Below are 55,865 nucleotides of genomic sequence, written 5' to 3' on the forward strand. Positions count from 1 at the left end.
CAAGGCCTGGCAGGACCAGGGCCTGGCCCTGGTGCCCATGGCCGTGAACTTCTCGGCCCTCGAATTCCGTCAGCGCGACGTGGCCGCCGAAATCGCAGCCGTTCTGCTCGAAACAGGCCTTGCCCCTAAATACCTGGAGATCGAGCTGACGGAGTCCGTGCTCATGCACCAGACCGGCCAGGTGCTGGGCACCCTCAACGCCCTCAAGGCTTTGGGTGTAGGCATCTCCATCGACGATTTCGGCACGGGGTATTCATCACTGGCCTACCTCAAGCGCTACCCCATCGACAAGCTCAAGATCGACCGCTCCTTCGTGGCCGACACACCCGGCAACTCCGACGACGTGGCCATCGTCACCGCTATCATCCAGATGGGCCGCAGCCTGCAGCTCAAAACCGTGGCCGAAGGGGTGGAAACACAGGCACAGATTGACTTGCTGGCAGGGCTGGGTTGTGACTTGATCCAGGGGTTTGTGGTGTCGCCCCCCCTGGACGCCGAGGCCACGGAGCGCTGGCTGCGCCGGTAAGCGCGCTTTTCGTCCGATTTTGTCGTCTGGCTTGTGGACAATAGGGGAATGCCCCTCATCCCCGACTTCATCGCCCCGACCCGCCACACCGACCCGGCCGATGCGCTGGCCCAGGTGCAGCGCATCTACCAGCAACAAATTGGCCACCTGCGCGACGCCATGCAGCGTTTTGTGGCGGGCGAGACGCCCGAGGGCCCGGTGCGCGCCTTCTACCCGTTCGTGCGGGTGCACACCACCACGGTAGCGCGGGCCGACACCAAGCTGGCCTACGGTTTTGTGGAGGGCCCCGGGCGCTATGAGACGACGCTGACCCGGCCCGACCTGTTTGCCAATTACTACGCCGAGCAGTTCCGCCTGCTGCGCGCCAGCCACAACGTGGAGCTGGAAGTAGGCACCAGCACCCACCCGATCCCCATCCACTTCTCGTTTGCCGAACACGACCACATCGAAGGCACGCTGACCCAGGCCCGCCGCATGCTCATGCGCGACGTGTTCGACCTGCCCGACCTGGCCGCCATGGACGACGGCATCGCCAACGGCACCTGGCAGGCCGCGCCCGGCGAGGCGCAGCCGCTGTCGCTGTTCACCGCGCCGCGCGTGGACTACTCGCTGCACCGCCTGCGCCACTACACGGGCACGGCGCCCGAGTGGTTCCAGAACTTTGTGCTGTTCACCAACTACCAGTTCTACATCGACGAATTCGTGCGCCTGGGCCACGCCGAGATGGCCAAGCCCGACAGCGAATACATCGCCTTCATCGAACCCGGCAACGTGGTCACGCGCCGCGTGGGCCTGAGCGCCGAGGCCGGCGACGAGCTGGGCGCCGCCCCACCCCGCCTGCCGCAGATGCCCGCCTACCACCTGGTGCGCAAGGACGCGAGCGGCATCACCATGGTCAACATCGGCGTGGGCCCCGCCAACGCCAAGACCATCACCGACCACATCGCCGTGCTGCGCCCGCACGCCTGGATGATGCTGGGCCACTGCGCGGGCCTGCGCAACAGCCAGCAGCTGGGCGACTACGTGCTGGCCCACGCCTATGTGCGCGAAGACCATGTGCTGGACGAAGACCTGCCACTGTGGGTGCCCATCCCGGCGCTGGCCGAGATCCAGTTGGCGCTGCAGCAGGCCGTGGCCGATATCACGCAGATCAGCGGCGCAGACCTGAAGCGCGTGATGCGCACCGGCACCGTGGCCAGCACCGACAACCGTAACTGGGAGCTGCTGCCCGACAACACGCCCCAGCGCCGCTTCAGCCAGAGCCGCGCCGTGGCGCTGGACATGGAAAGCGCCACCATTGCGGCCAACGGCTTCCGCTTTCGTGTGCCCTATGGCACCCTGCTGTGTGTGAGCGACAAGCCCCTGCATGGCGAGATCAAGCTGCCCGGCATGGCCAACCACTTCTACCGCGAGCGTGTGGACCAGCACTTGCGCATCGGCATGCGTGCCATCGAAATCCTGCGCAACGGCGGCGTGGACCGCCTGCACAGCCGCAAGCTGCGCAGCTTTGCCGAGGTCGCTTTTCAGTAAACCGCCCCCGGGGCCGCCGCGAATGCCACTGGATTTCCTCACCCTGATGACGGTCATGGCGGCCAACCTGTTCATGATCTCGGCCGCGCTGCCGCTGATCATGGGCCGGGACGTGGGCCGCGCAGCGCGCAACATGCAGGCCAGCATGCTGCTGCAGGCGGTGGCCTGGGCGGCCATCATCGCCTCGTCCTCTCTGTGGGACCAGACCCTCTCCACCCTGTCGATCGCCTGCAATGCGGCCGCGCAGTGGATGCTGTACCGCGCGCTGGAGGAATGGCTGGGCCCCCGCCCCTTGCGCCGCGTGCTGCTGGCGCTGGTGATTGCCGCGCCGCTGGGCTACACGCTGGGCTTTGGTCACTACGCCTGGCGCGTGGGCTGGGCCAACTTTCTGATGGCTGCCATCTTGTGCATCGTGGCGCGCGCCACCCTGGCGCCTGTGGTCGCGTCCAACCTGCGCTGGCGCAGCCTGCTGCTGGGCTGCCTGCTCACTTCGGCCGCCTTCACACTGGCGCGCGGCATGTTGGGCGCCTTTACCGACCAGTACCCGAGCTTTCGCACGCCCCACCCCGTGAACCTTGCCGCAGCCATGGCCACCAACGTGAGCCTGGTGCTGGGCACTGTGGCACTGCTGGTCGCGTGGCGCGCCGAGGCCGAACAAAAACTGCGCACCCTGGCCATGACCGATGGCCTCACGGGCCTTCTCAACCAGCGCAGCTTTGCCCAGCAGGGCACCAGCCTGCTGGCCCACGCTGCCCGCCACCAGCTGCCCGTGACGGCATTGATGCTGGACGTGGACCACTTCAAGCAGATCAACGACACCCGGGGGCACGAAGCGGGCGACCGTGCGCTGCAGCTGTTTGCACGGCTGCTTGGCGACACCTGCCGCAGCGGCGACCTGATCGGACGGCTGGGTGGCGAGGAGTTTGGCGTGCTGCTGCTGCACAACAGCGCCCCGGCCGGCATGGCGTTTGATCGGCGACTGCGCCGGCGGCTGCATGCCGCGAGCGTGGCCGAACTGGGCTTTGCGCTGGACTACAGCGCCGGGCTGGCAACACCCGAGCTTGGCGAAACCGATCTGGCGGCGCTGATGGCACGGGCAGACCGTGCGCTGTACGAAGCCAAGGCGGCAGGCCGGGGGCGGCTGGTGGCAGCCAGCTGACAACACTCGCCAGCATCCTGCCCCCCTGAGAACCTGTTCTGAGGGCCTACGGAACGATCATCGCCCCCACATCACGCGCCGCACCGGCAGGCTCCAGAAGAAGGTGTTTGACCAGACTGTGTCTATCTTCAGGTGTGCGCTGCTGTGACAGAAATCGCTTGCCACTCAGGTGCTCGATATCGATCTCAAACCCCACCAGTCGGCGGGCTGCGTCTTCCACAAACGAAGGGGACGCATCCTGCAAAGACCAGGGCAACGTGCGGCGCTCTTCTTGTGAACGGGTGAGTGCCTGTAGATGGGCATGCATCCACTGGCTGTCGTCTGTGAAGCGAATCGCACCACGCGCTTGCACCGCCGCATAGTTCCAGCTCGGGGCAAGGCGCCCGCTCCGCTGGCCGCTGACGTACCAGCGCGGTGAAATATAGGCGTTGGGGCTCTGAAAAACCACAAGCACCTGCCCGCCGTCACGCAGTGACCGGTGCAACGTGTGCTCACGAGCGACATGCCCTTTCAATTGACCGCAGACGCCGTGCGCCACCCACTCCAGTGGCAGCAAGTTGGCCTCCAGCCCCTGCTCTGTTGTGGCCACCACAGTGGCAAGCGGGTAGGCACGCATGAGGCGGTGGCACTCGCCAGAGTCTTCTGGCTGAAAAAGGGGTTGGGTATACATAGACGGACCGAAGATGCCTGTTGCACATGCAGGCGCAGTCTGGCCCATCTGCCGAGAGGTGTCTTGAACAGTTCGGACACGCTCAAGCGGGCTACGGTGCCAGGCGGACCAGGGGCGCTGGCGTTGGCACCGCAGGTGTGAAACCGCCAAATCGCCGGAATTCCCGGGTCATATGGGATTGGTCTGCATACCCTGCAGCGATGGCGACCTCGCCAATCGATGCGGTGCCGGTGACCAGCAGAGCCATAGCGCGCTGAAAACGCAATATGCCTGCCAGAGTGCGCAAGGGCAGGCCCACGACCGCCATCATGTCGCGGCGTAGCGTGCGGGCAGAGGGTAGCCCCCAGGAAGTGACCACTCCCTCGCCTTCGGTATCACGTTGCATGCAGTCAAGGACGTGAAGCACCCGACCATGGGCTGGCGCTGCGCGCGCACGCGACGCCAGCGCCCCAGCCACGGAGCGCAAGGCACTCTCCACACCGAGCAACGTGTTTTGCACGAGGATCTCCCGCGCCAGGAGGCCCAGACACCGCTCCACCTCGCTGCCGACCACCGTGCGATTACGCACCGCGCTCGGCGCAATGCCCAGGCACGCACCGCCCCAACCGATATGAAACCGCACTCCGAGAATGACCGTCTGCGGGCGAAGCGCAACCACTGTAGGCGTCTGTGTCGGCCCCGCAATCACCAGCAAGACGGGTTTTGCAATGCCTTGCGGCGTCACCGCGCAGTGCACCACCAGATCCATTCGCCCGTCTGGCAACACCAGTTGCCGCCCTTCGACCAGTGGGGTGTAGCACCACACAGCCTCTATTTTTTCGGCGTCCAGCGTGTCCAGGGGCAATTCGGCATAGCCAGCAATCGACCGGATGGATGGGTTTGTGTCCATAGCCGCTCAAGGCTAGCACCTGGCGGCGCCAGCGCATATAACGAGCAGCTATCCAAAAATACTGGCGGTCATGGATTCGCACACAATCAACCCATGACCGCACTTTTTGAAGCCCTGCACCTGCGCAAGCGCTACGGCGAGACCACCGTGGTGGATGACGTGTCGTTTGCCATTGCCCCCGGCGAATGCCTGGGAGTCATCGGTCCCAACGGCGCTGGCAAGACCACCACCATCCGCATGTGCCTGGGCCTCACGGCGCCCGATGGGGGGGCCGTGCATTTCACGCCCACACCTGGCACGCCGCCCCTGCACATGCCACGCGACGCACTGGCCATCAAGGCGCAGCTGGGCGTGGTCACACAGTTCGACACGCTGGACCCGGACTTCACCTGCGCCGAGAACCTGCGTGTGTTTGGCCGCTACTTTGGCCTCAAGGGCGCGGTGATGGGCGAGCGCGTGCCGCAGTTGCTGGAGTTTGCGGCGCTGTCCCACAAGGCCGATGCCAAGCCCGGCGAGCTGTCTGGCGGCATGAAGCGGCGCCTGTCGCTGGCGCGGGCCCTGGTCAACAACCCGCGCCTGCTGCTGCTGGACGAACCCACCACCGGCCTGGACCCGCAGGCGCGCCACCTGATGTGGGAGCGGCTGCAACTGCTGCTGCAGCAAGGCAAGTCCATCCTGCTGACCACCCACTTCATGGACGAGGCCGAGCGCCTGTGCTCGCGCCTGCTGGTGCTGGACCATGGCAAAAAAATCGCCGAAGGCCGCCCGCGCGAGCTGATCGCACAGCACCTGGAGCCCGATGTGGTGGAAGTGTTTGGCGTGGGCGCCAAGGCCCTGGCGGGAGACGCCGCACTGCGCGCACTGGCGGCGCGTGTAGAGATCAGCGGCGAGACGGTGTTCTTCTACACCCAGAACGCCCAGCCGCTGCTGCAGGCCCTGGGCCAGCATGGGCACCTGCGCACCTTGCACCGGCCCGCAAATCTGGAAGACCTGTTCCTCAAACTCACAGGCCGCCAGATCCGCGAGGATGGCTGAGCGCTGGTGACTGCTGGCGTGCCGCCAACTGGCAGCGCCAGCCGAAAACGCTATTAAAACGATAGCTTAAATCGCTTGCCTATCAGGCGGAGAAGGCCATTTTTACTTGAGGTTTATGCCTGCCGGGGCGTGACCTTGCCCGCCGCGAGCTTGGCGTTGCGGCGCGCGGTGTCCACATCTTCGGCACGCGCCAGCGCCACGCCCATGCGGCGCTTGGCAAAACTCTCGGGCTTGCCGAACAGGCGCAGGTCGGTGCCCGGCACACGCAGCGCCTCATCCACGCCGTCGAACACAATGCCCTGGGCCTCCACACCGCCGTAGATGACGGCGCTGGCACCGGGGTTGCGCAGGCTGGTGTCCACCGGCAGGCCCAGAATGGCGCGGGCGTGCAGCTCAAACTCGCTCTGGTGCTGGGTGCACAAGGTGACCAGGCCGGTGTCGTGCGGGCGTGGGCTGACTTCGCTGAACCAGACGTTCTCGCCCTTCACAAACAGCTCCACGCCGAACAGGCCCTGGCCGCCCAGGTTGTCGGTCACGGCCTTGGCGATCTGGCGCGACTTCTCCAGCGCGGCGGGGTGCATGGGGTGGGGCTGCCAGCTTTCCACATAGTCGCCGCTGACCTGCACATGGCCGATGGGGTCGCAGAAGCTGGTGACGATCTGACCGTCCGCCCCCACTGAACGCACGGTGAGCTGCGTGATCTCGTAGTCAAAGTCGATGAAGCCCTCGACGATCACGCGGCCGTGGCTCACGCGGCCGCCGGCCATGGCGTAGTCCCAGGCCTTGGCCACATCGGCCGGGCCGTCGATCTTGCTTTGGCCTTTGCCGGAGCTGCTCATCACGGGCTTGACGATGCAGGGGTAGCCGATGCCTGCATCAATCGCGGCCTGCAACTCTTCGAGCGAATTGCAGAACTTGTACGGGCTGGTCGGCAGGCCCAGCGTTTCGGCCGCCAGCACGCGGATGCCTTCGCGGTCCATGGTCAAACGTGCGGCACGGGCTGTGGGGATCACACGCACGGATCCCGCAGCTTCCAGCTCTTCGAGCATGGGGGTGGCGATGGCTTCGATCTCGGGCACCACCAGGTGGGGCCGTTCGGCTTCGATCAGCGCCTTGAGTTGGGCCGGGTCGCTCATGGTGATGGTGCGCGCGTGGTGCGCCACCTGCTGGCCGGGGGCGTTGTCGTAGCGGTCTACCGCAATGGTTTCCACACCCAGGCGCTGCAGCGCGATCAGCACCTCCTTGCCCAGCTCGCCCGAGCCCAGCAGCATGACTTTGGTGGCATGGGGGGACAAAGGGGTTCCGAGGGTGGTCATGGGCTGCTTTCTGCAAAGGTTGTCAAAGAGAGAGGGAGACGACTGTAATCCAACCCGGCACGGAACCCGCCCCCGTAGCCATGCCCCATGGCGGCCTTCCTGGGCGTGCGGACCACGGCATCAAAGCTGGGAGTGGTTGCACGCCAAATATTTTTTGCATCCACTGCATCCAAACGGCGTTTTCGTGGGTAGTACCTCCAGCAGCGCCTCTTGTTGCTGCTTGCTGTCCTATCAACCCATCAACCAGAAAGAAACGCCATGACCTTCCACACGTCCAAATTCTCCCGCCTGCTCCCCGTGACGGGTGCGGTCGCTGCCTCCGTGCTGCTCAGCGCCTGCGGCTCCATGATGTCGTCGCCCAAGCCGATGTTCTCGCAAGACAGCCTGCCCGACAGCATCAAGGTGCCTGCTGGCAACAAGGTGGCGATGGAAACCGTGGGCGTGGGCGAGATCACCTACGAATGCCGCGACAAGGCCAACATGCCGGGCCAGACCGAATGGGTGTTTGTGGGCCCCAAGGCCGTGCTGAATGACCGCAGCGGCAAACAAGTGGGCACCTACTACGGCCCACCCGCTACCTGGGAGTCGAACGACGGTTCCAAGCTGACAGCCACCCAGCTGGCCGTGGCGCCATCGGGCACGGGCAACTTGCCCTACCAGCTCGTCAAGGCCAACCCCGCCATGGGCTCCGGCGCCATGACTGGCGTGACCTTCATCCAGCGCGTGGCCTTGAAGGGCGGCGTGGCACCTGCTGCCGCCTGCATCCCCGCCAACAAGGGCGAGCGCCAGATCGTGAAGTACCAGGCCGACTACATCTTCTGGAAGGCCGCGTAAACCACGCGCACGCAATCCCCTGCGCAGCGGGGGCTACCACCGGGGCGGTGACGGGTTTGCGGCTACGATGCGCCCACCTTTCAGCCACTGCCCCGCTGCCCGCACACCGTGCCCGACACCCCTGGCGATTTTGACTACGAAGCCGCTCTGGCCGCCTGCGCGGCCGGCGACCGGCAGGCCATGCACCGCCTGTACCAACAGGAGGGCGCGCGGCTGCTGGGCGTGGCGCTGCGCATCGTGCGCCAGCGCGCACTGGCCGAAGACATCGTGCACGATGCCTGCATCAATATCTGGACGCGTGCCGCCAGCTACGACGCGAGCCGAGGCAGCGCACGTGGGTGGATCTACAGCGTGGTGCGTAACCTGGCCCTGAACGCCGTGCGCGACGGCAGCCGCCACGTGGATGTGGACGACACCACCACCCAAGCCCTGGAGGCCGACATGTCTGTGCAGGCCCACCACGAGGTGGAGGAAACCTTTGAACTCAACGCTAGCCTGGGTCGCCTGCAGAATTGCCTGGAAGCCCTGGACCCGGCGCGCCGCAGCTGCGTGCTGCACGCCTATGTGGACGGCTGCTCGCACGGCGAAATTGCCGAGCGCCTGGGCGCACCGCTCGGCACCGTGAAAGCGTGGATACGGCGCAGCCTGGTATCGCTGCGGGAGTGCATGGCATGACCGACCTGCGCAACACACCGCCTACGCCCTCGCCGGACGACCTGCATGTTCTGGCCGGCGAGTACGTGCTGGGCACCCTGCCTGCTGCCGAGCGCCAGGCCGTGCAGCGACGTCTGGCCGGTGACAAGGCACTGCAACAGGCGGTGGCCGAGTGGGAAGCCCGCCTGCTGCCGCTGACCCAGCTGGTGGAGCCCATTGCACCGCCCGCCGCCTTGTGGGCGCGCATCGATCAATCGCTGCAAGCAGCCAGCCTGCAGCACGCTGCGACACCCGTTGCCGCGCCACTCCGTGCAAAAGCCGAGCGCAAGCCGTCTGTGCGCTGGTGGGACCACCTGGGCCTGTGGCGCGCCCTCGCCGGCTCGGGCTTTGCCATGGCGGCGGTGCTCGCGGCTGTGCTCGTCACGCGCACCGCGCCCGTGGCCGCGCCGCCGCAGTTCATGGTGGTGCTGGTCGCGCCGCAAGACAAGGCCCCGGGTTGGGTCGTGCAGGCCAGCTCCCCCCAGCAGATCAGCCTGATTCCGCTGGGCGTGGCCGAAGTGCCCGCCGACAAGGCCCTGGAGTTCTGGACCAAGGCCGATGGCTGGAGCGGCCCCGTGTCGCTGGGCCTGGTGCAGCCCGGTCAGCCCCTGCAGATCCCGCTGGACAAGCTGCCGCCGCTGCAGCCCAACCAGTTGTTCGAGCTGACGCTGGAGCCGCCGACAGGCTCGCCGATTGGCAAACCCACAGGCCCCATCCAGTTCATCGGCCGCGCCGTCAAGGTGCTGTGACGAACACGGCCTGGGCCCGACTTCAGTACTGTTTGTAGGGCAGGAACTTGCCCGACAGGACCACATTCACGCGGTCTCCATTGGGATTGGCCTCGCGCTGGATGTCCATGCTGAAGTCGATGGCGCTCATGATGCCGTCGCCAAACTCTTCGTGGATCAGTTCCTTGATGGTGGTGCCGTACACGCTCACCACCTCGTACCAGCGGTAGATCAGCGGGTCCGTGGGCACGGGCGTGGGCAGCGAGCCCTTGTAGGGAACCACTTGCAGCCACTTCTGCTCCTCGGCCGTGAGGCCAAAAATCTTGCCGACGATCTTGGCTTGCTCGGGCGTGGCGGTCATCTGGCCCAGGCACAGGGCGGTGGTCCATTCCTTGGACTGGCCGACCTTCTTGGCTATGGCCTCCCACTGCAGGCCCTTGGCGACCTTGGTGCTGATGATCTTTTCGGTAACGTCGTTGCGGTTCATGGTGATGGCTCCTTCGGTTGGATGGGTTTTGGAACGGGGAACAGGAACTTCAGGGTGCAGCCCTCCCTGTCGCCCACAAGGGGCAACACGAAAGGGCTTGGCTGCTCAGGAATTCAGTGGGCTTTGGCGCGTGTCACCAGGAAGTCCACGATGTGGTTGCGCAGCGCGTAGTAGCCGTCCAGGTGGTGCAGGCTGGTGCGCGTGCGCTCGCGCGGTAGCGGGTTGACCACCACCTCGGCGATGCCACCAGGGCGATAGCCCTCGGGCGTCTCGTTGCCGTTGCTCATGAGCAGGATGCGGTCAGCCAGCAAAATGGCCTCGTCCACATCGTGCGTGATCATGAACACCGTCTGCTGCGTCTGGCGCACGATGGTCATCAACTCGTCCTGGATGGTGCCGCGTGTGAGGGCGTCCAGTGCGCCAAAAGGCTCGTCCAGCAGCAGCATCTTGGGCTGGATGGAGAACGCGCGCGCAATGCCCACGCGCTGCTTCATGCCGCCCGATAGCTGAGAAGGCTGCTTGTCGATGGCAGGGCTCAGGCCTACCAGCGCCACAAACCTCTCCACATGCGCATCGACCTGGGCCTTCTTCCAGTCGGGCCAGCGCGACTTCACAGCGAAAGCGATGTTCTGGCGCACCGTGAGCCAGGGCATGAGCGCGTGGCTCTGGAACACCACGCCCCGGTCCAGGCTGGGGCCGGCGACCTCGCGCCCGTCCATGATGACGGTGCCCGAGGTGGCGGTGTCCAGCCCCGCCAGCACGTTAAGGATGGTGGTCTTGCCGCAGCCCGAGTGGCCGATGATGCAGACGAACTCGCCCTTGTCGAGCGTGAACGACACGTCGGCAAACACGGGTTTGGCGGGTACAAAGGCTTTGCTCAGCCGGTCGATCTGGAGGAAGCCTTGGGTCACGGCAAAGGCCTTTCGTTGCGGTGCGTCAGTGGCAAGAGGGGCTGGAACAGCCGGGCGCTGGGCAACATCACTCCACATAGGTCACCACCTTCTGCAGCTGGCCAAACGCCAGGTCGAGCAACATGCCCACCACGCCGATCACCAGGATGGCGAAGATCACGTTGGTGAGCGACAGGTTGTTCCACTCGTTCCACACGAAGTAGCCGATGCCTGTGCCGCCCACCAGCATCTCGGCTGCCACAATCACCAGCCACGCAATGCCCATGCTGATGCGCATGCCCGTGAGGATGGTGGGCGCTGCGGCAGGCAGGATCACCAGGAAGGCCTTGCGCAGCGGGTTCACCTCCAGCGTGGCTGACACGTTGAGCCAGTCGCGCTTGACCGAGGCCACGCCAAACGCCGTGTTCACCAGCATGGGCCACACCGAGCAGATGAAGATCACGAAGATGCCCGAGATGGATGAGTCCTTGATGGTGTAGAGCGCGAGCGGCATCCACGCCAGCGGGCTGATGGGCTTGAGCACCTGGATGAACGGATCGAACGCGCGGCGCAGCAGCGGCGACATGCCGATGATGAAACCGAGCGGGATGGCCACCAGGCAGGCCAGGCCAAAACCCAGCGCCACGCGGCCCAGCGAGTGCGCCAGCTGGATGGCGATGCCCTTGTCGTTGGGACCGTTGTCGTAGAACGGGTTGGACAGGTGGCCCCACACTGTGCTGCCCATGGCGCCCAGCGTGGGGAACCCGCCGCTCTTGGGTGCGCCCGGGTCCTTGCCCATCATCTTGGCGTACTCGATCTGCTCGACCGTCATGCCTGCGGTGCCGCTGCTGGCGCCCGAGGGCGCCGTGGCGATGTACCAGATGCCCAGCAGCGTGAGGAAGATGAGCACGGACAGCAGGCCCGCGCGCAGGTTGAGGTTCTTGGCGGCAGTCATGTCATGCCGCCTTACCGATGGGGAAGCTCTTGGCATATTCGGCCGCCTTGGTGGCATCGAACTCGCGCCCCATGATCTTGAACTTGGGGTACGCGCCGTCGGGCACCTTCTGGTCCAGCGCCTTCATGTGCTTCTTCGCGTCGGTGAGCAAGAACACCTGCTCGGCGATCTGCTGGTAGTTCACATCGCCCTTGACGTAGCCCCAGCGCTGCATCTGCGTGAGCATCCACACCGCCATGCTCTGCCAGGGCATGGGGTCGAAGTCGGCACGGTCGGGCACCGACTGGATCTTGCCCAGCCCATCGGCAAAGCGGCCCGTGAGCACCTGCGTGAGCACGGTCTCGGGCTGGTTGAGGTATTGCGCGGGCGCAATCACCTTGGCGATCAGCTCGCGGTTTTCGGGCTTGCGCGCCATGGCGGCCGACGTGAGCACGGCGCGGTACAACGCGGCAAACGTGTTGGGGTTCTGCTGGATGAATTCCGCACTGGTGCCGAACGCGCAGCAGGGGTGGCCATCCCACAGCTCCTTGGTCAGGATGTGCAAAAAGCCGATCTCCTCATACACTGCGCGCTGGTTGAACGGGTCGGGGCCCAGGTAGCCGTCGATGTTGCCCGCGCGCAAATTGGCCACCATCTCGGGCGGTGGCACCACGCGGATCTGGATGTCGGTATCGGGGTTCAGTCCGTGCTCTGCCACGTAGTAGCGCAGCAAAAAGTTGTGCATGCTGAACTCGAACGGCACAGCAAACTTGAAGCCCTTCCACTGCTTGGGATCGCGCTTGTCCTTGTGCTTGTTGGCCAGCGTGATCGCCTGCCCGTTGGTGTTCTGGATGGTCGCCACCTTCATCGGCACGGCGTTGGAACCCACCCCCATCGAGATCGCCAGCGGCATGGGGCTCAAGAAGTGCGTGGCGTCGTACTCCTTGTTCATCATCTTGTCGCGGATCAGCGCCCAGCCCGCCGTCTTGGTGACTTCGACATTCAGGCCCTGCTTGCTGTAGAAACCCAGCGGGTGGGCCATGATCAGCGGGGTGGCGCAGGTGATCGGGATGAAGCCGATCTTGAGGTTGGTCTTCTCCAGCGCGCCCTGTTTCTCTTGCGCCATGGCCTGCAGGCTGGCCACGGGCAACACGCTGGCAATGGCCGCCATGGCTGTGCCCTTGCCCACGACCTTGATGAAGCGGCGGCGCACCGCGTCTTGCGGAAACAGCGCCTTGACCAGCGTGGCTTCGATGAACTCGTTGCTGTACAGCTCGAACTCGCGGGTCTCGCTGCGCTGGCGCAAGTTGGCTGCAGCAGCATCAGCCGAGGCCTCGGCATGGTGGTCAGCCACCGTGTGGTCGCGGCCACAGCTGCATTTCAGCATCAAGGGGCGGTCGGCATCGTAGGGCGAGAAGAATTCAGACATGGCACACCTCGAAGAAGTTGGTGCCAGGCGTTACGCAAAGCGCGGGCCAGTTTTTGCCGGTGCCGGCCCGCTGTCATGAATTCGTGGGTGTGGTGTCTACAGCGTGTAGGGCCAGCACTACAAATCGGGCATGCAGCGCCCGCAAATCACTCGGCAGGTGCGCCGCGCGCCAGCAGCGCCAGCTCCACGTCGTTGCGCGCGCCGGTCTTTTCGAGGATGCGGGCGCGGTAGGTGCTCACCGTGTTGGGCGCGAGCTTGAGCTGCGCACCAATTTCGCTCACGCTCTGCCCGGCCGTGAGCAGACGGAACACTTGGTGCTCTCGGAATGAAAGCGCATCCACCCCCGCGGGCGCGCCCTGCTGGGCGGCGCGCACCACGCCGGTGCGCTCCACCGCGCCCGCCAGCGCTTGCGCCGTGGCCTCTGTCAGGTAGCGGCCGCCCGCCGCCACCTTGCGCACGGCCGCCACCATGTCGTCGGGGTCGGCGCTTTTGTGCAGATAGCCCGCTGCGCCCATCTGGATACAGCGCACCGCATATTGCCGCTCGGGGTAGGTGCTGAGCATCAGCACCGGCAGCACAGGCCAGGCCTTGCGCAACGCCTGCAGCACTTCGAGGCCATCCATGCCCGGCATGGCGATGTCCAGCAGCACCAGGTCTACGCCCAGCGCACCCGTGGGCCCCTGCAGCGCCGTGACTTGATCCAGCACCTCGCTGCCCTGGGTGGCTTCGGCCACCACGGCGATCTCGGGCGTGCCGTTGGCGGGGTCGCCCAGCACCTGCTTGAGCCCCTCCCGCACGATGCGGTGGTCATCCCCGATCAATACGCGAACCACGGAATTCATGACAGCTCCAGAGGAATCAGCAATTGCAGGCACGAGCCCTGCCCCGGCTCGCTGGTGATGCTCAGCTGGCCACCCAGCTGCCGTGCTCGCTCGCGCATGCCCATCACCCCATAGGCGGTGGGCGCCTCCAGCGCCTGGCGGGTGGCGCCCACGCCGTTGTCGCGCACACGCAGTTGCAGCACATCGTCCTGCACGTCGATGGCAATGTCGATGGCGCTGGCCTGCGCGTGGCGGCCCACATTGCTCAGCATCTCCTGGAAGATGCGGAACACGGCGATGGCGGCGGGCTCGGGCAAGTGCAGGGTGGCGGGTACGTCCATGTGCCACGCCAGCTCCAGCTCGGCAGACTGCACAAACTCCTGCGCCTGCCACTCCAGCGCCGCCCACAGGCCCTGGTGGTCCAGGATGCTGGGGCGCAGGTCGGTGATGATGCGGCCCACGTTGTCCACGGCGTTTTCGATCAGGCGGCTCATGTTCTGGCATTTGCACCGCATCTGGGTGCGCATGTCGCCCGCGGCCTCGGGCGTGCGCTCACCCTGCTCGCCCAGGCGCTTGTGCAGCCAGTTGACATCCATCTTCAGCGCCACCAGCAGGCTGCCCAGCTCATCGTGCACCTCGCGGGCGATGCGGGTGCGTTCGTCCTCCCGCACCTGCTCTGAGTAGGCGGACAGCTCCCGCAGCTGCGCCAGCGCCTGCGACAGCTCCTGGGTGCGCGCGGCCACGCGGCGCTCCAGCTCGTCATTGGCGCGGGCCAGGTCGTCGTGCGCGCGCTGCAGTTCGTCGGCGGCGCGCTTGCGGCTGGTGATGTCCACAAACGCGATCACAGCGCCGTGCACCTGCTCGCCCTCCAGGATGGGGTGGCTGGAATACTCCACGGCAAACGCCGAACCGTCTTGGCGCCAGAACACCTCGGTGTCCACCCGGCAGGGCAGGCCCTGGCGGAAGGCGTTGAAGATGGGGCAGTCGCTGTCGGCGTAAGGGCTGCCGTCAGGGTGGCTGTGGTGGGTGAGCGCGTGCATGTTGCGCCCCATCACCTCTTCGGCCGCAAAGCCCAGCATCTGTGCGCCCGCCCGGTTGATGAACACGCAGTTGCCGGCCAGGTCGATGCCGAACACGCCCTCCCCCGTGGACTCCAGCAGCAGCCCGAGGCGGTTTTGCCAGAGGGCGCTGGCACCGGCAGGCAGGTTCAGGACATGAGTGGGCATGGCGTTGCTCAAGCAATGGGCGTGCCCAGCTGGCGGGACGACCCACCCAGGCAGGCACGCCAGGGGCTGTGCGTCCGCCCGCCAACATCGCACAATAAGCGGATGCAAACCGTTACCCCGTCCTCCGTGGCCTCTGTGGCCCCGCCCCCGCCGTCGGTGTGGCGCCCGCCCAGCCTGTCCGTGCGCTGGTGGCCCGTGTTCATGCGCAACCTGCTGGTTTGGCGCAAGCTGGCCATCCCCAGCCTGGTGGGCAACATTGCCGAACCGCTGATGTGGCTGGTGGCCTTTGGGTACGGCATGGGGGCACTGGTGGGGCAGGTGAATGTGGGCGGCGCAGCGGGCGACACCAAGGTGCCCTACATCCTGTTCCTGGCCAGTGGCTCGATCTGCATGAGCGCGATGAACGCGGCCAGCTTTGAGGCGCTGTACTCGGCCTTCTCGCGCATGCATGTGCAAAAGACCTGGGACGGCATCATGAACGCGCCGGTGAGCCTGGACGACGTGGTGCTGGCCGAGATGCTGTGGGCGGCGTTCAAGGCGCTGTTCACCGTCACGGCCATCCTGGGCGTGATGCTGGCCCTGGGGATCAGCCACAGCCCCAAGCTGCTGGTGGCCTGGCCGGTGCTGCTGTTCGTGGGCATCATGTTCTCCAGCATTGCGCTCATCTTCAATGCGCTGGCCAAGGGGTATGACTTCTTCACTTACTACTTCACGCTGGTGCTCACGCCCATGATGTTTCTCTCGGGCGTGTTCTTCCCGCGCGAGCAGCTGCCGCCCATCGTGCGCGCCATCTCCGACTGGCTGCCGCTGACCAACGCGGTCGAGCTGGTGCGCCCGCTGTTCATGGACCAGTGGCCCGCCCACCCCCTGCGCCATGGCCTGGTGCTGGTGGTGACCACCGTGGTGGCCTTCTGGGTGGCCCTGGCCCTGACACGCAAGCGCTTCAAGGCATGACCACCGTGCTGCTCGGCCCTAGCCATATCGCCATGGTGGCCAAGGGCGTATCGGCCATCGTGGCGTCCCGCGATGCGGCCCTGCGCCCGAGCATCATGCGGGCGGTGGGCAGTCACATCAGCGGCGATGGGCAGGAGGTCACGGTGTACCTGCGACGCAGCCAGTCCGAGCAGTTGCTGCAGGACATTGCGCACACCGGCGAGATTGCCGTGGTCTTCAGCGTTCCGTCCACCCACCAGACGCTGCAGCTCAAGGCCCGCCGGGCCACGCAGCGCCCGGCCCATGACGGCGACTTGCCCGTGTTGCAGGCCTACCTGCAGTCCATGGTGCAGGAGGTGGGCCAGGTCGGCTACGGGCCGCAGTATGTGGGCGCCATGCTGGCAGCGCCGCTGCACGATGTGGTGGCCGTGAGCTTCACGCCCACCAGCGCGTTCGACCAGACACCGGGCCCGCGCGCTGGCGCGGAGTTGTGTTCGCCGCCGACGTCACCCTCACCACCTACGCCGCAGCCATGAGCACCGCAGCGCCGTCCCTGCACAGCATCCGCCCCTGCCTGGAGGGTGCGATTCCCGCCATCATGGCCACCTGCGACCCCGACGGCACGCCCAACGTGGCCTACATCTCGCAGGTGGTCTATGTGGATGCGGCGCATGTAGCGCTGTCGTTCCAGTTCTTCAACAAGACCCGCCAGAACATCCTGCGTAACCCGCGCGCGTCGGTGCTGGTGCTGAACCCGCTCACCGCCCATTTCTACCGCCTGCACCTGCTGTATGAACGCACCGAGGACAGCGGCCCGGTGTTCGAGAGCATGCGCGCACAACTGGCGGGCATTGCGTCGCATGCGGGCATGGCCGAGGTGTTTGAACTCAAGGGGGCCGACATCTACGCCGTGGAGCGCATCGAATCGGTAGCGGGCGAAGGCCTGCCAGCACCCGCGCCGCGCTCCGGGCTCTTGCACACGCTGCGCCTGTGCAGCGAAGGCATCGCGCGCTGCACGGGGCTGGACGAATTGCTGCAAGGCGCGCTGCAGGGCCTGCAGGACAAACTGGGCATCGAGCACGCCATGGTGCTGATGCTGGACGCCAGCGCCCAGCAGCTCTACACGGTGGCCAGCTGCGGCTACGCCACATCAGGGGTGGGCTCCGAGATCCGCCTGGGCCAGGGCGTGATCGGCATGGCCGCGCGCGAGCGCACGCCGGTGCGCATCAGCCACATGACGCACGCCGCCCTGTACAGCCACGCCATCCGCGAGAGCATGGACGCGCATGCCGCGCCCGATGCGCCCCCGCTGCGCGGCATGGACATCCCCTACCCCGGCTTGCCCGAACCGCACAGCCAGGTGGCAGTGCCGCTGATGTCGGCTGGGCGCCTGCTGGGCGTGCTGTTTGCCGAGAGCCCCGAGGACATGCGCTTTGGCTTCGAGGATGAGGACCTGCTGGTGGCCATTGCAGGCCAGCTGGCCGCCGCCATCGACCTGCTGCAGGCCGCGCCCGATGCGCCCGAGCCGCTGCCTACTCCTACAGCAGCACCGCCAGTAAGCGGCAGCGCGCTGCGGGTGCGCCACTTTGCGGCCAACGAGAGCGTGTTCATCAACGACGACTACCTGATCAAGGGCGTGGCGGGCGCCATTGTGTGGAAGCTGCTGCGCGACCACCAGCACACCGGGCGCGTGGACTTCACCAACCGCGAACTGCGGCTGGACCCCGCCCTGCGCCTGCCCGATGTGGCCGACAACCTGGAGGCCCGCCTGCTATTGCTGCAGCGCCGCCTGCAGGAGAACTGCCCACACATCCACATCGAAAAAACAGGGCGCGGGCGCTTTCGGCTGTGCGTGCTGCGCCCTGTAGTGCTGGAAGACGCCTGAGCCTCAGTGCACCAGACCCGGCACCACCGGCAGGCCCAGGCTGCGCATCAGCTTGGTCCACTCGGGCTGCGTGAGGTGCGGCTGCGCCTGCGCCAGCACTGCGGCCAGCACAGGGGCAGGCGCATGTTGCTGCATGTCCGACAGCATGGCCGTGCGCTCGGCGGGTGACATGTAGGGCACCATCCAGCGGGCCACCACCATCATTTCGTGCGGGGGGATCGAGGCCACCAGCGCATCGTGCACGCCCGCCAATTCGGCGTCGGTGTAGCACTGCCAGAGCACGCGGTTGTGGGCAGTCTCTTCCTCGTGCATGTGCTCGAAGTTGTGCGCCACAAACAGCGCCAGCTGGCGGTACAGGGCCAGGGTGGCGGCCGGGCGTGCGGGCTTGGCGCAGGCAATCAGGTGGTTCACCCCGTCAGCCAGGGCCGTGATGGCCTGTTCGTGCTCCACATGTTCACCAGCAATGCTCTGGCTGGAGCCGGGCCGGCGCGCCTCCATGGCGGCGTGCACAAACTGGTTCTCGTGGTGCAGGTGCGCGCGGCACAGGTCCAGCAGCTGCATCACGCGGTCGCAGGTCTGGGCAAACTCCAGGTCGTCGTCCACATCCATGCGGCCCAGGCCCAGCAGCGTGTCGGCCATGAAGGCGCGCAGCGCCTTGTGGATGCTGGCGTACATGTCCATGCGGGGGGCAGCGGGCTGGGCTTGGGTCAGTGCGGCAATTTCGCGGGAGTCAATCTTCATGTGCTTCTTTCATGGCCTCGTGGGGCCTCTCAACACCCTGCTTTTGGGGTGCCGGGCCGGGTGCACCATGCACCCGCTTCCATGAAAAGAAGTCTAGGAACGCGCGACCTTTTTGCCTGTTAAAAACTCCTTAAGCAGACCTTCCGCGAACCTTAAAAACCGCGTTCAGCGCCGCAAATGTGAATTCCTTCACACCCGCGCACGCAGCAGGTCCACCGCTTTTTCCGCAATCATCACCGTGGGCGCGTTGGTGTTGCCACTCACGATGCGCGGCATGATGGACGCGTCCACCACGCGCAGGCCCGAGAGGCCATGCACACGCAGTTCGGCATCCACCACGTCCATGGGCCCGGGGCCCATGCGGCAGGTGCCAACGGGGTGGTAGATGGTGTCGGCGTACTGGCGGATGAACTGCTCGATCTCGGCATCGCTGCGCGCACTGGCCGAGGCCGCCAGCTCCTTGGCGCCGAACTTCGCGAGCGCTGGTTGCGACAGGATGGCGCGGGTCTGCTTGAAGCCACGCACCATGCGCGCCATGTCGTCCGGGTCAGCCAGGAAGTTCGGATCCACCAATGGCAAGGCCATGGGGTCCCGGCTGGCCAGCGTGACCGCGCCCCGGCTCTTGGGCTGCAGCAGGCACACATGGGCCGAGTAGCCGTGGCCGAACACGGTCTTGCGGCCATGGTCCACCAGCTTGCCGATCACAAAGTGCAATTGCAGATCGGGCGCAGCCTCGTACGGATCGCTCTTGATGAAGCCGCCCGCCTCGGCGAAGTTGGTGGTCAACATGCCGGTGCGGTGCTTGCGCCATTCGATGATGCCGCGCACGGTCTGCGCCATGCCCGACAACGAGAGGCCGAACAGGTCCTTGAGCTCAGGGGCGTCCAGCACCTGCACCACATCGGGGTGGTCGTGAAGATGCTGGCCCACGCCGGGCAGGTCGTGCAGCACCGGGATGCCGTGTTGCTGCAAATGCGCGGCAGGCCCCACGCCCGACAGCATCAGCAGTTGCGGCGACAGCAGCGCGCCCGCACTCAGCAGCACCTCGCGCCCGGCGCGGACCTGCTTGATCGCGCCACCCTGGCGATATTCCACACCCACGGCGCGCGTGCCGTCGAACAGGATGCGCGTGGCATGCGCACCGGTAATGACCTGCAGGTTGGGCCGCGCCAGGTGGGGCGTGAGGTAGCCCTTGGCCGCGCTGTGGCGCTCGCCGTTCTTGTGCGTGACCTGGTACAAGCCCACGCCTTCCTGCGTGGCGCCATTGAAGTCGGTGTTGTGCGGGTGCCCGGCCTGCACACCTGCGTCGGTGAAATACTGGCTGAACCGGTTGGGCGCACGCAGATCCGCCACGTTGAAGGGGCCGCCCCGGCCGTGCCAGTCGTTGGCCCCGCGCTCGTTGTTCTCGGCGCGCAGAAAGTACGGCTTCACATCTTCCCAGCCCCAGCCCGGGTTGCCCTGCGCGGCCCAGTGGTCGTAGTCCGCATGCTGGCCCCGGATGTAGACCATGGCGTTGATGGAACTGGAGCCCCCCAGCACCTTGCCACGGGGTTGGTAGCCGCGCCGGTTGTTCAGCGCCGCCTGCGGAGTGGTATTGAAGCCCCAGCCGTTCAGCTCGAACTTGGCCATCACGGCCAGCCCGGCCGGGCAGTGGATGAGCACGCTGTTGTCGGCAGGCCCCGCCTCCAACAGGCACACGCGCACGGCGGGGTTCTCTGTCAGGCGGCCAGCCAGCACGGAGCCTGCCGAGCCGCCGCCGATCACGATGTAGTCGAACATGTTGTGGTGTCTCCTCCGCCATGCTGCGCAGCGGCTTGTTGGTTCAGGTTTGACGCACGATAACCGAACGGTCGTGCGATTCCCCTTACCATTCCGTCCATCCGTTTCACTTTGAAGAGGGCTCTCTATATGACGATTCAGACCGTAGGCATCATCGGCGCAGGCACCATGGGCAACGGCATTGCACAGGCCTGTGCGGTGTCGGGCATCAACGTGGTGATGGTTGATATCTCGGATGCTGCAGTGCAAAAAGGCCTGGCCACCGTGGCCGGCAGCCTGGACCGCCTGATCAAGAAGGAAAAGATCAGCGAAGCCGACAAGGCGGCCGCCCTGGCGCGCATCAAGACCTCCACCAGCTATGACGACCTGAAGACCGCGCAGCTCGTGATCGAGGCCGCCACCGAAAACTACGAACTCAAGCTCAAGATCCTCAAGCAGGTGGATGCCATCGTGGCGCCCGAGGTGCTGATCGCATCGAACACGTCTTCGATCTCCATCACCAAGCTGGCTGCCGCCACCAGCCGCGCCGACAAGTTCATCGGCATGCACTTCTTCAACCCCGTGCCCATGATGGCGCTGGTGGAGATCATTCGCGGCCTGCAGACCAGCGACGCCACCCACGACGCCGTGAAGGCCCTGGCCGAGGCGCTGGGCAAGAGCCCCATCACCGTGAAGAACGCGCCCGGCTTTGTGGTCAACCGCATCCTGGTGCCCATGATCAACGAGGCTTTCTTCGTGTTGGCCGAGGGCCTGGCCACGCCCGAGGACATCGACGCGGGCATGAAGCTGGGTTGCAACCAGCCCATCGGCCCGCTGGCGCTGGCCGACATGATCGGCCTGGATGTGTGCCTGGCGGTGATGGATGTGTACCTGACCGAGTTTGGCGACAGCAAGTACCGCCCCTGCCCACTGCTCAAGGAAATGGTGGCTGCAGGCCGCCTGGGCCGCAAGACGGGCCAGGGCGTGTATTCCTACTAACCCCCCTGAGGCGCTTCGCGCCTTCCCCCCGGAGGGGGACGCCCCCAGCGCATGGAGTGGAAACGACATTTGCATGTCGTGGCGGCCCTTGCGCGGGGGCACTGGTAAGTCGCCGCGCCGGTTTTGGAGGCCGCTTGCCTTAATCGGCTGCGCTGTCTCGATTGAGACGGCGCGCAGCGCTTGAAGCGTTTTCAATCATGGGCCAGGAGACCTGCGCCCATGACAAACATCACCCCCACCACGCCCCCACCCGAGGGCAACATCGACACCCAGGTCATCGGCCATGTGCTGCTGATCGGCATCAACCGCCCGGCCAAGCGCAATGGCTGGACGCCGCCCATGTTCCGCCAGCTGGCCGAGGCCTACACGCGGCTGGACGACGACCCCGCCCTGCGTGTGGGCGTGCTGCATGCGTTTGGCGACCACTTCACCGCCGGGCTTGACCTGCCCGCCGTGAGCGCCTACATGCAGCGCGGCGAGAAAGCCATCCCCGAAGGCCTGGTGGAGCCGCACGACTACGGCCTGCCTGGCTACCGGCGCCGCACCAAGCCCATGGTGGTGGCGGTCAAGGGCATCTGCTTCACCGTGGGCATCGAGCTGATGCTGGGCGCCGACATCGTGGTGGCGGCCGACAACTGCCGCTTCTCGCAGATGGAGGTGCAGCGCGGCATCATGGCCACGGGCGGCGCCACGCTGCGCATGGCTGAGCGGGCGGGCACGGGCAATGCGCTGCTGCACCTGCTCACGGCCGACGAGTTCGGCAGCGCCGAGGCGTACCGGCTGAACTTTGTGCAAAAGGTGGTGCCCGCAGGCCAGGAGCTGCAGGAAGCGCTGCAGATTGCCCAGCGCATCGAGGCCCAAGCCCCACTCGCTGTGGTGGCCACACGCCTCAACGTGCTCAAGGCCATCGAGCAGGGGCAGGCAGCGGCGGTGGCCGAGTTCATCCCCGTACAAAAGCAATTGGCCAACAGCGAAGACGCGGCCGAAGGCGTGCGCGCTTTTATCGAGCGGCGACCGGCGCAGTTCAGCGGGCGCTGAGCGGAGCGCGGCTGCGGGCCCTGCCGGGCGATCCGCCCCTCCAACCCGGCCCATCTTTTCGGGCTGGGTCGGCAGGGGTCTCGCGCGTGGGCGAAGCTAATTTCAAGCAAAAATGGCCGCTTCCGCCCGTCCATCATGCCTAATAAGCTATTAAAAATATAGCAACCATGGCGAAGCCTGGCCCTGCACAGGCGCGCGTCTATCACCGGCCGAGGCTCCGCGCCTCCCCATCCAGTCCATCCGCGCATGCAACAAGGTTTTACAAAATTCAATTGCACACAATTTAATAACCCGCCACAATTCACCCCATGCCCAGCCCCAGCACCCCTATCACTCCCAGCCCCGCCATCCTGCGGCTGGACAACCAGGTCTGCTTTGCGCTGTATTCCGCCTCGCTGGCGATGACCAAGCTGTACAAGCCCCTGCTCGACCGCATCGGCCTGACCTACCCGCAGTACCTCGTGATGCTGGTGCTGTGGGAGCAGGACGGCGTAACGGTGTCCGAGCTGGGCGAGCGCCTGTTTCTCGACTCCGGCACGCTCACGCCGCTGCTCAAGCGCCTGGAGGCCCAGGGCCAGATTGCCCGGCTGCGCGATGTGCAGGACGAGCGCCGCGTGCGCATCACCCTCACGGCCGAGGGTCGTGCGCTGCGCGACCAGGCCGAGGCCATTCCGCAGTGTGTGCTGCAAAGCAGCCAATGCTCGATTGCCGAGCTGACCGCCCTGACCACCGAACTCAAGCAGTTGCGAGATCGGCTCAGCGAGCAACGCTGACGGCCCGCAGACAAACAGCACAAGAACCGATTCCCTCCAACGCCCACCGTGGGCAACAACCGCAAGGAAGACACCATGACCACACTCGAAAAAGTCCTGTACACCGCCAAGTCGCACGTGACCGGTGGCCGCGATGGCGCCGCCAAGACCGATGACGGCCGCCTGGAAGTCAAGCTGTCCTCGCCCGGCACCTCTGGCACCGGCACCAACCCCGAGCAGCTGTTTGCCTCCGGCTACGCAGCCTGCTTCATCGGCGCGATGAAGGCTGTGGGCGGCAAGATCGGCATCCCCGTGCCGCAAGACGTGTCCATCGACGCCGAAGTGGACCTGGGCCCCATCCCGAACGCCTACGGCATCGCCGCCCGCCTGGCCATCAGCCTGCCCGGCCTGGACAAGGCCACGGCCCAGAAGCTGGTGGACGCAGCCCACCAGGTCTGCCCCTACTCCAACGCCACGCGCGGCAACATCGACGTGACCATCACGATCGTCTAAGACCATGGGCCGCCTGCTGATCCCCCGCATCGCGGTGGCCCTGGTGGCCATCGAGCATGTGTACATCCTCGTGCTCGAAATGTTCTTCTGGAACAAGCCGCTGGGCATGAAGACCTTCAACCTGACCCAGGAGTTGGCCGACGCCACCACCACGCTGGCGGCCAACCAGGGGCTGTACAACGGGTTTCTGGCGGCCGGGCTGTTCTGGGGGCTGTTCACCGGCAACCGGGTGTTCAAGATCTTCTTCCTGGCCTGCGTGATCGTGGCCGGGGTGTTTGGCGCCACCACCGCAGCGCCCAAGATCTTCTTCAGCCAGGCGCTGCCCGCAATCATCGCGCTGGGCCTGGTGCTGGCGCTGGACAAAGCTCCCGCCGCACAGCGCAGCCTCTGAGCTATCAAATCCATAGCTGCTACCGCCCTACAGACGGGCGGTAGCAGCTATTTTTGCTTTGAATCCACGCAGGCACTGCCACCTGCAAGCTGGCATTCAGCGACACGCGCGATGATGGGGTTGGAGACAACAACATGAAAATCGCCCTGCTGTCCGACATCCACGCCAACCGCCAGGCCCTGGACGCCTGCCTGACACACGCCCGCGCCCACGGCGCCGAACAATTTGCGCTGCTGGGCGACTTGGTCGGCTACGGCGGCGAGCCCGTGGCGGTGGTGGAGCAAGTGCGCGACCTGGCCGAGCAAGGCGCCTTGTGTGTGCTGGGCAACCACGACGCCATGGCCCTGGCGCCCCCCGCCAACCCGCGCAACCGCAGCGAGCTGGGCGCGCAGTGGACCCACGACCAGCTCGGCAACAGCCATATCGCCTTTTTGCAGTCGCTGCCGCTCACCGCACGGCTCTCCAGCAGCGCGCTGCTGGTGCACGCCAGCGCCGACATGCCCGCACAGTGGCGGTACGTGGAAGACTCCAACGCCGCCGAGCGCAGCATGACCGCCGCCCAGGCCCTGGACCCCGCTATCCGCTACGTGTTCTGCGGCCATGTGCACGAGCAGGTGCTGTATTTCCTCACGCCCACGGCCAAGCTCATGCGCTTTGCGCCCGAGCCCGGCGTGCCAGTGCCCGTGCCGACGCACCGCCAGTGGCTCGCCATCGTGGGCTCGGTGGGCCAGCCGCGCGACGGCGATGCACGCGCCATGTACGCGCTGTTTGACGACACCGCCAAGCAGATCACCTTCTACCGCGTGCCCTACGACCACCTGGCCGCCGCCGCCGCCATCCGCGCCGCGTGCCTCCCTGGCTTCTATGCCGACCGCTTGGAAAAGGGCCAGTGATATGAAGCTGCTGGAGCCCGGCACCGAGATCGACGGCTTCCGCGTGGTGGACTGCATCCACGCCGGCGGCATGGCCCACATCTACGCGGTGGAATACGCCCAGGCCGACCGCAGCCCCGGCTTTGCCATGGCGATGAAGATCCCGCGCATGACGGCGGGCGACGGGGCCGAGAACATCGTGAGCTTCGAGGTGGAGCTGCAGATCCTGCCCGTGCTCAGCGGCCCACATGTGCCGCGTTTTGTGGCGGCGGGCGACCTGGTGCGGCTGCCCTATCTGGTCATGGAGTACATCCCCGGCGAGACGCTGCAGCACTGGCTGGATGCGCCCGGCCGCTGCGACACCGCCACGATAGCCCGCCTGGGCGCTGCCACGGCCCATGCGGCGCACAGCCTGCACCAGCAGAACGTGTGCCACCTGGACCTCAAGCCCGCCAACGTGCTCATCAAAGACGATGGCACCGCCGTGCTGCTGGACTTTGGCCTCTCGTGCCACGCGCATTACCCCGACCTGCTGGCCGAGGAGATGCGCCAGGCCGTGGGCTCGCCCGCCTGGATTGCCCCCGAGCAGGTGGTGGGCGTGCGCGGCGACCCGCGCAGCGACATCTTCGCCATCGGCGTGATGCTGTACGAGCTGGCCACGGGCGAGCTACCCTTTGGCGCGCCCACCACCAGCGGCGGCATGCGCCAGCGCCTGTGGATGACGCCCGCGCCGCCGCGCAAACACCGCGCCGACATCCCGCCCTGGCTGCAGGAGGTCATCCTGCGCTGCCTGGAGCCCGAAGCCGCAAACCGCTACCCCTCGGCCGCGCACCTGGCGTTTGACCTGTCCAACCCCGAGCAGGTGCTCATCACCGAACGCGGCGAACGCACCGAGCGCACGCCGCTGCGCACGCACCTGCGTCGCTGGCTGCGCGCAGCGGGCATGCACTACACGCCCAGCCCCCTGCCCTCGCAGCAGATCGAGGACACCCCCATCCTCATGGTGGCCGTGCCCCATGCCGACGTGACGGACGCCACGCTCTATTCGCTGCGCCAAGCGGTGGCGCGCTCCCTGGGCATCCGCCCCGGCGCACGGCTGGCCTGCGTGACGGTGGTGTCACCCGGCGCCAGCAGCACCAGCGACAGCGAGCGCAGCGAAACCACGCTGCACCGCCAGCACATGGCCCGCCTGCGCCAGTGGGCCCAGGGGCTGGACCTGACCGGCCATGCCGTGAGCTACCACGTGCTCGAAGCCAGCGACGTGGCCCAGGCCCTGGTGCGCTATGCGGCCAGCAACCACGTGAGCATGATGATCCTGGGCGCGGCCACGCACGGATTGCAGACCCAGCGCTTTTTTGCCACCGTGCCCATGCGCGTGGCGCGCGACGCGCCCTGCACCGTCATCCTGGTCAAACAGGCGCTGCCTTTCGAGCAACTGGCCCAGCCCACGGAGGGCTGAGCCCGTTGGCACTCCGGCGCACCGCCACGCCGCGCATCTGTCACCCAGGCGGCGCGCGCCGCTTGAGCGTGCGCCCGCTTTGGTTTAGCGTGGCGGCATGAGCACCACCACCCTCCTCGTGCGCCAGGACCAGCTGGCCACCACCCGCCTGACCACCACCGACGACACCCCGCTGGCCGAAGGCCAGGTCCGCGTGCGGGTCGAGTCGTTTGCCCTCACGGCCAACAACATCACCTACGCCGCGCTGGGCGACATGCTGAACTACTGGCAGTTCTTCCCCACCGGCGAGGCCGGCTGGGGCATCGTGCCCGTGTGGGGCTTTGGCACCGTGGTGCAGTCGCTGCACCCGGCCGTGGCCGTGGGCGAACGGCTGTATGGCTACTGGCCCATGGCCAGCCAGGCTGTGCTGTCGCCAGAGCGCGTCAACCCCACGGGCTTCAGCGACGGCGCCGCCCACCGCGCCGGCCTGCATGCGGTCTACAACCACTACCTGCGCACTAGCACCGACGGGCTGTACCGCGCCGACAACGAGGATGTGCAGGCGCTGCTGCGGCCACTGTTCATCACCTCGTGGCTCATCGACGATTTTCTGGCCGACCAGCAGTTCTTTGGCGCCCGGCGCATGCTGCTGTCCAGCGCGTCGAGCAAAACGGCCTACGGCACGGCCTTCCAGCTCGCGCAGCGGGAGGGCATCGAGGTCATCGGCCTCACGTCGCCTGGCAATGTGGCGTTTTGCGAAAGCCTGGGCTGCTACCACCGCGTGGTCACCTACGACGCACTGGACACCCTCGACGGCGCCACGCCCAGCGTGTACATCGACTTTGCAGGCAGCGTGGGCCTGCGCCAGCGCATCCACGCCCACTTCACCGGCCTGGCCTACAGCTGCTCGGTGGGTGCCAGCCATGTGGGCGATCTGGGCGGCGCCGGTCAGCTGCCCGGCCCGCGCCCAGTGATGTTCTTTGCGCCCGCCCAGGTCAAGAAACGCCATGCCGACTGGGGCGCCCAGGGCCTGAACGACCGCCTGGTGGCGGCCTGGAACCAGTTCAGCACCGCCGTGTCCTCGGGGCCGCAGCCCTGGCTGGTGGTGCAGCACCATGCGGGGCCCCAGGCCACGCAGGCGCTGTTTGCCAGCGTGCTGGCAGGCAGCGGCGACCCACGCGCGGGGCACATTGCCACCCTGCTGCCGGGCTGACGCTGCACCGCGTGGGTGGCGGGGCGGCACCCGCAGGCAGGCGGCGACAATCGGGCATGACCGTATCGCACCCTGACCATCCGCCCGCCGACCAGCACCCCTACGCCCGCCTCACCCCCGACCAGGTGCTGGATGCGCTGGCCAGCGTGGGCCTGTATGGCGACGGCCGCCTCATGGCCCTGTCGTCGTACGAAAACCGGGTGTACCAGGCCACGCTGGAAGACGGCCAGCGCGTGGTGGCCAAGTTCTACCGCCCGGGCCGCTGGAGCGAAGCGCAGATCCTGGAAGAACACGCCTTTGCCGCCGAGTTGATGGCGGCCGAGGTGCCCGCCGTGGGCCCGATGGTGCTGAACGGCACCACCCTGCACCAGCACGAGGGCTTTGCCTTTTCCGTCAGCCCCTGGCGCGGTGGGCGCCAGCCCGAGCTGGACGACTTTGAGGTGCTGGAATGGATCGGCCGCTTTCTGGCCCGCATCCACACCGTGGGCGCCGCCCAGCCCTTTGCGCACCGGCCCACGCTGGACCTGCTGAGTTTTGGCACCGCTTCGCGCGACTGGCTGCTGGACAACAACGTCCTCCCGCTCGACGTGGCGGCCGCTTGGAAGGCGCAGTGCGATATCGCTCTTGAATTGATAGCAAACAACACCCAACAGAAGCGCGGAGAAGGCCATTTTTCTTTGAAAGACGCCACCTCCATCCGCCTGCACGGCGACTGCCACCCCGGCAACATCCTGTGGACCCCGCTGGATGAATGGGGCCGTGGCGGCCCGCACTTTGTGGACCTGGACGACGCGCGCATGGGCCCGGCCGTGCAGGATATGTGGATGCTGCTGTCGGGCGACCGGCGCCAGCGCACCCACCAGCTCGGCGCCTTGATTGACGGCTACGAGCAGTTCCGAAGCTTCGACCGCCGCGAGCTGGCACTCATCGAGCCGCTGCGCACCTTGCGCCTCATCCACTACAGCGCCTGGCTCGCGCGCCGCTGGCAGGACCCGATCTTCCCCGCCAACTTTCCGTGGTTTGGCAGCAGCGACTACTGGCGCGGGCAGGTGGACATGCTGATCGAGCAGATCGAGGCGATGCAGGAAGAACCGCTGGTGGCCTGACGGGGGGGTAGACCACGCGGGGCAGCCCGGCCAGCGCAGGCCCGGGCCATTGCAAACGATTGTCAACCTCTGCGCACAGCAGCCCGATGTGGGGCACCATCAAGGCACTCCCCGCCGCGGGAGTGTTTTGTAGTTGATTTTCACGGCCCCCGGCCCCGAGCCCACCACCATGCGCATCGCAGTCCTTGACGACGACCTTCTCCTGCTGGAGCAGATCAAGGGCACCTTGGAATGCCACCACCATGTGTGCCACACCTTTGCCGACGGCACCAGCCTGCTCAAAGCCCTGCGCAGCGACACCTTCGACCTGCTGATCGTGGACTGGCACCTGCCCGACATGGAGGGCACCGAGGTCGTGCAGACCGTGCGCGAAATGGGTGGCATGCAGTTGCCCATCCTGTTCATCACCCGCCGCAACGACGAACGCGACGTGGTCGAGGCCCTCTCGCGCGGTGCCGACGACTTCATGAGCAAGCCCCTACGCATGGGCGAACTGGTGGCCCGCACCACCGCCCTGCTGCGCCGCGCCTTCCCCGAAAGCATGGGCGCCCGCATGGCCTTCGGGGCGTATTGTTTTGACGCCGATAAGCGCTCCCTGAGCGTGCACGGCCAGCCCATCGAACTCAAGAACCGCGAGTACGAACTCGCCCTGTTCATGTTCCGCAACGCCGGCCGCCTGCTGTCCCGCACCCACCTGCGCGAAGCCGTCTGGGGCGACGGCGCCGAAACCCCCTCACGCTCGCTCGACACCCACATGTCGCGCCTGCGGACCAAGCTGGAGCTGACCGAGGACAACGGCTACACGATCTCGGCGATCTATGGGATGGGGTATCGGCTGGACCCTTTGGGCCCCCCAACGGCCCAGCGGCCGTCAGTGACGCAGCGGTCCAACGCGACCGAAACGCTTTCGGAGTAGACGCCCGTTTGGCCAGTCTCGGTGGCCCAGCTCAGGAAGAAGAGGCTGCGGGCGGCAGCGACTCGCGCCAGCTGCGAATCAGCACATCGTTCACGAACTTCCGGTCCATCCACAGCCACAGGAGGATTGGCACCAGCGTAGGCAGCACCAGAGAGCCCAGCTGGTAGCCGTACACAATGGCCTCCATCTGCCACTGGGACACCCTCAGCAGGCGGATGTCGGCCTGGGCGGCCAGCACCATCTGCATCAGGGCGCTCATCGTCAGGCTGAATGCCTGGAACGGGAGCAGCAGGGCATAGCCCGCCGCCACACGGCCCAGGCGCCCACGCCCACGGGCAGCCAAAACCAGCGCGATAAAGATCGGCAGCCCATAGGCATAGCGCGCTGGGCTGGCATCGACGGTGATCTCCCCACGGCGCCCGTCCGCTGTCGGCACGGAGATCGCCGTGTCCACCTCCATATTGCCCGACGACAGATGCACCTGCCGCACCCACATGGGAGCACTTTGCTCCAGTGCCACGTGCGATAGCACACCCACAGGATAGGAAGTCCAGGCGGACACCTGCGACCACAGGGCCGTCAGAGCCACGATCCACCCGAAGGCAGACAGGACGAAGATCGTCAATGGAGATAGTCGGCGCATGCGCAGTCCGTTCCTTCGCTGTCGGCTCATCGCACGGGCGGCGACAGGTCCAGAGACGCACTCACCAGCGGGCCTGCAGGCTTTGGCGAGGCCGGGGCGTGCGCCGGGGGGGCTGGTGGCGGCGGAGGCCCGGACGAGTTCTGGGACTTGCTGCCTGCCCGCACCCACAGCAGCCAGACAATCAGCACGTCCAGCATGATGAGTGCCTGCCACAGATACTCGTGCGCAAAATTGAACACTTGTGTGTTCCATTGCCCTAGGTAGAAGAGGCTGATCACCCGCACCACGTTGAGCCCTTGCACCGCCAGGAAACCGATCACCAGGCCGACCAGCTTGTGGCGCCAGGATGAGGGGAAAGCCAGCACAGCGGAAAACAGCACGATGCAGGCCTCAATACCGTTGCATCCGGGCTCGATCGAAACACCAAACCCGGTCGCGGTGTTCCACAGCACCTTGCCCGCCGCCGCCGCCGTCTCATCAAACAGCATGACCAACGCCACGCAAGCGCGCGCCAGCAGTTCAGTCCAGGGAAGAACCACATGCTGCTGCACCACGCCCAGCATGTTGATGCCAAAGAAAGAGAGCTGGAGCAGCACAAAGGTCAGGAAAAAACGCAGCATGGGGGTCTTGGAAAACAAAATGGCCTGAAAAAATCCAGACGAAGCGCACATTATCGACAAACAAAAAAAGGCCAGCACGCGATGGCGCGTGCTGGCCGGCCCATCCGGAGCGCTCCGCAGATGTGCAAAGCGCCGACGGGAACTACCAAAAAACGGTCAGCGACGCCGCGCCCGCTGAGCATGGCCCCAAGCCATCAAGCCCAGCAGGGTGGACAGAATGATCAGGCCCCACTCCGACAACGTTGGAATGCTGCTGGCCCCACTTGGCGGGACCGAGACCGTGGTGGTGGCTGTGCTGGTGTCGTTGGCGGGATTCGTATCTCCCGGAGCATCCAGCGTGGCCGTGTTGACCAGCGGACGCGCGCCGGTGTAGGGCGACGCCAACGCAGTCACCAGCGTGAAGGTCCGCGAAGCCCCCGTCGCCAGGGGGCCGATCGCACACCGCACCGTACCGGATGAATTCACGCAGCCGACGGCAGAAACAAAGTTCACCCCAGCAGGCAACACATCAACAACCTGGGCACCATCGCTCGCCAGAGGGCCATTGTTGGTAACGGTCAAGGTGTAGCTGAGCGATGCGCCCGGCGCCAACGGACCTGCAGGCGCCGACTTGGCCAATGCCAGGTCAGTGGCCACGGTGAATCGGCGAGCGGTGGTGTCGTGCGTCACCTGGTTGTTGGCCAGGGTCGTTTCTGTTTCGTCCACCGTCACGCTGGCTTGATTGAACGCCGTACCGCTGGTCGCACCCGCCACTGTGAGCGTTTCTGCACGCATGGCATAAGTCACCGTTGCCGTCTGGCCACTGCTCAGCCCCGGAAACACGCAGCGCAGCGTGCCACTGGTAGCACCCATGGTCGGTTGGGTGCACACGCCCCCCGCATTCACGGTCAATGCGCCCTGATAGCTGAATGTGGCAGTCGGTGCGGAGCCTGGAGCCGGAAAAATGTCGGTCATCACCACATTGGTCCCATAGGAGGGGCCACTGTTGTTGATGGTGATCGTGTAGGTGGTGGGCTGCCCCAGATCCACCGGGTCAGCGCTGTCCACCTTGTTGACCAAGATGTCGAGCTGCGCAGCAGTGACGGGTGTCGTCGTCGTCGCGCTGTTGTTGCTTGTGTTGGACTCTGCGGTGGCAGTGCTCGCAGCGATGCTGTTGACCACATTGCTGCCAGCGGCATTGCCCAGGGGGCGCATGCGGTATGTCGCCGTCTGCTGCGAACCCGAGGTGATGCTGCTCCATGTGCAGGTAAGCGTTCCGCCCACCGTTCCGGCCGTGATGGGCGAACAGGTCCCCCCCCCACTGACGGTCACCATGTCGATGAAGGCAGCGTTGGAGGGCAACGTGTCTACCATCTGCACCGTTTGTGCCGTGGAGGGCCCCGTGTTGCCGATGGTCGCAACAAAAGTGATTGGGGCCCCTGCGGCCACCGTGGCTGGCGTCGCCGTCTTGGCAGCCGTCACATCCACAAGGGCCGTGACCTGGCTGGTCACGCTGCCACTGTTGTTGGATTGATCGGGGTCTCCCACGTCGGTGGATCGCACTGTGGCTGTGTTCGTGCGATTGCCCGTCGCGCCGATGTTGGGGCGCACCACCAAAGTCACGGTCGCTTGTGCACCCACCGTCAACGAGCCCAGGGAGCAGCTCAGGTTTTGCGAGGTCCCGTTGGTCACTCCGCTGGGCGTGCAGGATCCTTGCGAGGCCACGGCCGACTGAAAGCCGCCTGTATTGACCAGGCTGGCCAGCGCATCCGACACCACCACGTTGGTGGCCGTTGCCGGGCCCAGGTTCTCGACAGTGATGACATAGGTCAGGTTCTCCCCCGCCACGACGGTGGTGGGAGAGGCCGTCTTGGAAACCACGCGCAGGTCTGCTTGTGTGGCCGTCGATGTGACACCGACCCCCGCACAATTGTTGGCCGCATTGCTGTCCACGCGTGCGCCCGCCGCCAATGCGACACAAGCGTTGTTGGTGGCGGTACCGGTGCCGGTCAATGTGGCAGAGACAGTGACCGCCGGAGCATCGGTATTGGCACCCAATCCGGTGGAACGGGAGCAGCTCCATGCCCCAGGGCCTGGGAACGGCACTGCGTCGCAAGCCCATCCGCTGGCACTGACGATGGCGCCAAGGGTCACACCCGCTGGTACCTGGTCTGTGATGGTGATGGTCTGGCCCGCAGGGACGGCCAGAGGGCCCGTGTTGCGCGCTGTCAGGGTGTAGTTGAACGGCTGATTGGGCACCACCGGGTTGATGCTGGCCGTCTTGGTCAATCGCATGTCTGCATCGTTGCTGGACGTGACGTTTGCCGAGGCACTGTTGTTGCCGGGCACGGGATCAGACAGTCCGGTGCTGACCCCCGCCGTGTTGGCCAACACCCCGGTGGTGTCCGCTGTAGCGGTCACGGTGATCGCAGGCATGTTGCTGAAGTTGGTCCCCGTGTACTCCGACCTGGTGCAGGTGATGGAGGCATCGCACACCCATCCAGAACCCGTGGCAGAGACAAAGGTCAACCCCGCCCCCAGGGTGTCGGTAACTGTGACGACCTGGCCGACCAGCGACATCCCACCATTCAAGCGGGGCGTCAGCGTGTACACCACATTGGCACCCTGTGCCACGTTGGAGCTGGCGGCTGTTTTGGTGATCGACACATCTGCGCCGGGGTTGGATGCCACGTCCACGGTGACCGTGTTGTTGGTCAGATCCCCATCCGGCATGGCCGCGCTGTCTGGCTTGCGTCCGGCCACCGCGAATGCAGCTGTCACGGTGCCATTCACATTGGAAACAGCAGGCACAGTCAACACCGACGTGGTGGCGCCATTCGCGAGTGAGCCTGAGCGCATACAGCTGACATTGCCACTGCTCAATGGATAGCCGCTTGAGGGGGTGCACGACCACCCACCACCTGAGGGCGCAGCGGTGATGGAGGCCCCCGCAGGCACTGTGAAGGTAATGCTCTGGCTGCCGTCTGCCGCGTCCGGGCCATGGTTGCTTGCCTGCAATGCATAGCTGTAGGCCTGGCCCGCGTTCACGCTGGCGACAGAGGGCACGGCCGACAACGAAAGGTCGGACGCTTGCGTGGCCGTTGTGGCCTGAACGCTGTTGACGTTGTTGCTGGTATTGGGATCCGGCGTGCTGCTGCCGGCCGTGGCGGTATTGGTCCACACCCCGGCCGAGGGCAAGCGGACGCGGACGGTCACCGTTTGATTGGCGTTGAAGGGAATATCACCCAGGGTGCAATTGACGGTGCCTCCGGCTTGATTGCAGGTCCCGGCAGTGGTGTTCACGTCAATAAAGGCAGAACCTGCTGGCAACGTATCTGTCACGGTGACGCCCACCGCACCATTGGGTCCGTTGTTGTCGATACGCAATGTGTAGGTGAAGACGCCACCTGCAGGGCCAGGGTCCGGTGAGTCCGCATGGTTCACCACTAGGTCAGCGGACTGGGCCAAAGCGGCGCCCGCCATCAATCCATTGGCCAGCAGCAGCCAGCAAAAGCGGCGCATGACGCGTACCGCTTGGCTACGGAGTCCCTGCAGGCGCTCTGCCCGTAAGCCTTGGCCGGTCAGCCCGGTATTGTCAAACTCCTGTGTGTGTCTACTGGGTGGATGGGCGCCCACGAAGAGGCGCGACAACGGATTGAACATTGATGATCCTGAAGTGATGAACAACTCAAGTTTTTTTGGCCACGCCGCAACCGCACCAGCCCCTTTCGGGGTGGCAAAAATCGGTATGAGGGAGAACCGCGAAGACGCCCAGCCTTGGTGGCTGAAAGCAGCGCCTGAATCTATCGACGAAACAATCGTTGCGCAGTTAATCAACAATCGTTAACCATTGAAGAAAGCAATGCGTTTCGTTCGCACAACGCGCGACCAGAGAAGCGTGGGATTCATGCAGGAGACGACGCGCATCCACTGATCTTTTGCGCCCAGCCTGGCTCCATCACCCCCCGCGAATCAGGTGCTGCCTTGTGCAGCCCTCCGCACAGCCAAACGCTTGAGCCGGGCCCAGGTCGTGGGCTATGCTCCCCCCTGCTTCTCACCCAGCTGGCCTGCCCATGAAGGATTGGATACGCAACGTTTTGTCGATTCGCCAGACCCGCCGCCCAGCGCCGGTGGGGCGGGTGCCTGCGGTGGGCACGGACATCCAGCGGGGGGCGCTGAAGATGGCGGTCACCCACCAGATCTCTGAAGAGTTGTGGGACTGGCTGGTGCTCTCTGGCTGGCGCAACCTGCCGGTGGAAACCGACCGGCGCCGGGGCATGCGGCTGCCTGGCGAGGCCCTCAAGACCCTGGTGGATGCGGACCCGCAGGAGCGCAACCAGGTGTATGCGCGGCTTCTGGAGCAGGCATTGCCAGACGCGTGACAGGCGCCCCGCGCCAGCTCCCTGGCTGAGCAATCTCCGAAGAAAAACCCCGGGCACCGCATGGCACCCCGGGGTTTCACTTTTTGATAGCAATCAATCGCCTACCCACGCGCGGTGGCGGCCTATTTCGCCCCATAGGGGCGCACGCCAGTCACCCGCCGGGCCTCAGGCCAGCAGCGCGTTGACCCGCTTGACGTAGGCAGCGGGGTCTTCCGGCAGGCCGCCTTCGGCCAGCAGCGCCTGATCGAACAGAATGTGGGCCAGATCGTGGAAATGCACGCTGCCGTCGAGCTTCTTGACCAGCGCGTGTTCGGCATTCACTTCCAGCACAGGCTTGGTCTGCGGCGCCTCTTGCCCCGCTTGCTTGAGCAGGCGGGCGAGCTGGGTGCTCATGCCGTCGTCCTGCACCACCAGGCAGGCGGGCGAATCGACGAGGCGCGTGGTCACGCGCACGTCGTCGGCCTTGTCCTTGAGCGCTTCTTTCAGCTTGGCCAGCACGGGCTTGAAGGCCTCGGCGGCCTCTTCGGCAGCCTTCTTCTCGGCTTCGTCCTGCAGCTTGCCCAAGTCCACAGCACCCTTTGCCACGCTTTGCAGCGGGGTGCCGTCGAAGTCCTGCAGGTAGTTCAGCGCCCACTCGTCCACGCGGTCGGTCATCAAGAGCACTTCAATGCCCTTCTTCTTGAAGACTTCGAGCTGCGGGCTGTTCTTGGCGGCGGCGAGCGTGTCGGCGGTGATGTAGTAAATCGCCTCCTGGCCTTCCTTCATGCGGGCCTTGTAGTCGGCAAAGCCCACGGTCACGGCGTCGCTGGTGGTGGATGCAAAGCGCAGCAGCTTGGCCAGGCGCTCGCGGTTGCCAAAGTCTTCGCCCAGGCCTTCCTTGAGCACCGCGCCAAACTCGGCGTAGAACGCGGTGTACTTGCCTTCCTTGGCCTTGTCGTCGGCGTCCACCACATCGGTAACACCATCGGCGCCCGCAGCGGTGTCGTGCTTGTCGTGTTTGGCCAGGTCTTCGAGCATGCTCAGCACGCGCTTGGTCGAACCTTCGCGGATGGAGCGCACGTCGCGGCTTTCCTGCAGCAGCTCGCGGCTCACGTTGAGCGGCAGGTCGGCCGAGTCGATCACGCCCTTGACGAAGCGCAGGTAGGTGGGCATCAGCGCCTCGGCGTCGTCCATGATGAAGACGCGCTTCACGTACAGCTTCACGCCCGCCTTCTTGTCGCGGTTCCACAGGTCGAACGGGGCCTTGGCGGGGATGTACAGCAGCTGGGTGTACTCGGTGTTGCCTTCCACACGGTTGTGCGCCCAGGTCAGCGGGGCTTCGTGGTCGTGGCTGATGGTCTTGTAGAACTCGGCGTACTGTTCTTCGGTGATGTCTTTCTTGGGGCGGGTCCACAGGGCGCTGGCCTTGTTGATGGTTTCCCACTCGCCGGTCTTGACCATGCCGCCGGGCTGGCGGCCGCCGTTTTCGTCCGATGGATTGATCAGCTCGCCGTCTTTCCATTCTTCCTTTTCCATCAGGATGGGCAGGCTGATGTGGTCGGAGTATTTGGCGATGACCTGCTTGAGCTTCCAGGCGTTGAGGTATTCCTCGGCGTCGTCGCGCAGGTGCAGGATGATGCTGGTGCCGCGTGCAGCGCGGGTGATGGTTTCGACCTCAAAGTCGCCCGTGCCGCCGCTGATCCAGCGCACTCCTTCTTCGGCCTTCAGGCCCGCACGGCGCGATTCGACGGTGATTTGGTCGGCCACGATGAAGCCGGAGTAGAAGCCCACGCCGAACTGGCCGATGAGCTGGGCGTCGGCCTTCTGATCGCCCGAGAGCTTGCCCATGAAGTCCTTGGTGCCGCTCTTGGCGATGGTGCCCAGGTGGTCGATGGCCTCCTGCTGGCTCATGCCGATGCCGTTGTCGGTGATGGTCAGCGTCTTGGCGGCCTTGTCGAAGCTCACGCGCACTTCGAGGTTGGGCGCGTCTTCATACAGGGCGTTGTTGTTCAGGCCTTCAAAGCGCAGCTTGTCGCAGGCGTCCGACGCGTTGGAGACCAGCTCGCGCAGAAAGATTTCCTGGTTGGAGTACAGCGAATGGGTGACCAAGTGCAGCAGCTGGGCGACTTCGGCCTGGAACGACAGGGTTTGTTTGGTGCTCATGGTGTCTTGGAATGGGCTACTTCTTACGGTCTGGAGAAATGTCTTTGGCGCACCTGCGGTGCAAAAGACGTTCGCGCGTGTTCACCTCGGGGCGGGTTGGCCAATTTCAAGGCCAGCCGCACACCAGCGGGCACGGCAGGGGCTGATTGCGCCGCCATGGCCTGGCTGCGCCGATGCGCCACCCGGAGCACCACGATGAGCATTGTTGACAATTTGCGCGCAATTAGCGCTTGTTTCGCTATTTTTAGCCTCCTAAGATGCCGCATCGGTTGCAGGCCCTGTTGGCGACCTGCCCCTTCAGACTTCTGGACAAGCCCCATGCCCACCTCTTTGCAAAAATGGTCCGCCGAGTTCCTCGGCACGTTCTGGCTCACCTTCGGCGGCTGCGGCAGTGCCGTGCTGGCGGCCGCGTTTCCGCAGCTGGGCATCGGGTTTCTGGGCGTGTCCCTGGCTTTTGGCCTGACGGTGCTGACCGGCGCCTACGCACTGGGGCCCATCTCGGGCGGGCATTTCAATCCGGCGGTGTCCGTGGGCCTGGCGCTGGGCGGCCGATTCAAGGTGTCCGAGCTGCCCGGCTATGTGGTCGCGCAGGTGCTGGGCGCCATTGCTGCGGCCGGGGTGCTGTACCTGATCGCCACGGGCAAGCCGGGCGCCGACATTGGCGGGTTTGCCACCAACGGTTACGGCGAGCATTCGCCTGGTGGCTATGGGCTGCTGGCGGCCGTGGTGACCGAGGTCGTGCTCACGGCGGTGTTCCTGATCGTGATCCTGGGCGTGACCTCGCGGCGCGCCGCCGAAGGCGTGGGCGGCGTGGGCGGCATGGCCATCGGCCTGTGCCTCGCGCTCATCCACCTGATTTCCATCCCGGTGACCAACACCTCGGTCAATCCTGCGCGCAGCACCGGCCCCGCATTGTTTGGCCCCAGCTATGCGCTGTCGGAGTTATGGGTTTTCTGGGCGGCGCCGATTGCAGGCGCGCTGCTGGGCGCTGCCATTTACCGGGGGCTGTTCGGCGAGGACTGACGCAGCAGGGCATCGGGGCTGGCCGGCCTGCGCCCGCCGCAGGCCAGAGCCCGCTCAGTTTTCGAGTGTGATGCGCTGCACCAGCGTCTGCAGGATGGAGTCGGCCTTGTCGTTGGACACCTGACAGGTGCCTGCCGCCGCATGGCCACCACCGCCAAACTCCAGCATGAGGTTGCCGATGTGCACATGGCTGCTGCGGTCCAGGATGGACTTGCCCGTGGCAAACACCGTGTTCTGCTTCTGCAGCCCCCACATCACATGGATGGAGATGTTGCAGTCCGGGAACAGCGCATAGATCATGAAGCGGTTGGTGGCCCAGATGGTCTCCTCCTCGCGCAGGTCCAGCACCACCAGCTTGCCGATGCGGATGGCACAGCGCTGCAGCTGCTCCTTGGCCTTGGAGGCATGTTCGCGGTAGAGCTGCACGCGCTCCTGCACGTCGGGCAGGGCCAGGATGTCGTCGATGGTGTGGTCGCGGCAATACTGGATCAGGTCCATCATCAGCGCGTAGTTGCTGATGCGGAACTCCCGGAAACGGCCCAGCCCGGTGCGCGAATCCATCATGTAATTCAGCAGCACCCAGCCCTGGGGGTCGAGGATGTCTTCGCGCGAATACTGGGCCGAATCGGCCTGGTCCACGGCGGACATCATGTCGTCGGTGATGCGCGGGAAAGCCGCCTTGCCGCCGTAGTGGTTGTAGACCACGCGGGCGGCCGAGGGTGCATGCGCCTCGATGATGTGGTTCTCAGCCCGGCGGCCCGAGTTGCGCACCGTTTCGGACTCGTGGTGGTCGAACACCAGATGCGCCCCGGGCACATAGGGCAGGTTGGTGGTGATGTCGCGGCTGGTGATGGCGATCTTGCCATCCTGCATGTCCTTGGGATGGACGAAGGTGATTTCGTCGATGAGGTCCAGCTCGTTGAGCAGCACGGCGCAGACCAGGCCGTCAAAGTCGCTGCGGGTCACCAGGCGGTATTTCACATCACTCACAAGTTTCTCCTTGTTACCTATTGCTTCATGATCACATCGTAGCCGTACGCAGGCACCCCAACCTCATCCCGGCGCCATCCACTTCACCAGCTGCCGGGCCACCCCGGCATCACCCAGCAGCGCCAGGTGGCCCAGGCGGTAGAAGACGGCCTGGCGGTCCTTGGCAAACCCCAGCCCCCGGCCTGCATCATCGTGGATGCCCAGGGCGCTGTGCAAGGGCACCAACCCGTCCCCCACCAGCCGCTCGGCCACGGGGCTGCGCCGGGTGGCCAGCGTGGCCGCGACGGCGTAGCAGGCCACCCCGGTGGGCAACGGCAGCGGGGTGCGCGGGTCGGGGCGGCGCCGGAAGCGGTCGCGCCCCTGCCAGTCTGCATCCAGCACATGGCCATACCGCAGGTCGGTGATGCCCGCGCTGCGCAGCTGCGCCAGGCGCGCAAACGGCCGCGAATACGGGGTGCTGCCCAGCAGCACATCCACCCAGCTCCCCGCACGCTCCAGCGGCGCGCCATGGTGGGGCGTGCCCAGAAACACCACCTGGCGCAGCCGGGGCAGCCAGCCACTGGTGCCCCTGGCCTGGGTAGCGGCATGGTGGCAGGCGCTGCGCACCACCAGCCCGCCCATGCTGTGGGCGAGCACGGCCAACTCTGTCACGGGCACAGGCCAGGAGGCGACCAGCGATTCGAGTAGGGCCAACAGCTCGGCGCCGTTGGTCGAGATGTGCTGGCCGGTGTTGTAGCGCAGATACACCGGCGTGTGGCCCAGCACCTGGGCCAGGTGGGTGCCATGGTCGTGGCCGCCGTGCTGCCACTGCAGGTCGTTCATGCACAGCCCATGCACCAGCACCAACAACTTGCCGCTGGCCGCGCCCGAGGCGCCCAAGGCCTGCACATCCAGTGGCAGGCCTTGCTGGTACCAGCCCATCTGCGTGCACAGCGGGTTGTTGTCCTGCTGCAGCCGGTCGCCCATCACGCCATTGAGGGCAGCAATGACCGCTTCGCGCTCCCACAGCACCTCGGTGCCGGGCGTGCTGGCGGTAAAAAAGGGCTCCAGCCGTGCCAGTCCGGCCTGCAGGCCCGCGTCCACCAGCCGGGTCACCCCCCGGATGCTCTGGTACACCAAACCGGTCAGCCCCCCGGTACGGCCCGGCTCCGCCCCACCCGGCAGGCCCAGCGTGCCACGCACCGACTGGTGCACGCCCTCTGCCACGCGGCTGATGCTGGTGGTGGCCTGCGTGGCCAGGCGGGCCACGCCCCGCAGGTCCGAAGCCCGCAGTTGCCGCAGCGGGTTGGTTCCAGAAGCCGGGGCGCTGTTGCGCGTGCGCGGTGGCCGCGAAGAAGGCATGAGAAAGGCTCCGATCCAGAAAAAGAGGAGTGGTACGGAGCCTGGCAGCTCTCAGAAGCGCTCGTTCGGCGACAGGTAGCGCCACTGCCCCACGGGCAGGTGGCCCAGGGTCACGCGGCCGATGCGGATGCGCTTGAGGCCCACCACCTTGAGCCCCACCAGTTCGCACATGCGGCGAATCTGGCGCTTCTTGCCCTCGGTCAGCACAAAACGCAGCTGCTCGGGGTTTTGCCAATCGACCTTGGCCGGCTTGAGTGCCTCGCCGTCCAGGCTCAGGCCATGGCGCAAGCGCTCCAGCAGCTCTTTGGGAAACACCGCCTGCACATTGGTGCTGACCGGGTCACGCTCATCGATTTCCTGCAGCGGCGCGGAGCGCTCGCTGGGATGGCGTGGCGCCGCCTGGCCCGGAGCCTGGTAGACCACGCGCACCAGGTACTCCTTCTCCATCACGGAGTCCTCGCCAATGATCTGCCGGGCCACGCGGCCGTCCTGGGTCAGCACCAAGAGACCCACCGAGTCGATATCGAGCCGCCCGCAGGGCGCCAGGCCCCGCAGCTGGGGCGGCGAGAAGCGGTTGCGGCTTGGGTCATCGCGCCAGTGGGTGCGGGGGTTGATCAGTGCCACGGCAGGCGTGTGGCCGTCTTCGGCCTGGCCGCTCACATAGCCGATGGGCTTGTTCAGCAGGATGGTGACGCGCTGCTCCTGGAAGCCCTGGGCGATCTTGTCCACCTCGATGCGGTCGGCCGCCGTGACCTGCTGGCCCATGGTGGCTACCACGCCGTTGACCTTGACCCAGCCCTGCTCCACCCAGTCGTCGGCCTCGCGCCGCGAACACAGGCCCAGCTCGGCCATGCGCTTGTTCAGGCGCGAGGTGGGCAGGCCGCCCACCATGCCCGTGGCAGGCGCGGGCACCTGGCGCACAGGCGCCACAAACGCGCCCGATGCGACGCGGTAGGTGGACGGTGCAGGCGACCGCGCAGGCCGGGGCGCCCGGGGGGGCGGCGCAGGCCGGGCGGGCGCGGGCTTGGCCGCCAGCGTGGGGCGGCGCAGCACGGGGCGCGGCGCAGCAGGCGAAGAAGGGCCACCGGCATCGGTGGCCGGGGCGGCAGGGCCCGCAGGCGGGCGAGAAGCAGAAGAAGACATTGCGCGTATTTTCGCCTGCGGGCCGCCCTGGGCCCAAATGAAATTCAGCGGGCCCGGCGCAGGCAGCATTGCTGCAACCCCAAAACGGTCGCCTACCCCACCCCTTGCCGCGCCTGCCAGGCCAGAAAATCATCGACTGGCAGGGGCCGGGTGATGTGGTAACCCTGCGCCTCGTCGCACGCCAGGGTGCGCAGCTGCTCCAGGATGCCAGCGGTCTCCACCCCCTCGGCCACCACCGTGAGCCCCAGGTTGTGCGCCAGGTCGATGGTGGAGCGCACGATCATCGCGTCGTCCTCGCCCGTCTCCATGCCCATCACAAACGATTTGTCGATCTTGAGCTCATCCACCGGCAGGCGCTTGAGGTAGGCCAGCGATGAGTAGCCCGTCCCAAAATCGTCGATGGACAGCTTGAAGCCCTGCTCCGACAGCCGGTTGAGCATGGCCTCTGCACGCTGGGGGTCGTCCATGATTGCGCTTTCAGTGATCTCCAGGCAGAAGGCGCTGGCCGCCACCCGGTGGCGCGCCAGGATGTCGGCCAGCCGGTTGCTCAGCTCCGGGTCGAGCAGGTCGCGGGTCGAGAGGTTGACCGAGACCCTGAGCGGCAGGCCCTGCGTGCGCGGGTCGGCCAAGAGCCGCGCCACCTCCTCAAACATCCACAGCGTGAGCTGGCGCACAAACCCTGTCTGCTCGGCAAACGGAATGAATTGCATGGGCGGCACCAGCCCGCGCTGCGGATGCTGCCAGCGCACCAGTGCCTCGGCCGCCAGGCCCGTCTGCCCATGCAGCGGCACCTTGGGCTGCAGGTACAGGCGCAGCTCGTCGTGCTCCACCGCGTGGCGCAGCTCGGTCAGCAGCGACAGGGTCTGCGCGCTGGCCGAGTCGAAGGCCGCGTCGTACTGCAGCGCCCCGCTGAGCTTGCGTTTGGCCGCATACATGGCGATTTCCGATCGGCTGAGCAGGGTGTCGGCATCGTCCGCATCGCCCGGCCAGCAGGCAAAACCGATGCCCGCGCTCAGGTCCACCGTCTGGTCCTCGAAGGCCAGCGGCTCCTCGAACGACTGGTTGATGCGCTGGGCAATCTCGTGGGCGGCAGCGGCGTCTGCGTTCAATAGCAGGATGGCGAACTCGTTGCCCCCCAGGCGCGCCACCATGTCGTCGGGCGAGCGCACCTGCAGGCTCAGGCGCCCGGCCACGGCCTGCAGCAGGCGGTCGCCAAAGGCGTAGCCCAGCACGTCGTTCACATGCTTGAAGCGGTCCAGGTCGAGCGTGAGCACCGCCACCGGCTGGGGGGTGGCCGTGCGGCCCGCGCGGCCCGGGTGATCGGGGTGGCCCGCGAGGGCCCGCACCACGGCCTCGCGGAATCGCTCCCGGTTGGGCAGGCCGGTCAGGCGGTCCCAGTAGGCCAGGCGGCGGATTTCGGTCTGCTGCGCCGCGATGTCCACGCGCATGTGGTCGAAAGAGCGCGCGAGGTTGCCGATCTCGTCCATGCGGCCGGTGTGCTCCAGCGGCGTGTCGTATTCGCCGCGCGACAGGCGCTGCGTGGCGGCCAGCAGCGAGCGCAAGGGCGTGGTCAGCCGCTGCGCCACCAGCCCGGTGCCTGCGGCAAACAGCAGCACGCCCGCCACAGTGATGATTGCCAGCAGCACCTGCAGCTGGCGGTAGGGGGCCACCACCTCGTCCACCGACCGCAGCAGCAGCGAATGCACCTCGCCGCCCACGCTGTCGAGCTTGCTGGCGCGCACCAGCAGCGTGCCCTCGTCCGTCTGCAGCTCGCCCACAGCAGCGCCTTCGCGCAGCAACTGGGCCCGGGCATCGGGGGGGAGCGTGGCCACGGGCACTTTCACCACCCCGTCGGCGCCCTTCACCACCAGCGCCACATGCACCGCCAGCAGCTGCCGAACCTCATCGGCACGCGACTGGTCGATGCGAAAACCCATCAGCACCCAACCAATCACCACAGGCGCGCGCATGGGCACCATCACAAACTGGTAGGGCACGCCGTCCATCACCACGGTCTGGCTGCCCTGGGGCTGGCTGGCCAGCCGCGGCACCACCTGCCGCAGCGTGGCGGGGAACTGATCCATGCCGTCGGTGAGGCTGACGGCGCGCAACTCCAGGTCGGTGCCCAGCAGGGCCGTCACGGCCGCGCCAATGCGACTGCCGTGGTTTTCCAGCACCGACTGGATGGTGTCCTCGTCCCCCGAGTTGACCGCCGAGCGAAAGCCGTAGTCGGCCGCCAGCAGCGCCGAGCCCTGGCGCAGCTGCTCGGCGTTCTGCTCCAGCAGGCGGCGCCAGATGTTTTCGTCCAGGTCCAGCGCCCGCGCAATCTGCGCCCGCGCATTGCGGTCGATAGAGGCCCGCACCACGGTGAAACCAGCCGCCTGCACGATGAGCAGCAGCAGCAGCGACAGTCCCACCAGCCGCAGGATCAGGCTGCGCCGGGCTAGGCGCAGCCGCATCAAGGCTGCAACCCCATCAAACGCACCGAGGCCGTGGCAGTGCCGGTGGCGGGCACTGTCAGCGCCTGCTCCTGCGCGGGGGCCCCCACGGGCAGGCGGGTGTGCCAGATGCGCAGCGTGTAGGCGCCGGTCGGCACGTTATCGATCTGGGCCTTGCCCGTGGCCGCCGCGCTGCGCGCGTAGTACGGGGTGTCCAGCACCAGGATCCAGCCCACCATCTGGTCATGGATGTTGCAGCCCAGCGTGACCACGCCAGCCTTGTCGAAAAGCACAGGGTTGGAGGGCGTGCCGGTGTAGAGCTTGAGTTCGAACTTCTTGGTGGGCGAGAACGAATACACATGGTGCCGCACCGTGTCGCGGTTGGGGAAGCGCACCTCGGTGCCGGTGGTCACCACCAGCACGCCGGGCACGAATTGCCGCTTCTCCTGCGCCATCTCCATGCCCGCCAGCGGCTTGGCCTGCTTGCGCGCGTCGGCCGAGTCCAGAAACACCACGGCATCGGCTAGCGGCTTACCCGCCGCGTCGGCCACCTCCACCTGCACGGAGCCCGCCTGTGCCGCCAGGCCCCAGCCCGCCAGCCCCCACGCACACAGCAGCAGGCGGCCGGCGCGGCGCAGAAAGGGCGTGCCGCCAGGGGTCATGGCTCGATCGCCATGCCCAGCAGCGGCGTGCCCTCGCCCACCGTGCCCAAGGGTCGGGTGGCGCCGGTGGCCAGGTTCACCTGGTGCAGGCGGGTCTGGCTGTCGGCCGCCGTGCGCACCGCGATCAGGGCCATGTTGCCCACGTCGGCAATGTCAAACGCCACATCGGTCAGCGGCCCCAGGCCCAGCGACCCCACGGTGCGCAGCTGCCCGGTGTTGGGCGAGACCACAGGCGTGGTGCCTTCGCGCGAGCCCTGCATGACCAGCACGCCCAGCGCGCGGTCGATGGCGTAGTTGGTGGTGATCTTGCTGTCGTTCGGGTTGTAGGTGTAGGCGGCGCCCGCAATGTCGGGTTTGCGGCGGGCGTTCACATCGCTCCAGGCGTAGCGCAAGGCGGGGTCGGGCTGCACGCCGTCCACGGCCGGGTCGCCATCCACGGCGGCGCCGGTGTCGGGGTGCAGGCGCAGGTTCTGGCCGGTGTTGGAGACCACTCGGATGCGATCGGCCGCCGGGTTGAAGTCAAAGCCAAACACGCTGCCGGTCAGGGGCAGCACCGCAGGCGCGGCCCCCACCGGGCGCAGCGCCCCCGTGGGGATGTCGAGTGTGTACAGCCGCCCCGCCTGCGACAGCGCATACAGCACGCCCTTGGCCACACGGAAGTCGATGCCCACCAGCCGGTCGCCCGCTGGCAGGCCGGTGACCGGGCGCCGCTCCAGGATGCGATCAGGCTGGCCCGCATGGAAGGTGATGAGTTCGTGCGCGCTTGTCACGGCGACCACCGCCTCGCGCAGGCCGGGGTCGGCGGGCGGGGCCGCGCACCCCGCGAGCAGTGCCACAACCACGGCCGCCGGAACGGCCCGCAACGCCAAAGAGCAAAAAGTGGGATGCATGAAAGACCTCGCAACTGTTACAGGTTTATACCTGATCGCTCCCGGGCCGTCGCCCCCCCGGGGGCAAACCCGGAGTGCCCTTCAGGCACATCAAAAACAATAGCTACTACTTCAATACCAATGCGCGGAAACCGCCATTTTTTATCAGAATACACCCCCACGCCCTGTTGCACTTTGGTGCAGCCGCCCCGCAAAAACAGTGCCGCCCATTTGTAACAAGCGGGGCCATGCAATTCGGGCATGCCCCCATCCGCAACGCTCATGACACATTTGGAGATTTCTGCCTACACTGCGTCGAACGTGCGGCCCGCCCTGCCAGGCCCCTGTGGGCACCGATATTGCTTCGGTCCGGCCACACCGGTTTTGTTCGCACCGACCTGATTTCCTCCTGCCGCCCACCGAGACACAAGGACCTCCATGCCTGCCGCCGCCTCCCTCAAATCCTTGTCGATCTCCAGCCGGCTCAGCCTGGGCTTTGGTTGCATGCTGGTGCTCATCATTGCCGTGGCGGCCCTGGGCCAGCTGTCGGTCAGCCAGGTCAACGAACAGATGCACCAGATCACCGGCGTCGGTGCCAACAAGGCCAAGCTGGTCAACGGCATGCTGGAGAGCGTGAGTGCCATCGGTATCCAGAGCCGCTCGGCCGCCATGCTCAACGACATCGACCCCAAGCAGGCCCACGCGCAGATCGAAGCCGTGGGCAAGACCCTCAAGGAATACGCCACCCAGGAGACCGCCCTGGCCGCGCTGCTGACCCCCGACAGCGCCACCCCGGCAGAGACCAAACTGCTGGCCGAGGTGCAGGAGCTGGGCCGCAAGGCGCGCCCCGAACTCGCCAATGCCATCAAGGCCGCCGACGACGGCGACACCGTGAGCGCCACGCTGGCGCTGATGACCCGCGTGGCCCCGGGCGAGACCGCCTGGCGCGCCAAGCTGCGCGAGCTGATCGAGTTGCAGAACGCCCTGAACGCCGAGGCCACAGCCTCTAGCGCACAGACCCAGGGCCACGCCCGCCTGGTAGGCGGCCTGCTGGTGGCGCTGGCCATCGGGCTGGGTGCGCTGATTGCGTGGCGCATCACCACCAGCATCACGGCGCCCATCGGCCGTGCGGTAGTGGTGGCCGAGCGCATCGCGCGCGGCGACCTCACCTCGCAGGTCGAGGTGCGCATCCAAGACGAAACCGGGCGCCTGCTCGAAGCCATTGCCGCCATGCAGGAGCGCCTGCGCACCCTGGTGGGCGAGATCGGCCAGACGGCCGACTCCATCCTGGTGGCCAGCTCCGAGGTCGCCTCGGGCAATCTGGACCTGAGCCAGCGCACCGAGCAGACTTCGCACAACCTGCAAAGCGCTGCCAGCTCGCTGGCGGACCTGACCGGCACGGTGTCGCAAAGCGCCGACTCAGCCCGCCAGGCCAACCAGCTCGCATCCACTGCATCCGACGCCGCCACACGCGGCGGCGAGGTGGTATCGCAGGTGGTGAGCACCATGGACACCATCAGTGCCAGCTCGCGCAAGATCGCAGACATCATCAGCGTGATCGACGGCATCGCCTTCCAGACCAACATCCTCGCGCTCAACGCCGCCGTCGAGGCCGCCCGCGCAGGCGAGCAGGGCCGGGGTTTTGCGGTGGTGGCAGGTGAGGTGCGCAACCTCGCCGGCCGCTCGGCCCAGGCCGCGCGCGAGATCAAGGCGCTGATCGGCGCCAGCGTCGATCAGGTGCAGGAGGGCAGCACCCTGGTGAACCACGCGGGCAAGACCATCGAGGAGCTGGTGCTGTCGGTGCGCCGCGTGTCCGACATCATGGGCGAGATCACCGCCGCCACGCAGGAGCAGAGCCAGCGCATCGGGCATGTGAGCCAGTCGGTGGGCGCGCTGGAAGAAATGACGCAGCAGAACGCCGCGCTGGTGGAAGAAGGCGCGGCCGCCGCCGACAGCCTCAAGGACCAGGCAGGCCGCCTCACGCAGATGGTGGGCACCTTCCGCCTCTCGCGCAACGATGGCGGAAGCGAGGACAGCTGGGGCACCGGCGCCCCGGTGGCCGCCCCCGCCCCCATGCCCGCCCCGGCCTTGCGCAGCGCACCACCGCGCGCACCGGCCCTGAAGCCCCGCAGCAAGCTGCCGTCGTTGCCGCGCTGAGCGCCGCAGGGGTCAGCCCCCTTTAAGCTGGAAGATGCTGGAGCGCAGCGCCGCCAGGTCCAACACCCGCAGGCCGCCGTATTCGATGCGGATCGCGCCCTGCCCCTCCAGCGCAGCAAGCGCCTCGTTCACGCGCTGGCGCGACAGCCCCACCAGGTAGGCCAGTTCCTGCTGCGTGATGCGCAGCACCTCGCCCACACCCGGGTACAGCACGGGGTTGAACAGCGACGCCAGGCTGCGCGCCACACGCACATCGGGGTTGTTCAGCCGGTCGATCTCGCGCGCGGCGATGAACTGGCCCAGGCGCTCGTTGAGCTGGTTCATCACGAAGCGGTTGAAGCCGATGGAATGGTCCAGCAGCCAGTGGAAGGTGTCGATCGGCAGGCCCGCCACCACGCTCTTGCGCAGCGCCTGGATGTTGTAGCGGTAGGGCTCGCGCTTGAGCGCCGTGCCCTCGCCAAACCAGCCGCCGGGCGGCACGCCGGTGAAGGTCATGGTCTGGCCCTGGGCGTTGTCGCTGCTCATCTTGAGCAGGCCCTCGACCACGCCGAACCAGTAGGTCACCGGCCGGCCGATGCGGCACACGTAGTCGCCCGCATTGGCATCGCCCACCAGCAGCGAGGCCACGGCGCGTTCGCGCTCGGCGGGCTGGAGCTGGTCCAGCCAGGGGATACCGTCCAGTTCATCGGCGGTGGGGGGGCGGCGCCGCTGGTGCAGCGACAGGTCCTGGTTGGTGCGGGAGTCCATGGAGGCAGGCCATTGGGATGAAGGTGGGGATGGGTACGGGAAATCCTGATCTGAATTGTCGTCAGAAAGACAAAAAAATGCCAATCTCCGCCGGATGATGGCGCCTCCCCGCGCCCTGGAACCTGTCCAAGGTCTCGGCCGGGTCCATCGAGGAGACATACGCATGAACCAATACCAATCCACCGGAGCGCCCGCAGCAAAGCCCACACACGCCAGCCCAGTCCGTGGTCTGGGGCGGCGCCAGGCCCTGGCCGCCATGGCCGCCCTGCCCTGGATGGGGCTGGCGGGCCGCGCCCATGCGCAGGATGGCGCGCTCAAGATTGCGCAGTCCACCGCCCTCACCGGCCCGCTGGGCGACCTGGGCTCGGCCATGCACCAGGGCGCCAAGGCGGCGTTTGCCGCCATCAATGCGCGCGGCGGCATCCACGGCAAGGCGATTGAACTGACCACGCTGGACGACGGCTATGACGTACCCAAGGCGCTGGCCAATGTGGAGCAGTTCCTGGCGGACCCGTCCACCTTCGCGCTGTTCAACTGCATGGGCACCCCCATGATCGACGCCATGCTGCCCAAGGTGATCGAGAGCGGCATCCCGTTTTTTGCGCCCTTCACCGGCGCACAGCTCAGCCGCACCAAGGCGCGCAGCGTGTTCAACATCCGCGCCAGCTATGCCGACGAGGCCGAGAAACTGGTGCAGCACCTGTCCACCATCGGCATCCAGCGCATTGGTATCGTCTACCAGAACAACGCCTTCGGCAAAGAGGTGTTCAGCGCGGCCAAGCAGTCCATGGACCGCCTCAAGCTGCCGCAGGCGCTTGCCGTGACGGTGGAGAACAACGCCTCGGACGCAGGCAGCGCCGCCACCAAGCTGGCGGGCGGCAACCTGGAGGCCATCGTGATCGGCCTGGCAGGCAAGCCCACACTGGAATTCGTCAAGGCCTTCCGCGCCATCCAGCGCGGTGTGACGCTGTATGCGCTGTCGGTCATGGGCACATCGGCCACCGTGAAGGCGCTGGGCGCAGATGCCACGGGCATGGCGATCTCGCAGGTGGTGCCCCTGCCCTCCAACGTGGTGATGCCCGTGGTGCGCGAGTTCCAGGCGGCCTGGAAGGCCTCGGGCGCAACGGCCGAGCCCTCGCACCTGGCGCTGGAGGGCTACATCAACGCCCGCGTGTTTGCCGAGGCCCTGCAGCGCGCAGGCCGCAACCCCACGCGCTCGGCCTTCATCGACGCGACCTGGAACCTCAAGAAATGGGACCTGGGCGGCTTCGAGATCAACGCCAGCGCCCCGGAGCGCAATGCCTCGCGTTTTGTGGAACTGACACTGGTGGGACGCGATGGGCGCTTTATCCGCTGACCTGGCGAGCACGGGCGCAATGGCTGCGCGGCGCACGGAACGAATGCTATTAGATAAATAGCACAAAAGGCTTACCCATCGCGCGGAGAGGCCGTTTTTTCTTCAAAACCCGGACCCCACCAAAGCCCCAGCGGGCTACTGCGAGGCCAGCCCGTAGCGGTAGCCCTTGAACGACCAGATGGTGCGCCCAGGCTCGATCTTCTCCAGCAACAAACCCGGGCCGGCCGGGTCGCCCTCGTGCAGCACCTGGCCGTTGACGATGGCCATGCGGTACGCCGGGTTGCCCGAGTAGGTGACGCCCGAAATCTTGAGTGACGGCAGCTGTGCGCGCACGGCCTCGGGCAGGTCGCCCTGGGCGAACACTGTGCCGGTGGCCGTGGCGGGCGCGGGTGCAGCGGCCGCCGGTTCGGGCAACCGCGCCGGGGCGGCGTCACGAGCAAGATCCCGCGCAGGGTCACGGGAGGGCTCGGACCGAGAGCGCGCAGACGGCTCGGTGCCCCGGGGGGCAGGCGCGGGCGGCGCTGCTTTCTCGCGCGGCGAAGGGGCTGCGCTGCGTTTTTCGGCTGCGCGGGGTTCGGGTGCAGGGGCCACCAGCGCAGGTGCGGGGGCTGGCACCGCTGCGGGCGCGGGCGCGGGCACAGGGGCGGCAGGGGCGGCCAGTGCAGGCACCGGCGCAGGGGTGGGCGCTGGGGCGGCGGCCACCACCACGGCGGGCGCCGGGGCCGGGCGCTGCATCACCCACCAGGTGCCCGCCACGGCCACGGCAGCCACCGCCACACCGGTGCTGGCCATGAGCCAGGGCGACGCGGCGGGCCGCTCGGCCACAGGCGCCGCGCCGGGCACCGGCACCGCTTGTGAATGCAGCCCGGGCACTCCGCCCCGCCCCCGTTCGGCTTCCGCGCGCCGCAGCGCATCAAGGATGTAGGACATGGGGATCAGGCTCCTGTGCGCAAGCGGGGTTCGCTCACGCCGTTGACGCGGTTGAGCAGCATGAGGGTCAGCGGACCGGCGCGTCCGTCGGGCGTGACGCCCTGGGCCAGCTGAAAGCGCTGGATACGCGCCTGGCGCGCCGCAGGTGTGGCGGCCCGTGTGCGCGCGCTTGCGCCCGGGCCTCCGGCAGCGGGCGTGGCCAGTTGTTTGTCGAGCCAGGCGGCACCGGCCGTGCTCTCGGCAATGTCGCCCTTGTCGGGCATGCCGATCGGGGCGCGCCACAGGGTGGCGATGTCGCCGCGCCACACCTGGGCCAGCTCGGCCACCGGCACCTGCAGCGTGCGGCCCGCGCCTTCGAGCGTGGCGGTGTCGCCGTCCAGGCTGCGCAGCACGGCCGACACGGCGCTGTCGCCATCGTCCGAGGGGAACAGCGTGAGCAACACCGGCCGGTCAATCTGGCGCACCAGATTCAGGCCAGCGCGGCGGTTGCGGTAGCAGCGCAGCCCCTCGCGCGGCAGCGTGGCGCAGGCGTCGGTGCCCTCGGGCACGCTGGCGCCCCAGCGGGTGGCCAGGGCCTGCCAGGCCGGGCCATCACTCGCGGGCAACGCCGCCAGGAACTGCTGCAGGTCGGACAAGGGCGCTGCCACCACCGGCGCTGCCAACGGGGCAGACGCGGCCGATGCAGCGGCCGTCGCCATGCCAGGCGCCGAGGCGGCGCTGGCTGCTGCCATCGGGGGCTGTGCACGCGCACCCGCTACCCCGGCCACGCTCGCTGGTGATAGGGGTGCCGTGGCCGCCACCGGGGCGCCCGCGCTGCGGGCCGCCAGCAGAGGCCAGCCCCCCAGCGCCCAACCCCCAGCCGCCACCAGGGCAGCACCCGCCACAGCGCCCAGGCCCGCCACGGCCCAGCGGGGCAGCAAGGGGCGCGCCTGGCGTGCCGCTGCGGCCGATGCCGGGGCATCGAACACCTCGCGCGCGGCCCGGTTGACGATGGAGGCGCTCACCTCGCGCACCCCGGCAGCGTAGGCGCCCAGCAGCGCCCGGTCGCACAGCAGGTTGATGCGCCGGGGCACGCCGCGCGACAGCGCATGCACGCGTGCCATGGCGCGCTGGCTGAAAGGCATCGGCCCCTGCAGGCCCGCCACGGCCAGGCGGTGGGCGATGTATTGCTGGGTCTCGCGCGCGCTCAGCGCATCGAGGTGAAAACGCGCAATCACGCGCTGCGCGAGCTGCTCCAGCGCGGGGCTGGCCACCATGGTGCGCAGCTCGGGCTGGCCGATGAGGATGATCTGCAGCAGCTTGCGCTCGCTGGTCTCCAGGTTGGTGAGCAGGCGCAGTTGCTCCAGCACATTGGCCGAGAGGTTCTGCGCCTCGTCGATGATCAGCACGGTGTTGCGCCCGGCCCCATGCGCAGCCAGCAGCGAGGCATTGAGCGGGTCGATGTAGTCCTTCACCGTCTCCACACCGCCCGGCACCATGGGCTGGTGCGGCACGCCGAATTCGTCGCAGATGGAGCGCAGCAGCTCCCGCACGGTGAGCTTGGGGTTGAAGATGTAGGCCACGTTGCAGTGCGCCGGGATCTGCTCCAGAAAGCAGCGGCACACCGTGGTCTTGCCCGCGCCGACCTCGCCCGTCAGCAGCACAAAACCGCCGCCTGCATCCAGCCCGTACAGCAGGTGCGCCAGGGCCTCGCGGTGGCGCTCGCTCATGAACAGGTAGCGGGGGTCCGGGGCGATGGAAAACGGGGGATGCTGGAGACCGAAAAACGGGGCGTACATGCCCCGGAGGATACCGCCCGCCCGCAGGCAGGGTTTTACCCACCAAGGAGTTACCCCTAAATTGTCGTCGGCAAGACAAGACGGCGTCAAAGTGGGTCCTAGCATTCCCCCATCGCGCAAACACAAGCCTGCGCCCCCGGCTGTCACCGGGCCGACACCTTCTCACTTTCAGGAAGCTGCAATGTTGACCACGTTCCCGCAACTGCTGCTCAAGCACGCCGCCGAGCGCCCCACGGCCCCGGCCCTGCGCGAAAAAGAATATGGCATCTGGCAAACCCACAGCTGGGCCGACCTGGTGCGCCTGGTGGAGCAGGTGGCTGCCGGGCTGCACCAGGCCGGATTGCAGCGCGGCGAGCACATGGTGGTGATTGGCGCCAACCGCCCCCGCCTGTACGCCACCATGCTGGCCGCCCAGTCGCTGGGCGCCATCCCCGTGCCGCTGTACCAGGACGCGGTGGCGGCCGAATGCATCTTCCCGCTCAACAACGCCGAGGTGCGCTTTTGCCTGGTGGAAGACCAGGAGCAGGTGGACAAGATGCTCGAAATCCGCGAGCAGTGCCCGCAGATCTCCAACATCTTCTTTGACGACCCGCGCGGCCTGCGCAACTACCAGGAGCAGGGCCTGGCATCGCTGGATTCGCTGATCGAGGCTGGTGCCGCCTATGTCGCCAAGCACCCGCAGTGGTTCAAGGCCGAAGTGGCCAAGGCCCAACCCGGCGACGTGGCCGCGATGTTCTTCACCTCGGGCACCACGGGCAACCCCAAGGGCGTGGTGCACACGCACAGCACGCTGCTGGACCGCGCCAGCGCGGGGGCAGAGTTCGACAAGCTCACCAGCAGCGAAGAAGTGCTGGCCTACCTGCCACCCGCCTGGATCGGCCAGAACATCTTCAGCTACGCGCAGTGGCTGGCCTGCGGGTACGTGGTCAACTGCCCCGAGTCCGCCAGCACCGTGACCATCGACCTGAAAGAAGTGGGCCCCACCTACTACTTTGCGCCGCCCCGCATTTTTGAAGGCCTGCTGACCAGCGTGATGATCCGCATGGAAGACGCAGGTGCCATCAAGCGCAAGATGTTCGAGGCCTGCATGGCAGTGGCCAAGCGAGTGGGCCCGGCCCTGATGGACGGCGAGCCTGTGGGCACCCTGGACCGCATCAAGTACGCGCTGGGCAACCTGCTGGTGTACGGCCCGCTGCGCAACAACCTGGGGTTCAGCCGCGTGCGCGTGGCCTACACAGCGGGCGAGGCCATCGGGCCCGACCTGTTCACCTTCTACCGCTCCATCGGCATCAACCTCAAGCAGCTGTACGGCTCCACCGAGACCGCCGTGTTCGTCTGCCTGCAGCCCGACAACCAGGCCCGCGCCGACACAGTGGGCGTGCCCATTCGCGGCGTGCAGATCAAGGTGGCCGACAACGGCGAGATCCTGGTCAAGTCGGCCGGGCTGCTCAAAGAGTATTACAAGAACCCCGCTGCCACGGCCGAGGTGCTGACGGCCGATGGCTGGTACCACACCAGCGATGCGGGCTTTCTGGACGCGCACGGCCACCTCAAGATCATCGACCGCGTCAAGGACGTGGGCCGCATCCTGGGCGGCGCCAACGACGGCGCCATGTTTGCGCCCAAGTACGTGGAGAACAAACTCAAGTTCTTCCCGCACATCAAGGAAGTCGTGGCCCTGGGCGACAAGCGCGAAAAGGTCTGCGTGATGGTCAACATCGACTTCGACGCCGTTGGCAACTGGGCCGAGCGCCGCAACCTGCCCTACGCAGGCTACACCGACCTGGCGCAAAAGCCCGAGGTGTATGAGCTGATCCGCGAGTGCATCGAGAAGGTGAACGCCGACCTGGCCACCGACACCATGCTCGCGGGCAGCCAGGTGAGCCGTTTCCTGGTGCTGCACAAGGAACTGGACGCCGACGACGGCGAACTCACCCGCACCAACAAGGTCCGCCGGGGTTTCATCGCCGACAAGTACGGCGTGCTGGTGGACGCGCTGTATGCGGGCCGCACCGAGCAATACATCGAAACCCAGGTGAAGTTCGAGGACGGCCGCACGGGCAGCGTGAGCGCCACCCTGAAGCTGTCGGACACCAAGACCTACGCGCCCGTGAAGGCAGCCGCATGAAGCCCGCGCTCTACCCGCTGGAGAAGCCCCCCACCATGACCACCAAGAAGATCGGCGACGTCATCCTCGACGTCAAGAACATCAGCCTCCGGTTTGGCGGGGTGAAGGCACTCACCGATATCTCTTTCAATGTGAAAGAGCACGAGATCCGCGCCATCATCGGTCCCAACGGCGCAGGCAAGAGCTCCATGCTCAACTGCATCAACGGCGTGTACACACCGTCCGAAGGCTCCATCACCTTCCGGGGCAAGACCTTTGACCACATGAACTCGCGCCAGGTGGCCGAGATGGGCGTGGCCCGCACGTTCCAGAACCTGGCGCTGTTCAAGGGCATGAGCGTGATCGACAACATCATGACCGGCCGCAACCTCAAGATCAAAAGCAACCTGCTGATGCAGGCGCTGCGCATCGGCCCGGCCGAGCGCGAGGAGATCCGCCACCGCGAATACGTCGAGCACATCATCGACTTCCTCGAAATCCAGGCCTACCGCAAGACCCCCGTGGGCCAGCTGCCCTACGGCCTGCAAAAGCGCGTGGACCTGGGCCGCGCCCTGGCCATGGAACCGCAGGTGCTGCTGCTGGACGAGCCGATGGCTGGCATGAACGTGGAAGAGAAGCAGGACATGTGCCGCTTCATCCTGGACGTGAATGACGAGTTCGGCACGACCATCGTGCTCATCGAGCATGACATGGGCGTGGTGATGGACATCAGCGACCGCGTGGTGGTGCTGGACTACGGCAAGAAGATCGGCGACGGCAGCCCCGACGAAGTGCGCAGCAACGAAGACGTGATCAGTGCCTACCTCGGCACCTC

At 66.5% G+C, this 55,865-nt stretch carries 52 protein-coding genes (2 of these 52 only partly in view); 27 read left to right on the forward strand and 25 right to left on the reverse strand.

Features of this window, described 5'->3' with window-relative positions:
* The 3 genes in view from AvAM_RS20090 to AvAM_RS20100 are tightly spaced (at most 48 nt apart) and all read left to right on the forward strand, a layout consistent with a single transcriptional unit that may run on beyond the window.
* A protein-coding gene (locus AvAM_RS20090; RefSeq protein ID WP_137748727.1) for a bifunctional diguanylate cyclase/phosphodiesterase crosses the window boundary here: on the forward strand, positions 1 to 526 show its final stretch. It extends 1,538 nt beyond the left edge of the window; the window shows 526 of its 2,064 coding nt (coding positions 1,539–2,064); the start codon falls outside the window, past its left edge; its stop codon occupies positions 524 to 526.
* 48 nt (positions 527 to 574) lie between these two features.
* A complete protein-coding gene (locus tag AvAM_RS20095; protein ID WP_137748728.1) occupies positions 575 to 2,056 on the forward strand; it encodes an AMP nucleosidase in 1,482 nt (493 codons plus the stop codon).
* A 22-nt stretch (positions 2,057 to 2,078) separates the two neighbouring features.
* Positions 2,079 to 3,215 carry a GGDEF domain-containing protein gene (locus tag AvAM_RS20100; protein ID WP_137748729.1) on the forward strand — a complete coding sequence of 379 codons (1,137 nt, stop codon included), beginning with the start codon at positions 2,079 to 2,081 and terminating at the stop codon, positions 3,213 to 3,215.
* A gap of 46 nt (positions 3,216 to 3,261) precedes the next feature.
* Here the strand turns inward: AvAM_RS20100 and AvAM_RS20105 are convergent, their stop codons facing one another.
* Entirely contained in the window at positions 3,262 to 3,933 is a 672-nt protein-coding gene (locus AvAM_RS20105; RefSeq protein ID WP_307722885.1) for an FMN-binding negative transcriptional regulator, read from the reverse strand.
* 43 nt (positions 3,934 to 3,976) lie between these two features.
* A complete protein-coding gene (locus AvAM_RS20110) occupies positions 3,977 to 4,774 on the reverse strand; it encodes an AraC family transcriptional regulator (RefSeq protein ID WP_137748731.1) in 798 nt (265 codons plus the stop codon).
* Positions 4,775 to 4,867: 93 nt separating this feature from the next.
* Between AvAM_RS20110 and AvAM_RS20115 the strand changes: the two genes are divergently transcribed.
* Positions 4,868 to 5,809, forward strand: coding sequence for an ATP-binding cassette domain-containing protein (locus tag AvAM_RS20115; RefSeq protein ID WP_137748732.1), 942 nt, complete (start codon positions 4,868 to 4,870; stop codon positions 5,807 to 5,809).
* Positions 5,810 to 5,922: 113 nt separating this feature from the next.
* On the opposite strand, the gene purT is transcribed toward AvAM_RS20115, so the two are convergent.
* Positions 5,923 to 7,125 (reverse strand): formate-dependent phosphoribosylglycinamide formyltransferase, encoded by a 1,203-nt coding sequence (gene purT, locus AvAM_RS20120; protein WP_137748733.1) that lies wholly within the window; start codon positions 7,123 to 7,125, stop codon positions 5,923 to 5,925.
* 258 nt (positions 7,126 to 7,383) lie between these two features.
* Here purT and AvAM_RS20125 point away from each other — a divergent pair, with 258 nt between their 5' ends.
* From AvAM_RS20125 to AvAM_RS20135, 3 genes are all read left to right on the forward strand, one after another.
* The gene (locus tag AvAM_RS20125) at positions 7,384 to 7,959 is read left to right on the forward strand and encodes a DUF3455 domain-containing protein (RefSeq protein ID WP_137748734.1); all 576 of its coding nucleotides are present in this window, start codon (positions 7,384 to 7,386) and stop codon (positions 7,957 to 7,959) included.
* 108 nt (positions 7,960 to 8,067) lie between these two features.
* Positions 8,068 to 8,634 carry a sigma-70 family RNA polymerase sigma factor gene (locus AvAM_RS20130; RefSeq protein ID WP_137748735.1) on the forward strand — a complete coding sequence of 189 codons (567 nt, stop codon included), beginning with the start codon at positions 8,068 to 8,070 and terminating at the stop codon, positions 8,632 to 8,634.
* Positions 8,631 to 9,401 carry an anti-sigma factor domain-containing protein gene (locus AvAM_RS20135; protein WP_137748736.1) on the forward strand — a complete coding sequence of 257 codons (771 nt, stop codon included), beginning with the start codon at positions 8,631 to 8,633 and terminating at the stop codon, positions 9,399 to 9,401. Before AvAM_RS20130 ends, AvAM_RS20135 begins: the two co-directional genes overlap by 4 nt.
* A 22-nt stretch (positions 9,402 to 9,423) precedes the next feature.
* Here the strand turns inward: AvAM_RS20135 and cynS are convergent, their stop codons facing one another.
* The 6 genes from cynS to AvAM_RS20165 all read right to left on the reverse strand — a co-directional run bounded on the left by cynS (position 9,424) and on the right by AvAM_RS20165 (position 15,167).
* Positions 9,424 to 9,867: a cyanase gene (gene cynS, locus AvAM_RS20140; RefSeq protein ID WP_008905293.1), complete on the reverse strand. Its 444-nt coding sequence runs from the start codon at positions 9,865 to 9,867 to the stop codon at positions 9,424 to 9,426.
* A 113-nt stretch (positions 9,868 to 9,980) separates the two neighbouring features.
* Entirely contained in the window at positions 9,981 to 10,856 is an 876-nt protein-coding gene (locus AvAM_RS20145; RefSeq protein ID WP_137748737.1) for an ABC transporter ATP-binding protein, read from the reverse strand.
* Complete coding sequence (ntrB, locus tag AvAM_RS20150; RefSeq protein WP_137748738.1) at positions 10,846 to 11,712, reverse strand: nitrate ABC transporter permease; 867 nt, start codon at positions 11,710 to 11,712, stop codon at positions 10,846 to 10,848. Before ntrB ends, AvAM_RS20145 begins: the two co-directional genes overlap by 11 nt.
* Before the next feature lies 1 nt (position 11,713).
* Positions 11,714 to 13,120 carry a CmpA/NrtA family ABC transporter substrate-binding protein gene (locus AvAM_RS20155; protein WP_137748739.1) on the reverse strand — a complete coding sequence of 469 codons (1,407 nt, stop codon included), beginning with the start codon at positions 13,118 to 13,120 and terminating at the stop codon, positions 11,714 to 11,716.
* Between the two features lie 146 nt (positions 13,121 to 13,266).
* Complete coding sequence (locus tag AvAM_RS20160) at positions 13,267 to 13,962, reverse strand: response regulator transcription factor (protein WP_137748740.1); 696 nt, start codon at positions 13,960 to 13,962, stop codon at positions 13,267 to 13,269.
* Positions 13,959 to 15,167: a PAS domain-containing sensor histidine kinase gene (locus tag AvAM_RS20165; protein ID WP_137748741.1), complete on the reverse strand. Its 1,209-nt coding sequence runs from the start codon at positions 15,165 to 15,167 to the stop codon at positions 13,959 to 13,961. Before AvAM_RS20165 ends, AvAM_RS20160 begins: the two co-directional genes overlap by 4 nt.
* A gap of 102 nt (positions 15,168 to 15,269) precedes the next feature.
* Here AvAM_RS20165 and AvAM_RS20170 point away from each other — a divergent pair, with 102 nt between their 5' ends.
* Genes AvAM_RS20170 through AvAM_RS20180 form a run of 3 tightly spaced genes read left to right on the forward strand, consistent with a single transcriptional unit; the run spans position 15,270 to position 17,985 of the window.
* Positions 15,270 to 16,121 (forward strand): ABC transporter permease, encoded by an 852-nt coding sequence (locus AvAM_RS20170; RefSeq protein ID WP_056647348.1) that lies wholly within the window; start codon positions 15,270 to 15,272, stop codon positions 16,119 to 16,121.
* On the forward strand, positions 16,118 to 16,636 hold the full coding sequence (locus AvAM_RS20175) for a hypothetical protein (RefSeq protein WP_137748742.1): 519 nt from the start codon (positions 16,118 to 16,120) through the stop codon (positions 16,634 to 16,636). The genes AvAM_RS20170 and AvAM_RS20175 overlap by 4 nt, the downstream gene beginning before the upstream one ends.
* Positions 16,633 to 17,985 carry a GAF domain-containing protein gene (locus AvAM_RS20180; protein WP_137748881.1) on the forward strand — a complete coding sequence of 451 codons (1,353 nt, stop codon included), beginning with the start codon at positions 16,633 to 16,635 and terminating at the stop codon, positions 17,983 to 17,985. Before AvAM_RS20175 ends, AvAM_RS20180 begins: the two co-directional genes overlap by 4 nt.
* A 3-nt stretch (positions 17,986 to 17,988) precedes the next feature.
* On the opposite strand, the gene AvAM_RS20185 is transcribed toward AvAM_RS20180, so the two are convergent.
* A complete protein-coding gene (locus AvAM_RS20185; RefSeq protein ID WP_137748743.1) occupies positions 17,989 to 18,726 on the reverse strand; it encodes a hypothetical protein in 738 nt (245 codons plus the stop codon).
* 189 nt (positions 18,727 to 18,915) lie between these two features.
* Entirely contained in the window at positions 18,916 to 20,505 is a 1,590-nt protein-coding gene (locus AvAM_RS20190) for a GMC family oxidoreductase (RefSeq protein ID WP_137748744.1), read from the reverse strand.
* 129 nt (positions 20,506 to 20,634) lie between these two features.
* Between AvAM_RS20190 and AvAM_RS20195 the strand changes: the two genes are divergently transcribed.
* The 10 genes from AvAM_RS20195 (at position 20,635) to AvAM_RS20240 (ending at position 29,722) form a co-directional block, all read left to right on the forward strand.
* A complete protein-coding gene (locus AvAM_RS20195) occupies positions 20,635 to 21,483 on the forward strand; it encodes a 3-hydroxybutyryl-CoA dehydrogenase (protein ID WP_137748745.1) in 849 nt (282 codons plus the stop codon).
* 219 nt (positions 21,484 to 21,702) lie between these two features.
* Complete coding sequence (locus tag AvAM_RS20200) at positions 21,703 to 22,521, forward strand: crotonase/enoyl-CoA hydratase family protein (protein ID WP_137748746.1); 819 nt, start codon at positions 21,703 to 21,705, stop codon at positions 22,519 to 22,521.
* Positions 22,522 to 22,829: 308 nt separating this feature from the next.
* Positions 22,830 to 23,294 (forward strand): MarR family winged helix-turn-helix transcriptional regulator, encoded by a 465-nt coding sequence (locus AvAM_RS20205; RefSeq protein ID WP_137748747.1) that lies wholly within the window; start codon positions 22,830 to 22,832, stop codon positions 23,292 to 23,294.
* Between the two features lie 75 nt (positions 23,295 to 23,369).
* On the forward strand, positions 23,370 to 23,786 hold the full coding sequence (locus tag AvAM_RS20210; RefSeq protein WP_137748748.1) for an organic hydroperoxide resistance protein: 417 nt from the start codon (positions 23,370 to 23,372) through the stop codon (positions 23,784 to 23,786).
* Positions 23,787 to 23,790: 4 nt separating this feature from the next.
* Complete coding sequence (locus tag AvAM_RS20215; protein ID WP_137748749.1) at positions 23,791 to 24,177, forward strand: DUF1304 domain-containing protein; 387 nt, start codon at positions 23,791 to 23,793, stop codon at positions 24,175 to 24,177.
* Positions 24,178 to 24,311: 134 nt separating this feature from the next.
* On the forward strand, positions 24,312 to 25,070 hold the full coding sequence (locus tag AvAM_RS20220) for a metallophosphoesterase (RefSeq protein ID WP_137748750.1): 759 nt from the start codon (positions 24,312 to 24,314) through the stop codon (positions 25,068 to 25,070).
* A gap of 1 nt (position 25,071) precedes the next feature.
* Positions 25,072 to 26,508, forward strand: coding sequence for a bifunctional serine/threonine-protein kinase/universal stress protein (locus AvAM_RS20225; protein ID WP_137748751.1), 1,437 nt, complete (start codon positions 25,072 to 25,074; stop codon positions 26,506 to 26,508).
* 97 nt (positions 26,509 to 26,605) lie between these two features.
* Entirely contained in the window at positions 26,606 to 27,700 is a 1,095-nt protein-coding gene (locus tag AvAM_RS20230) for a DUF2855 family protein (protein WP_137748752.1), read from the forward strand.
* 56 nt (positions 27,701 to 27,756) lie between these two features.
* Positions 27,757 to 28,806: a serine/threonine protein kinase gene (locus tag AvAM_RS20235; protein WP_137748753.1), complete on the forward strand. Its 1,050-nt coding sequence runs from the start codon at positions 27,757 to 27,759 to the stop codon at positions 28,804 to 28,806.
* A 169-nt stretch (positions 28,807 to 28,975) separates the two neighbouring features.
* Positions 28,976 to 29,722 carry a response regulator transcription factor gene (locus tag AvAM_RS20240; protein WP_137748754.1) on the forward strand — a complete coding sequence of 249 codons (747 nt, stop codon included), beginning with the start codon at positions 28,976 to 28,978 and terminating at the stop codon, positions 29,720 to 29,722.
* Between the two features lie 31 nt (positions 29,723 to 29,753).
* Here AvAM_RS20240 and AvAM_RS20245 read toward each other — a convergent pair whose 3' ends face one another.
* From AvAM_RS20245 to AvAM_RS20255, 3 genes are all read right to left on the reverse strand, one after another.
* Positions 29,754 to 30,365: an exosortase H-associated membrane protein gene (locus tag AvAM_RS20245; protein ID WP_137748755.1), complete on the reverse strand. Its 612-nt coding sequence runs from the start codon at positions 30,363 to 30,365 to the stop codon at positions 29,754 to 29,756.
* A 26-nt stretch (positions 30,366 to 30,391) separates the two neighbouring features.
* Positions 30,392 to 30,985 (reverse strand): exosortase H, encoded by a 594-nt coding sequence (gene xrtH / locus AvAM_RS20250; RefSeq protein ID WP_137748756.1) that lies wholly within the window; start codon positions 30,983 to 30,985, stop codon positions 30,392 to 30,394.
* 156 nt (positions 30,986 to 31,141) lie between these two features.
* Positions 31,142 to 34,486 (reverse strand): IPTL-CTERM sorting domain-containing protein, encoded by a 3,345-nt coding sequence (locus AvAM_RS20255; protein WP_137748757.1) that lies wholly within the window; start codon positions 34,484 to 34,486, stop codon positions 31,142 to 31,144.
* A 133-nt stretch (positions 34,487 to 34,619) separates the two neighbouring features.
* Here AvAM_RS20255 and AvAM_RS20260 point away from each other — a divergent pair, with 133 nt between their 5' ends.
* Both AvAM_RS20260 and AvAM_RS20265 read left to right on the forward strand, forming a co-directional pair.
* Positions 34,620 to 34,811, forward strand: a complete 192-nt coding sequence (locus tag AvAM_RS20260; protein ID WP_137748758.1) for a hypothetical protein — start codon at positions 34,620 to 34,622, stop codon at positions 34,809 to 34,811.
* Positions 34,812 to 35,037: 226 nt separating this feature from the next.
* Positions 35,038 to 35,346 (forward strand): hypothetical protein, encoded by a 309-nt coding sequence (locus AvAM_RS20265; RefSeq protein WP_137748759.1) that lies wholly within the window; start codon positions 35,038 to 35,040, stop codon positions 35,344 to 35,346.
* A gap of 165 nt (positions 35,347 to 35,511) precedes the next feature.
* On the opposite strand, the gene htpG is transcribed toward AvAM_RS20265, so the two are convergent.
* On the reverse strand, positions 35,512 to 37,488 hold the full coding sequence (htpG, locus tag AvAM_RS20270) for a molecular chaperone HtpG (RefSeq protein WP_137748760.1): 1,977 nt from the start codon (positions 37,486 to 37,488) through the stop codon (positions 35,512 to 35,514).
* Positions 37,489 to 37,806: 318 nt separating this feature from the next.
* Here htpG and aqpZ point away from each other — a divergent pair, with 318 nt between their 5' ends.
* Positions 37,807 to 38,511 carry an aquaporin Z gene (gene aqpZ, locus AvAM_RS20275; protein WP_137748761.1) on the forward strand — a complete coding sequence of 235 codons (705 nt, stop codon included), beginning with the start codon at positions 37,807 to 37,809 and terminating at the stop codon, positions 38,509 to 38,511.
* A gap of 54 nt (positions 38,512 to 38,565) precedes the next feature.
* Here the strand turns inward: aqpZ and AvAM_RS20280 are convergent, their stop codons facing one another.
* The 7 genes from AvAM_RS20280 to AvAM_RS20310 form a co-directional block, all read right to left on the reverse strand.
* Positions 38,566 to 39,501 carry an exopolyphosphatase gene (locus AvAM_RS20280; RefSeq protein WP_137748762.1) on the reverse strand — a complete coding sequence of 312 codons (936 nt, stop codon included), beginning with the start codon at positions 39,499 to 39,501 and terminating at the stop codon, positions 38,566 to 38,568.
* A 63-nt stretch (positions 39,502 to 39,564) separates the two neighbouring features.
* The gene (locus AvAM_RS20285; RefSeq protein ID WP_137748763.1) at positions 39,565 to 40,842 is read right to left on the reverse strand and encodes a triacylglycerol lipase; all 1,278 of its coding nucleotides are present in this window, start codon (positions 40,840 to 40,842) and stop codon (positions 39,565 to 39,567) included.
* Positions 40,843 to 40,893: 51 nt separating this feature from the next.
* On the reverse strand, positions 40,894 to 41,733 hold the full coding sequence (locus AvAM_RS20290; protein WP_137748882.1) for a pseudouridine synthase: 840 nt from the start codon (positions 41,731 to 41,733) through the stop codon (positions 40,894 to 40,896).
* A gap of 344 nt (positions 41,734 to 42,077) precedes the next feature.
* The gene (locus tag AvAM_RS20295) at positions 42,078 to 44,444 is read right to left on the reverse strand and encodes a bifunctional diguanylate cyclase/phosphodiesterase (RefSeq protein WP_137748764.1); all 2,367 of its coding nucleotides are present in this window, start codon (positions 44,442 to 44,444) and stop codon (positions 42,078 to 42,080) included.
* Entirely contained in the window at positions 44,444 to 45,085 is a 642-nt protein-coding gene (locus AvAM_RS20300; protein WP_137748765.1) for a methylamine utilization protein, read from the reverse strand. The genes AvAM_RS20295 and AvAM_RS20300 overlap by 1 nt, the downstream gene beginning before the upstream one ends.
* The gene (locus AvAM_RS20305) at positions 45,082 to 45,975 is read right to left on the reverse strand and encodes a DUF4394 domain-containing protein (RefSeq protein WP_137748766.1); all 894 of its coding nucleotides are present in this window, start codon (positions 45,973 to 45,975) and stop codon (positions 45,082 to 45,084) included. The genes AvAM_RS20300 and AvAM_RS20305 overlap by 4 nt, the downstream gene beginning before the upstream one ends.
* A gap of 17 nt (positions 45,976 to 45,992) precedes the next feature.
* The gene (locus AvAM_RS20310; RefSeq protein WP_137748767.1) at positions 45,993 to 46,217 is read right to left on the reverse strand and encodes a hypothetical protein; all 225 of its coding nucleotides are present in this window, start codon (positions 46,215 to 46,217) and stop codon (positions 45,993 to 45,995) included.
* Between the two features lie 175 nt (positions 46,218 to 46,392).
* Between AvAM_RS20310 and AvAM_RS20315 the strand changes: the two genes are divergently transcribed.
* Positions 46,393 to 48,111 carry a methyl-accepting chemotaxis protein gene (locus tag AvAM_RS20315; protein WP_137748768.1) on the forward strand — a complete coding sequence of 573 codons (1,719 nt, stop codon included), beginning with the start codon at positions 46,393 to 46,395 and terminating at the stop codon, positions 48,109 to 48,111.
* A gap of 12 nt (positions 48,112 to 48,123) precedes the next feature.
* Here the strand turns inward: AvAM_RS20315 and AvAM_RS20320 are convergent, their stop codons facing one another.
* Positions 48,124 to 48,858, reverse strand: coding sequence for a Crp/Fnr family transcriptional regulator (locus AvAM_RS20320; protein WP_137748769.1), 735 nt, complete (start codon positions 48,856 to 48,858; stop codon positions 48,124 to 48,126).
* A 163-nt stretch (positions 48,859 to 49,021) separates the two neighbouring features.
* Between AvAM_RS20320 and AvAM_RS20325 the strand changes: the two genes are divergently transcribed.
* Positions 49,022 to 50,215 (forward strand): ABC transporter substrate-binding protein, encoded by a 1,194-nt coding sequence (locus AvAM_RS20325; protein WP_375708164.1) that lies wholly within the window; start codon positions 49,022 to 49,024, stop codon positions 50,213 to 50,215.
* Positions 50,216 to 50,350: 135 nt separating this feature from the next.
* Here the strand turns inward: AvAM_RS20325 and AvAM_RS20330 are convergent, their stop codons facing one another.
* Together AvAM_RS20330 and AvAM_RS20335 are read right to left on the reverse strand one after the other, a co-directional pair.
* Complete coding sequence (locus AvAM_RS20330) at positions 50,351 to 51,145, reverse strand: general secretion pathway protein GspB (RefSeq protein WP_137748770.1); 795 nt, start codon at positions 51,143 to 51,145, stop codon at positions 50,351 to 50,353.
* Positions 51,146 to 51,150: 5 nt separating this feature from the next.
* The gene (locus tag AvAM_RS20335; RefSeq protein ID WP_137748771.1) at positions 51,151 to 52,923 is read right to left on the reverse strand and encodes an ExeA family protein; all 1,773 of its coding nucleotides are present in this window, start codon (positions 52,921 to 52,923) and stop codon (positions 51,151 to 51,153) included.
* Between the two features lie 181 nt (positions 52,924 to 53,104).
* Here AvAM_RS20335 and AvAM_RS20340 point away from each other — a divergent pair, with 181 nt between their 5' ends.
* Both AvAM_RS20340 and AvAM_RS20345 read left to right on the forward strand, forming a co-directional pair.
* A complete protein-coding gene (locus AvAM_RS20340; protein WP_137748772.1) occupies positions 53,105 to 55,051 on the forward strand; it encodes a long-chain fatty acid--CoA ligase in 1,947 nt (648 codons plus the stop codon).
* Positions 55,052 to 55,086: 35 nt separating this feature from the next.
* On the forward strand, positions 55,087 to 55,865 hold the 5' portion of the coding sequence (locus AvAM_RS20345; protein WP_056060064.1) for an ABC transporter ATP-binding protein. Its footprint extends 7 nt past the window's final position; the window shows 779 of its 786 coding nt (coding positions 1–779); the start codon lies at positions 55,087 to 55,089; the stop codon falls past the right edge of the window.

Origin of the sequence: Acidovorax sp. NB1 (genome assembly GCF_005405905.1) — a bacterium.
Lineage (GTDB): Bacteria > Pseudomonadota > Gammaproteobacteria > Burkholderiales > Burkholderiaceae_C > Acidovorax.

Coding starts and splice junctions, on each gene's coding strand:
- AvAM_RS20095 (WP_137748728.1), top strand. CDS start 575: ATGCCCCTCATCCCCGACTTCATCGCCCCGACCCGCCACACCGACCCG.
- AvAM_RS20100 (WP_137748729.1), top strand. CDS start 2,079: ATGCCACTGGATTTCCTCACCCTGATGACGGTCATGGCGGCCAACCTG.
- AvAM_RS20105 (WP_307722885.1), bottom strand. CDS start 3,933: ATGGGCCAGACTGCGCCTGCATGTGCAACAGGCATCTTCGGTCCGTCT.
- AvAM_RS20110 (WP_137748731.1), bottom strand. CDS start 4,774: ATGGACACAAACCCATCCATCCGGTCGATTGCTGGCTATGCCGAATTG.
- AvAM_RS20115 (WP_137748732.1), top strand. CDS start 4,868: ATGACCGCACTTTTTGAAGCCCTGCACCTGCGCAAGCGCTACGGCGAG.
- purT (WP_137748733.1), bottom strand. CDS start 7,125: ATGACCACCCTCGGAACCCCTTTGTCCCCCCATGCCACCAAAGTCATG.
- AvAM_RS20125 (WP_137748734.1), top strand. CDS start 7,384: ATGACCTTCCACACGTCCAAATTCTCCCGCCTGCTCCCCGTGACGGGT.
- AvAM_RS20135 (WP_137748736.1), top strand. CDS start 8,631: ATGACCGACCTGCGCAACACACCGCCTACGCCCTCGCCGGACGACCTG.
- cynS (WP_008905293.1), bottom strand. CDS start 9,867: ATGAACCGCAACGACGTTACCGAAAAGATCATCAGCACCAAGGTCGCC.
- AvAM_RS20145 (WP_137748737.1), bottom strand. CDS start 10,856: ATGTGGAGTGATGTTGCCCAGCGCCCGGCTGTTCCAGCCCCTCTTGCC.
- ntrB (WP_137748738.1), bottom strand. CDS start 11,712: ATGACTGCCGCCAAGAACCTCAACCTGCGCGCGGGCCTGCTGTCCGTG.
- AvAM_RS20155 (WP_137748739.1), bottom strand. CDS start 13,120: ATGTCTGAATTCTTCTCGCCCTACGATGCCGACCGCCCCTTGATGCTG.
- AvAM_RS20160 (WP_137748740.1), bottom strand. CDS start 13,962: ATGAATTCCGTGGTTCGCGTATTGATCGGGGATGACCACCGCATCGTG.
- AvAM_RS20165 (WP_137748741.1), bottom strand. CDS start 15,167: ATGCCCACTCATGTCCTGAACCTGCCTGCCGGTGCCAGCGCCCTCTGG.
- AvAM_RS20170 (WP_056647348.1), top strand. CDS start 15,270: ATGCAAACCGTTACCCCGTCCTCCGTGGCCTCTGTGGCCCCGCCCCCG.
- AvAM_RS20175 (WP_137748742.1), top strand. CDS start 16,118: ATGACCACCGTGCTGCTCGGCCCTAGCCATATCGCCATGGTGGCCAAG.
- AvAM_RS20180 (WP_137748881.1), top strand. CDS start 16,633: ATGAGCACCGCAGCGCCGTCCCTGCACAGCATCCGCCCCTGCCTGGAG.
- AvAM_RS20185 (WP_137748743.1), bottom strand. CDS start 18,726: ATGAAGATTGACTCCCGCGAAATTGCCGCACTGACCCAAGCCCAGCCC.
- AvAM_RS20190 (WP_137748744.1), bottom strand. CDS start 20,505: ATGTTCGACTACATCGTGATCGGCGGCGGCTCGGCAGGCTCCGTGCTG.
- AvAM_RS20195 (WP_137748745.1), top strand. CDS start 20,635: ATGACGATTCAGACCGTAGGCATCATCGGCGCAGGCACCATGGGCAAC.
- AvAM_RS20200 (WP_137748746.1), top strand. CDS start 21,703: ATGACAAACATCACCCCCACCACGCCCCCACCCGAGGGCAACATCGAC.
- AvAM_RS20205 (WP_137748747.1), top strand. CDS start 22,830: ATGCCCAGCCCCAGCACCCCTATCACTCCCAGCCCCGCCATCCTGCGG.
- AvAM_RS20210 (WP_137748748.1), top strand. CDS start 23,370: ATGACCACACTCGAAAAAGTCCTGTACACCGCCAAGTCGCACGTGACC.
- AvAM_RS20215 (WP_137748749.1), top strand. CDS start 23,791: ATGGGCCGCCTGCTGATCCCCCGCATCGCGGTGGCCCTGGTGGCCATC.
- AvAM_RS20220 (WP_137748750.1), top strand. CDS start 24,312: ATGAAAATCGCCCTGCTGTCCGACATCCACGCCAACCGCCAGGCCCTG.
- AvAM_RS20225 (WP_137748751.1), top strand. CDS start 25,072: ATGAAGCTGCTGGAGCCCGGCACCGAGATCGACGGCTTCCGCGTGGTG.
- AvAM_RS20230 (WP_137748752.1), top strand. CDS start 26,606: ATGAGCACCACCACCCTCCTCGTGCGCCAGGACCAGCTGGCCACCACC.
- AvAM_RS20235 (WP_137748753.1), top strand. CDS start 27,757: ATGACCGTATCGCACCCTGACCATCCGCCCGCCGACCAGCACCCCTAC.
- AvAM_RS20240 (WP_137748754.1), top strand. CDS start 28,976: ATGCGCATCGCAGTCCTTGACGACGACCTTCTCCTGCTGGAGCAGATC.
- AvAM_RS20245 (WP_137748755.1), bottom strand. CDS start 30,365: ATGCGCCGACTATCTCCATTGACGATCTTCGTCCTGTCTGCCTTCGGG.
- xrtH (WP_137748756.1), bottom strand. CDS start 30,985: ATGCTGCGTTTTTTCCTGACCTTTGTGCTGCTCCAGCTCTCTTTCTTT.
- AvAM_RS20255 (WP_137748757.1), bottom strand. CDS start 34,486: ATGCGCCGCTTTTGCTGGCTGCTGCTGGCCAATGGATTGATGGCGGGC.
- AvAM_RS20265 (WP_137748759.1), top strand. CDS start 35,038: ATGAAGGATTGGATACGCAACGTTTTGTCGATTCGCCAGACCCGCCGC.
- htpG (WP_137748760.1), bottom strand. CDS start 37,488: ATGAGCACCAAACAAACCCTGTCGTTCCAGGCCGAAGTCGCCCAGCTG.
- aqpZ (WP_137748761.1), top strand. CDS start 37,807: ATGCCCACCTCTTTGCAAAAATGGTCCGCCGAGTTCCTCGGCACGTTC.
- AvAM_RS20285 (WP_137748763.1), bottom strand. CDS start 40,842: ATGCCTTCTTCGCGGCCACCGCGCACGCGCAACAGCGCCCCGGCTTCT.
- AvAM_RS20290 (WP_137748882.1), bottom strand. CDS start 41,733: ATGGTGGGCGGCCTGCCCACCTCGCGCCTGAACAAGCGCATGGCCGAG.
- AvAM_RS20295 (WP_137748764.1), bottom strand. CDS start 44,444: ATGCGGCTGCGCCTAGCCCGGCGCAGCCTGATCCTGCGGCTGGTGGGA.
- AvAM_RS20300 (WP_137748765.1), bottom strand. CDS start 45,085: ATGACCCCTGGCGGCACGCCCTTTCTGCGCCGCGCCGGCCGCCTGCTG.
- AvAM_RS20305 (WP_137748766.1), bottom strand. CDS start 45,975: ATGCATCCCACTTTTTGCTCTTTGGCGTTGCGGGCCGTTCCGGCGGCC.
- AvAM_RS20310 (WP_137748767.1), bottom strand. CDS start 46,217: ATGCCCGAATTGCATGGCCCCGCTTGTTACAAATGGGCGGCACTGTTT.
- AvAM_RS20315 (WP_137748768.1), top strand. CDS start 46,393: ATGCCTGCCGCCGCCTCCCTCAAATCCTTGTCGATCTCCAGCCGGCTC.
- AvAM_RS20320 (WP_137748769.1), bottom strand. CDS start 48,858: ATGGACTCCCGCACCAACCAGGACCTGTCGCTGCACCAGCGGCGCCGC.
- AvAM_RS20325 (WP_375708164.1), top strand. CDS start 49,022: ATGAACCAATACCAATCCACCGGAGCGCCCGCAGCAAAGCCCACACAC.
- AvAM_RS20330 (WP_137748770.1), bottom strand. CDS start 51,145: ATGTCCTACATCCTTGATGCGCTGCGGCGCGCGGAAGCCGAACGGGGG.
- AvAM_RS20335 (WP_137748771.1), bottom strand. CDS start 52,923: ATGTACGCCCCGTTTTTCGGTCTCCAGCATCCCCCGTTTTCCATCGCC.
- AvAM_RS20340 (WP_137748772.1), top strand. CDS start 53,105: ATGTTGACCACGTTCCCGCAACTGCTGCTCAAGCACGCCGCCGAGCGC.